This is a genomic window from Ectothiorhodospira variabilis (genome assembly GCF_022227625.1).
GTDB lineage: Bacteria > Pseudomonadota > Gammaproteobacteria > Ectothiorhodospirales > Ectothiorhodospiraceae > Ectothiorhodospira > Ectothiorhodospira haloalkaliphila.
The window spans coordinates 511,768-562,171 of the sequence record NZ_JAJNAO010000001.1 but is presented as its reverse complement, the minus strand read 5'-3'; the positions used below and the strand labels follow the sequence as shown (position 1 = coordinate 562,171).

Genomic DNA, 50,404 nt, shown 5'->3' with positions numbered 1-50,404 from the left:
AGGAGGCACTCACCATGTCGCTGGCTCAGGAATGGATGGATCGCGGCGAAGCCAGAGGGCTTCAGAAGGGCATTCAACAAGGCCTTAAACGGGGCGAGGCCCAGACACTGTTGCGGCAGATCGAGCGCAAGTTCGGCCCCCAGGCCAGGACGCATTGCCAACAGCGCGTCCAGCAGGCCGATGAGGCTCAATTACTCCAGTGGATCGATAACATCCTCAGCGCCGAACGCCTGGAAGATGTCTTCCAGAACGACTCCTCCCTGCAGTAACCTGTCTACACCCCGGCCACGGATTTGGCCGGGAAGCCCCGGAAGGATCCGTGCCACGCCCTCGTAGCCAACGGATCTCCATCACCACAACCATGTCGTCTCGCGCTGAGTGCGGCACATCTTCCTGTATGGACAGGCGCTCCAGGCTCACCATAGACGTCCATTTCCTCATGGCACCACCAATGTCCATCGAAATCCAAAAAAGCCATCACGGGCGGTCTCAGCGGCCGGGAAGGGCATCTGATTCCGAGCGACTGGCCCGCTTGCAGCGGGTTGGGCGCAAATTAGGCCAGGCCTGGATCCACTGCCATCAATGCGTCCAGCAGGCCGATGACGCTGGCCCATCTACACCGGCTCCGCCACGCTCAAGCTGATCGAACGCAAGGCTGAGGAATTTGCCAGCAATCTGCTTATGCGACTGGTTCATCTTCCGAGAGCAGAAACCGTATTGAGTACAGATCTATGACCACCACGCTGACCTGCTTCAAATACCGCAGCCCCGCTGCTGCCCTCCGATGCTTGGCGGAAGGCTCGCTGTACTTCGCCAAGCCATCGGAACTCAACGACACGCTCGAGGCCAAGTATGAGCACGCCACGCCGGAGGATTTCGCTCGGGTGATGACGCAAACCCACGGTGAAATCAGTCAGCAACGTGGGGGGCCAGCTTTGATATTTGAACAACGTGATATAGCTGAGATGGCGGAAGTTCATGCCCGGGAATGCCAACGCCTGCAGGCTTTCACAGACCAGATCGGCATTTTCTCGGCAGCGCAACGCCCGGATCACCAAGCGATGTGGGCCTACTATGCAGACAACGCATCCGGCGTTTGCTTCGAGCTGGAGTGGAGCCAGGAGATCGTTGAGCGCCATCAGCTCTGGGCAACGGAAGTGCAGTACCACGGCGAGGCGCGGATTCATAACCGCGCCGAGGACTGGCGTCAGGTTTTCCTTGAACTCGCCCGTGAGCATCCCGACGTCAGCCTTGAGACATTGCACCAACTGTCACTTGATGAGTCGGCAAGGCGGAAGTTTGGAATCCTCTCAGCTTCTCGTGCCGCCTCTGCCAAACACAATGACTGGTCGCACGAGAAGGAAACGCGTCTGCTTGCTCCGAAGTCAGGCGCACTTCCAGTTCTGGGTGAGGCTCTGAAGCGAGTCTATTATGTTCGTACCGACGGCGAGCACTGGCGCGCGATCATGCAACTCTTGCACGCTTATTACCGAACCGTCGAGACGATGCACTGGCAACCTGGCCGGGGAACGGCCCCCAAGAGTGACCCTTGAGGCATCCCTGCGGCCCCAATCCTCCTGAATGGCTACATCAGTCTTCACCTGGGGCCTACCCCCGGTCATATGCGCCCCTAACTCATGCATCGCGCTTGGATCGATATCCCAATTCCAACCAAGGCGACCGGTTCGTCCAAAGGTGCCATCGTACCTTCCACCAGGGCGTAGTCTCGATGTAATCGCGAAATGCGTCTGCCAGGTCCCGCAGTAACCCTTCCACTCCACGGGTCGGTGCGAACGTACGTCCGCCCAGAGTCAGCGGGATCTCGTTGAGCTTTTCGAGTTCATCCTCCGCTTGCCCAATGGTTTTGCACTTCTTCAAGCGTTTCCGAGCCCGTAGGTAACGATCGCCCACGTGCGCCGGCATCTTTTCCGCCGTATGCCACGTGACACAGTCGCAGCCACGACTGACGCTGACGTTATATTCCTCACGGTCTTCGGGCATGTGATATTCAATAGCCAGCAAGGCACTGACCCCGATAGACATGGCGGTATTATTCTCCCGCAAGGTATTGATCGCACAGTAGCCAAACTCGACATTGACCAGCAGCCACTCCTGCTTGCCCGCCACAACCACCGGGAACAGGTACCAAGAGAAACCCACCCGCCATTTAAAGGGCGTGATCTCACACTCATGGGCAAACTGGTCGGCATGATCCGGAGAGACGATGATTTGATGCGTGAGCAATGTCATGGGGTGAATGTACCACGGCCCCGGAACCGCTTCAGCAGAGCCTGAATAGTGGCTTGTGGGGCTGAGTAGCCGGTGAGCTGGCCTCGCATCCACACCTCCTGGCCGGGGAAGAATTGGTGGCACTGACTCCTGACGCACTCCTGTGGCCAAAAACAGTTCCATGGATCCTGTAGTGGCAGCGGACGCCCTTTCCCAAGTAGGGAAAGAGCCTTAAATCACCCCCCAGCACACGATACGAGAATAACCAAGCCAGAGCGTCAAGTGTGCCTGTCCACGCTCTGCACTAAGGTAGAAATTTCAGCTCGTCAACATTGCACAGCACTCACATCGCTCATTTCCCTCAGAAAACCTACTCAAATACTCAAGAGTGCCTGTCCTCCATTTCCTCATTGGAGATGCTTCAGAATTTTCTGGGGATGCCGGCAGGCTTCGAGCATGCCGTTGTACCAAACAGCTAGTGGATACTTCGGATTGTTTGAGACTTCAAAGTCTCGTGCTGCGCGCAACTCCCCAATACAGGCAGGTGCCGAATTGCCGACCGAGCTCATTGCATGCGCGTCGCCGGGGAGTGTTTTGAATAGGTTGTAGGACCATACATCGTTACGGAGCGGAAGGGGGTCCTGATCGTCCTTAGCCCAATCGACCAGAACGATTGGGAGGCGACGATCTCTTACTTCAGAGAATACCGAGTTCAGATGCAAGTCGCTGAATCCGTACCCAAGAAAGAGCAGACTGTCTGCTTCATGGACTAAACGATTGACCTGCGCGAAGTACGTCCGAAACGGCTGACGCAGAATCTGCTGCGCTTTCCCGTAGCCGGCAACGAAAGGGGACATTGGATAAGTCGTCCCCTCCATTGAATCCTGGCTGTTACGACCAGTTGCATGGACCGTATGATTCTTCGATGGCGTACTCACCCAAGTGATGCCGTGTATGTCGTGCCCAACGCCAGTCATCGCAAAATGCACCGAACCATGTAAGTGATAGATAAAATTCCACTGCTCCGTCCGGTTCAAGACAGACATCGGATCGAATTTACCAACTGAGTCGAAGCCTGTATGAAGTCCAGGCAGCGCTTGAGTAAAGATGTTGTCGTAGTTCAGCGTGATGATGCCGATATCGAACTCCTGCCGTAATGCAACCAGGAACCGGCCGAGTTCCGCGATCTCTGCTGTCTTCGCCGTACTCGCTAAGGCACAAGCGTCAACGAAGTGATTAACCATTTCGCTCATCAGCGTACTGGTTAGGTTTCCCAAGACTGCTCCATTGACAGCCTTCCTGCACCGACCCAATTGCATCACATCCGGAAGTGAATTGGGCTTGAGCAACGCGCTCGACCCATTTAGCCGATCAGGGTCGGAAAGGTAAGGAATCAACAGATTGAGCTGGTACAGCACTTCCTCGAAATTCGCCCATTTGCGCACCCCTTGCTTCGGTGCACAGCCGTAGTACGCGTTGATCGCATCTCGACAATGTCGGTAGAGATTGGAGGTGGGATCGTCCGCTAATGGGTGACTCCGACCCGCGCATCTATCGAAAAACTCGTCAACAGCATTGACGGAGGGTAGACCGAGATCCAGCGAAGCACCGGCCCCGACAGTTATCAATAGCTTTTTCTTCATTGCAATTGCGCAGGACAACCTACCTCGGGTTTGAAATCGTGGGATTCCCGAGCGCCAAGAGGCTGTTCTCTACTTCTCCCCCTGTTTTGTGCCAAGGCACTGCCAGCCGCCGTCTTTGATGTCGCACTTGTCCGCCCATCAATCAGTGTTTTTGAGGCGACTGACGCAGCAGTCAGCGATGTCTGCCTTTTCGGTACCGCACCACCTCCACCACCTCCCGCAGCCGCTCCCGGCTCAGGTGGGCAGCTCACCCCCGCCGAAACCGATCCGCCACCCAAGCCACCACACCGCGCTTGGGCCGGCCGTGGCTCGGCCTGCGCCTCATCCCTCTCGATCAACGCCAGCGCTTCCTTCACGCCCATGGGCACGATGCCATCCGAGGTCATCAGGCCACGACGCATGATCGACGCCCCGGAAGTGCCTGTCCCTCTTGGTTACCTTACATTAGCCACATCCCGGCAGCCACCGCCCTCCCCTGCCCCCTCACTGCTCCGTCTTGGGCAACTCAGCCTCCAGTGCCCGCGCATACGCCGCACGCGCCGTCTGGGCAATGGCCAACTGCTGCTGCAGACGCTGGATCTCCTGGTCCGTGATCCGCAGGTTGGCGATCTGGGATCTAGCGTTCTCGGAAAGGCTGTTCACATCGTATTGCTGACCGTCGATGGTGATCGTGCCGGGATTCGTGGCTTCTGCCATGGGGAAACTCCTGATGAGGGCTGAGTGGATGGATCAGTGGTCGAAACGGAACGACAACTCATCTCCCTGACCAAAGAGATCATCGGAGGAGAGATCCGCCAGGGGATCTTTCGCCTTCTTGGCCTGGGCATCCTTGGCCAACCACTCGGCACGCTTGACCAGTTCTGGCACCTGATGCGTGGAGAATAACTGTGCATGAGCCAGGGCCATGGGCGCCCCGCGCAGCTTGGCGTATTGTTCGGGATCCAGCGCATTGAGGGCCTGCTCACTGATTCGGTGCAGTCCGTTCACCTTGAGCGGCTCCTGACCTTCGGAGCGTTTGATCTGCAAGGGCCAGGGTTCGATGACACCAACCTCGTTCAATACCTGAGTCGCTGCCAGCGTGGCCTGACGGTTCTGCTCGCATTGCTTGAGGAAATCCAGCGACTGAGCGGCATGCTCGGCAAGCTGACCCTGGGCATCAAATAGCGGATCAGCGGCAGGATCATCAGTGACATGTTCCTGGGCGATGCAGAACACCTTATCCCCCTGAGGATTGTCGGCTAGCCGGAAGGGATAACCGCGAAATGCGGCAGGCACGTAGGTGCCCAGCCAGTCACCAGAAGGCGCCAGGTAGAGATTGCGTTGGCCATCCAGACTCAGCAAGGCCACCGGCTGATAACCCTGCTCCAGCGCGATGAAGCCCAGTGTGTAGTGAGGCAACAGCTTGGGCAGTTCGGCCAAAAGCACGGGAGCCACTTGTTCAGCCTGGGCAAAGTGATACTTGTCTCGGCGCCGATATCGACCCTGGGCGTGGTCACTTCGGGAAATGGCTTGCCATTGGGTCATGGAAACTCCTCGTTGGGTAAACTGATAGAAGGATGGTAACAGACGATGAGGGGTGAGGTCGGCACCCGGCCAGATGGGCGAGAGAAAAGCCCATTCAAACGGTTAAAGCGCCCCAACCCGAGGAAAGGATTACAGCGATTCAACCTTGATGAGACTGAAGGAGCGATTGATCCGCTTGAAAGGCATCGATATCTGTTCTCCCTTGGATCTTCAGGAGTGCAGGAACAGATATCTGGAAAACAAGGGTGATGGATCTTGAGGTTGGTGACTTGGGAAGCTGGTATGGATTGATGGCTTGATTTGGTTGGTTATTGGTTACTATTCAGGCTATCAGTTTTTGCTCAAGCCGAGAAAAACAATAAGTTACAGCACGAGATTATGACGCCATATGCTTGAAGTGTTCATTTTTCGTTGCTGAGTATGAGCTACAAGCACAGCATGTAGTATATCTACGGGCTTGATGGGCTAAATCTAGTGCCTGAATAGTAACGGTTATTGATTGTTTATTGATTTGCTGTTGAAGCATACAGTATCCATTTTGCCGCGCTTGGCTTCGTTTTCCTCCTATCTTGCTTCTCTCGTCCCTGGCTTCGGATTCATCCCAAAAGAAAAACCCCCGCTACCTTTCAGCAACGGGGGCTTAATATTCATTCAACTCTACTCAAACCTTCACAGCAATCGACTGGCTATCCTTTTAACTACTTATCATCGGTGGACTTCCGCTAACGCCATTACTGCTTCAGGTTCAAGCCGGGGAAGTCTTAGCCTCCCCGGACGAGTCAGGTCAGGATCAAGTTTGAGAGCCTGACCTTTTGTTGACTGCGCTAACGGTTACCTTTGTTTACAGCCCAAAGTTTGAAGCATCGAAACCGGAAAGGTCGCCATGGGCAATATTGTCAAGCGTACCAATCAAGGTAAGCTCTTCTGCATGATCAACCGTACCATCTTCGGCACCGTCACCTTGGCCATCTTCCCAGAGCCACATATAGGTATTATTCGAATTACCGCCGATCAAGAAGATCTTGACATCACCTGTTTCAAAGGTAACGACATCAGTATTGTCCTCAAAGTCGCCATCCTGGGCAAAGGCACTTATGACACTTGCCGCTTCATCCGCATCAGTAACCTCTGCCACGGAGAAGGAAAGGATCGCTTCCGTTGGGGCGTCATTACCTGCAAATATCGTAGTGATATCTGCATAATCAGCAAATTCACCAAGACCACTGAAGTCCAGCACATCCTCATCTGAACCCTCAGTGAAGTTCTCGATAGTGACGCCTGTATCACCCGCAGCAAACTTGAATGTGCTTGAAGGAACAATATCGTCAACGTCAACCGATTCGCCATCAAGGTCAGTAATGATCACTGAGTTGTCGGTGCTGCCGCTCGCCTCCGTAACTACAAGGCCACCGGCTTGATCGGCGGTCAGGGTGAGGGCCTGATCGTCCAATTCAACACTAAATTCACCCAAGTCAGTGTCTTTATGCAACGTCACATCGCCAGAGACCAGTGTCGCGGTTCCTGCGCGTGCATTCCCCGTCGCGACATCACTCAGGTCTACTTCGGCCTCACCAAGCTCTGTGGCATTTACGGTGCCGTCACTAGCACCTATCCAAACCGCACCCAAGTCATCAATTTGCGCGGCTGTCAGCGTCAGGGTCTTCCCGTTCAGCACATCAATCACGTCAATGTTGGTGATCGTGGCGTTCTCCAGGTTGCTGTCCTCTGCAACCTCAATGGCGTCGGTATCCGAGCTACCCTCAATCACTGAACCACTCAGAGCGTACAGGCCGTCACCAGAATCACCCAGCGTAATTTTGTCAACACCCAGATCCAGCTTGATGTCCAGCAACGCACCGTCCTGTTTTTCAGAGCCGCTAGCGTCCGTATAGGTGGACGCGCCCACCAGAGTCATTTGGTCGCCATCACGACCACCCGTGATGGTGATCTCTTCCGCAACGATGGTGCCAAACTGGTTCTGCTGGTTGCGCGCACCCACCATCGTCACCACATTGGCCGTCGTGCTGCCGCCCATTTGAAGTTCGCCACGCAGGCCTCCCGCCTCAATATTCACCGTGGCAGCTTGGAGATTACTGAGGGCGAGGTTGCCACGCGTGCCATCGGCGTTGATGTCGATCACACCCGTCTGGGCACCATCACCATCAGTGTCAACGGTGATATCGCTAATGGTCACGTTACCACGCACGCCACTCACATCCGCCGTCACCTGCTGGCCTTCCGCCGTATCAATGGTGCCGATATTAAGGTTCGATGCCAGACCCGTCGCAGTGATCACAACGTCTGAATCGTGGTCAGTACCACCAATGTTCTGCAGGGTCACCCGGCTGTCATCATCACTACCCGACAGGGTGATCTCTTCGGCAGAATCCAATTCGTTATCGTTAATATCGAAATGCCCATCGGTGTCCACCGTCAGCACCTGCAAAGCACTCAGATCGCTGGCACTGGCAAACTGCAGGGCACCCCCCGCATTCACGGTCAGCTCTTCCATGGACTCGGCATTCAGGGTGATATCATCGGAACCGGTGCCGGCGTCACCCACCGTGATCTCACCATTGATGGCTGAATCCAGGTTCAGGGTCACGCCATTAAAGGCACCCATCGCCGTGAAATCCAGCTCCAGCGCTGCATTAGCAGTGATTGTGCCGCCCAGGTTGCCCTGCGCGTTCACCGTCACCGTCTCGGCATTATTCGCCGTCAGCGTACCAGCAAACTCAGCCTGCTCTTCGTCGTCATCATCCTCAGAAGTGGCCACATTCAGCGTCACTTCGGCGGCTGCGTTGGCGGTAACCGTACCTTCGTACTTGGTCCACTCACCCACGTTGAACACCAGCGAGGTGGCTTCCGCCGCACTGAAATTACGGTTGACCACATCCTGGCTTTCGTCTTCAGCCGTGTCTTCGCTGGCCGTGGTGCTGATGGTCAGGTCGTGTTCACTGAAGAAGGAAACGGTACTGGCAGAATCCTGCTCACCCACCGTTTCCACATCCAGCGTCGGGGCGTCCAGATCATACACTTGGACGTTGTGGCCAGCGGAATCCTCCAGCAGACGAATCTGGCTCACGTCACTGAGGTTCTCTCCAAAGATCCGAACGTCGCCGCTCAGGTCATCCAGCGTCAGGGTCTGGAAGCGGCTCATGGTCGCCTCAACATCCCCGGCACCGTCGAGAACCAGCTCGTTCTCACCTTCACCACCATCAATCTCGGCACCAAAGGCAATGCTACCGATGTCCAGGGCCACGACGTCATCGCCAGCACCCGTCAGGACCGTCTCGATCTCACCAGAATCCCGCAGGTCAGCGTTGACATCACCCGTCATGCCACTGGCGTCCAGGCTCTCAAAATCAGAACCCACTGCACCAATGGAGAGATCACCCGCACCTTCGGCCGTCAGGCTCTCCGCCGTACCCGTGTTCACAATCCACAGGTTCGCGTCCACATTCGCCGTCACGGTCTCAATGGAATCCGAACCCGCCAGACTCACAAAGTTGGTGCTCTCACCTGTGGAGTTGATCGTCAACTCTTCAATGCCGTCAGCATCAAGGTTCACCGAGCTCTTGACATTACCATCTGCGTCCGCACGACCCACATTGTTCAGGCCCAGCGTCAGGCTGTCTTCGTCTCCCTCAACGGCGTCATCCTCAAAACCCAGCACCAGGTTGCCCGATGCCTGATCATTCAGATTCACCGCAATGTCTGCCGCAGCCAATGCCGCCAGATTCAAACCCGCCTTCTCGGCGTTCAGAACATAGGTGTCTACATCTTCAATATTCGTCGCGTTAAACTCACGCGCCACCGTCGAGTCATTGGTCAACTCAACAGTCTGGACATTCTTCATGAATCCATCATCATTGAAGCCCGCAAAACTGCGCTCCAACGTCAACTCCAGCTTGTTGTTGCCTTCACCACCGTCAATCTGATCATTGCGGTTGAAGGTCACCTGGCTGGTCAGGCTCGTCACTGCACCCACAATCGTGTCGTCGTTCTCCGTCGACAAAAACACATTGTCGTAATCATCTTCATCTTCAGGCGCTTCCGGACCTACCCAGTCGCGACCTTCAGTGAGCGTGATGGTCTCCCCCGGGACGGTCACGGTGACATCGCCCAGCTCGAAGTTCTCGAGGGCGTTGAGCGCATCGGCCTGTGCCTGGGTGATGGTTTCGTTGGTCAGGGAGACGGAGGCTGCGCCGGTCACAGCGGCTTCTTCAATCGCTGCGATAATGGCGTCGGCATCATCGACAACGCTCCAGACGAACAGCTCGGACGCATCCAGCTCTTCAGCGTTGGCGGCACCTTCCAAAATCGCGGTCACGTTTGTGAAGGCTTCCAGGGCGGCAGCCACAGTTACATCGCCAGCGTCAAAGGCTTCCGCTTCGGCGTCGATTTCGTAGCCATCGGGCAGTTCTTCCATCCCCAGCGCTTCGGCAAGGGTCAGGGGCTCGGCCGGGGCCGGTGCGGGCACTACACTCTCCATTGCCACGACTACGGCCGCGTCAAGGTCTTCCTCAGTGCTCTCGGACGTGACGGCAGCTGCCAAGGCCTGGGCGCCGGCCAGGAAGTCGGCCTGCTCTTCCGCAGTCATGTCACTGAACGCCTTGGAGCCGGCGGCTTCCTGGGCAGCCACGAACTTCTCACCAGCGGATACGAAGTTGGTGTACAGCGCCTGAGTTTCGGCGGCTTCTTCGTTGTCCCACATGCCGTCAATCATCTGCATGATCAGGGTGCCGATGTTGTCACCCAGCAGGCTCGGATCTTCTTCCACCTGACCCTGCCAGTAGGCAAAACCTTCGGCATCGGGCTCTGCTACGCGGAAAATGTTGTTGTACAGGGCAGTGATGAGGTCATCGCCTTCCAGGCCATCGTACTTTTCCTGGACCAGCGGCGCTTCAAAGAAAGCCGTCGCCAGGTCGACAAGGGTGCCACCGCGCTCGTCAATGTCGGCCGTCCAGTGGTTCACACCCTGGAAGTCAGGTGCGGCACCCCAAACGCCGGCGTAGATTTCCATTACTTGCTGCTTGGTTCCGTAATCTTCGGGTCTTGCTGACATGGACTTAACTCCTTAAGCGTCTTTATTAAACTTCGGGCAATTCAAAACAAACGAATGGATATCGCCGCCAGGCGTTGAACGTTCCCCCAACGCGAACCGGGTTCGAGAACGAACACCCTGCACCTATTTGCACGCATCGTCGCCGCGGGATGCCCCCTCGGCTTCGTACAGAAGCCTATAAGGTGCTCGTAGGGATGTCAACGCACCTCACTGCGCCTACCCGGGGTTTCAAGCAACTTGCGAACTCGGTCTCGCACCTTGCTGGCACTGTAGCGCATTTCCACCCGAACCTGCCCTGCATGGACACGAGCGGCGCGCTTTTCTGGACAATCGGCAAGCACCTGTTTGACAGCCCTGTGCAGGTCCTGCACGTCCGGCTCCCACCATTGTGAACCGGGCAGATTAAAGTGTGATGTCGCTGGCACGGGCCGGCTGGAAACCAGCCAGGCAGTCTCTGGCGTGCAGAAGTCCGCCTGCCCTCCCTTGTCCGTGGTGACCACGGGCAGGCCGAGCAGCATGGCCTCGGCCATGGGCAGGCCAAAGCCCTCGCCGCGACTGGGCGCCGCCAGAGCGTGGCACTGGCCGTAAAGCCAGCGCATCTGCCCCAGGGTGAACTCGGACTCGATCACCTGAACACAGCGCGCGCCCTTACAGTAATTGAACAGCCCAGCTTGCTTATCCCTCCGAGTATAGCCCATGGAGTGAAGGTAGGCATGCAATTGATTGTGGGGGTTGGGAAAGGTCTTGATCACCAGGGAAGCGGCGGCGTCACACTCAGCGAACACCGGCAGCAGCAGGTCGATGCCCTTACGGGGAAAGCAGGACGACACATGCAGCAGACGCGGCTCGGGAGGCAGGGTGATACCCGGGTCGCTTTCCGGCTCGCGCAGGATATGGTCCACCACCAACCCGGTAGTGCAGGCCGGTATGGTCAGTCCATTGTCCAGCAGGACCTGGCGTACATAGTCCGACATGCACAGCATGCCGGTGAGGCGACGGTTGAAGCCTTCAATCCATTCGGCCGGGAAGCCGGATTCCTCCCAGCCGTATGGACCCATGAGTCGATGCACTCCGCTCATGGCCTGGGTACGTGGAGGGTAGCAGTTGCGCAGGGTGACATCCACCTGAGGCAGGTCTCGCTCACATAAGGCGCGTAGCGCCGGCTCGGCAGCCAGAAAGGCAGGATCGGGCGGGGTGTCGCCACAGCCGTCGGTATGGTGGAGCGCCACCTGGTCGCCCCGTTGGTCCAGAGCCCGGGCAAGTTCGCGGTTGACCACTGCCAGGCTGTAGCTGGAATCAAAGGGGCCTTCCAGGCGCAGTCGCATCGGCGCGGAAGCCGGGGGCCTGGCAAAGTGCTCTCGCTGGGCCGACCAGTGCCGGTGGCGCTGGGCAGGACTGCGCAGCAGCAACCCGATGGCCGCAGCGGCAGCGGCCGGGCTGGCCATGGGCAGCAGGCAAGCGGTGGGTAGGGGGGCCGGACCGGCATCAGGGGTTGAGGGCCAATGCACCAGCGCCAGCATATCCCGCTGCAGGGCCCGGACCAGCTGCGGGTTCAATGCACCCGCCGAGTCCTTGGGCGGGGTTTCGGAGAGGCTTATGAGGAGGTCTGCCTGCTGGAAGCAGGATGCCAGGCTTTGATCATCCAACTCTGTGAGCAGACGAACGCTCGGCGCAACCCCTAACCGCCTGGCATGACGAAGCACAAAGCGCTGGTAGTGCGGGTCGTCCGGCGCCTCGGCCTCTGCGCCGGCAGGGCTGGCCATAATAAGGCGCAGATTGCGCTCGCCCGAAACACCCAGGGCATAAAGCGTGTCGATGAGAAGGTGCTGAGCGCCGTCCGGCCTGATGGGGGCCACGCAGAGTAATGTGTAGGGGTGGCACGCCAGGTGGATATTGGCCTGATCGGCCGGTATGGATGGTACCGGCGAGTGGGCCGGAGTGGGCAAGGTGACCAGGCGGCCGAAGGCGCCTTCCCCTTCCCTGCTGGCACCCAACGCGGCTTCGAGCCTATCCAGACGTTCGTGGAGGCTGTGGTCCTGCCGTTGGCGATCTTGCGCGAGGCGGGCCTCCAGAACGTGAAGGCGCCGCCGCTGCCGACGCGGTTCAACCCTTCGTTCAAGGCGGCACACCTGTTCATTCAGTACCTTCAGGCTGGTTTCGGCGACCACCAGGCGCTGAGCGGTGGCGCTGAACTGGTCCGTTTGCGCCCGCAAACGGACCAGTTCAATCTCGACTTCGTGAACACGGTGCTGCAGTCGAGGCAATTGCCGAAGGGCGCGGAGGAAGCGGGACAGGCGCCCGCTGATGCGCATCAGGGCCTGCTTCATGAAAACTTCAGTCGGTTTGAAGGCGTTGCCATAAACGGGCCGCCAGTGTGGGATAGTGGTGAGTCTCAAGCCATTGGTCAGCCTGAGCGGCCACTTGTTCCATATCGGCATGTGCGGCGCGCAGTCGATCCCGCAGTGAGAGGATGCCATGGGCCAGGTCGGCAACCTGAGTTCCCGGCAGGTCGTGCACACCAGGACGCACATCATCGAAGATGCTCAGCGGCGTGACGGCCACGGGGCGGCGGGCCGCGAGCCCCATGCGCACGGCAGCACTGGAAGACTCGCCTGTGTGTTGATAGGGATACACCACCAGGTCTGCCCGGCTCAGATAGCCCAGGCTGACGCGATCCTCCAGGAAATCCGTGATCATGTTGACGCGATCACCCAGCCCCAGCGCCTTGATACGCTGCCTGGCCGTCTTGATCAGATCAGTGGAGACCTGCGCCGGGTAACGGGCATTGACCATCAACAGGTGGATGTCTTCCCCCTGGTTCACTAATTGGGCACAGGCTTCGAGGAGTTCCAGATAGCCTTTGTGGGGCAGGAAGAAGCCATAACAGGCCACGACGAAACGCCCGGGCGGGATGCGGATATCCACGTGGGCGGGGGTTTCCACGGCCACGCCATGGGGGAAATTCTCTACGTTGCGCTTGAGGTGCATGCCTTCGAGGGCCGCCTGATCGGCCCGGGCATGCACCAACAGGGCATTGCACAGGCTCAGGGGTTCAGCCAGGTCCGAGAGGCGACGCAGGGTGGTATCGGTAGTGGAATGCAGCGTGACGAAAATGCGGCGGCCGGTGGCGATCATCTCGCGGAGAAAGGCCTTGAGGGCCTGAAAATCGAACAGCCCGTAGTTGAACTGGATCAGCAGGGTGTCCAGTTGCAGGGCTCGGATCTGTTCAGCCAACTCCCGAAGGTCGCTGCCATCGCGATGCCAGCAGCGGACCACATTGGGCTCGTCTTCCAATGCCATTTCATCTTCATAGGGGGCCAGTATGGTGTAGTCGTTCAGATGGCCGCCGGCCAGGTGGCGGGCATACATGGCGATGCCACAGCGGGTGTTCCAGGTGGTGATCCAGCCAATGCGCCGACGAGCCGGATCAGGCTCGGCGAGACAGGCTTCGTTGGCGGCCATCGCCGCTGCAAACGCTGGTATCTCCGGCTCCAGATCGGGCTGCTCTCGCAGCAACTCACCGAGCGCGACCAATGCCCGCTGACCCAGCCCGCCGCTGACATGACCTTCCAGGTGGTGGGTGCGTTCGTAATGGGCTTCGAAGGCCTCAAGGGCGATGCGCGCGGAGCGGTCCCAGGTGAACCGCCGGGCCTGGGTGAGACCGTGGCTCCTGAGTTGGTCACGAAACCCGTGGTCGGTGAGCACGGTGTGCATGGATCGGGCGATGCTGTCGGGGTCGTAGGGGTCGAACAGGGCATCATCCCAGCCCATCACCTCGGGAAGGCTGGTGGTGTTGGAGGCAATGGTGGGAATCCCGCAGGCCATGGCCTCCAGCACCGGCAGGCCATACCCCTCGGAAAGCGAGGGGAAGACAAACAGTTCGCACAGGTTGTAGAGATCCAGCAGATCATCATCGGGTACGTGACCGGCAAAGATGACCTCTTCGCTGGCGAGGCCTGCCTTGCGGGCCGTTGCTCGCAGGCCCTCGTAGATGGCGTCCCAGCCATTGCCTACAATCACCAGTTGGTGCCCCTTACGGATGCTGGCTGGCAGACGGGCGTAGGCCTGGATAAGGCGCGCATGATTCTTGCGCTGATCGAAACTGCTGGTAAACAACAGGAAACGACCATGGATACCATAGGCGCGACGCAGCGCCGCAGCGCGGTCGGCGGCAATCACGCGGGGCGTGAACCGCTCGTCAACACCCGCAGCAATATTCACCACGCGCGACGGATCAAGGTGCAGGTGTTCGATACCCTCCTGACGGGAGTGCTCCGAAATTGCCAGCAACAGTCCGGCGCGGCGCAGCTCTTCGAGTTTGCGGTGATAGTGCTCGGCGATGACCGGGTCGGTGAGGTACCTGTCGCTCTCCACCAAAGGAATGAGGTCATAGAGCGTGGCGCTGGTGATGTCTTCCGGCACTACGCGGCCCACGGAGCTAAGGACATCGTCCCCCAGCCCTTCGATCACGCTGCTCACGTGAACGATATCGGGATTGAGACTCTGGATGAAATACTCGCGCACCCACTCTGCGGCGCGAGCCCGGGCACGGTTTTCGGGAAAGCTTTCCTGCACGGGCCCTGGGGCCTGAAAGACCTGGATATGATGCCTTGGCATTTGTTGCGCCAGGCGCTCGTAAAGCGAAGGGATGGCATGGGGCAACAGATCGCTGAGCACTACGCGCACTTCGTGGCCTCGCGCCTGACGGATCAGTGCCTCCAGCAGATTGAGTGAGTAACGACCGATTCCACCCAAACGGCTTCCCGATTGGCAGGCTTGTAAATCGACAACAATGCGCATCGTCAGGCTCGTTCCCCGGACTGGTTGCGCAGCCTCTCAAGGAGCTCAGCGGCTCGGGGGCTCAGGGCGCTGGATTCGCGAACGAGAGGCAAGCGGTACCCGGTCGGCGTGGATTGAGGGGAGGATGCTGGCAGCACCAGTCGCATGTGATAGCGGCGGGCCACAAAACCACGCAGGCCCGGTGTGCGCCGAATGAGGCTGGCCACATGCCAGGCCAGGCGAGGGTGACGGCGCAGCGCAGACTTGAGCTTTGCTTCGAAAGCCAGCATGGGCATACCTCCGAGAGTTCCAGGATGGGCGCGGGGGATCATACGCGAAAGCGGCCCCCGAGGGGGCCGCTGCAGGCATGGCGGATCAGAAATTACAGCTGAAGCCGTGGGCCTGGCACAAAGCACTCCAGGCGCTTGAGGTCACGGCACCCTCGGGGCCGGTCACGGTTACGCCATCGGAGGTGAAGCTGATTCGGGCCTGGGCGCCCGAGGCATCGCGAACGATCACGGCACCGCCCTCAAGCTGTGGCCAAGCGCTGAAGTCCCCGTTGACCTGCAAGGGTTCCTGCACCTCGAAATGGAAGGAGCCACCCACTGAGGGCCCGCCCAGCTGGCCACTACCGGTCACGTCACCCGATCCCCAGCAGCCATAACTATAAGGGCATTCGCGCTGTTTGGTGAGCTCCCCCTGGAACTGCAGTGCCACTGTTCTGCCAGCGTCGCCCAGATTCCAACTCGGCATCCAGTACCGCCACCAGAAGGCATGATTCTCTGGCGTTGCCATCACCAGGCGGTCCCAGCCAACCGTCTCGCTGATACGCCCATGCAGATATATCGAGTCAGGCAGTTGGGACATGGACATGGTGACCCGCTCAAACTCGTGGACCACGCGCGTATCCTCTGCCAGTGCCTCGCCGAATTCGCTCCAGAAACCCTGCTCCACCCAGAGGCGATGGATACCGGAGCGCTTGACCGAGGGCAGATCGACCGTGATCTCCTCCTCGAGATAATCCCCGGCAGCCAACACCCGATCGTTATTATGGGGGGCAATGGGCGTATGGTTGCTGATATCGGCGTGACAGTGAGGGCCCCAGTCTTCATCGTAGTCATCGTCGTCGTAGTCGTCCCAGGGGTCGTAGACGCGATAGCGGCTCTGAATGCTGAGCACCTCACGGTAACTCAAGCCCTCACGCGGGCAGTCGATACTCATCCGCCACTCCCCGGTGGACAAGCCAGGATCGAACTCCACTTCGCCAACAGGGGAAAAGCGATCCAGGTAGTCGAGGTAAAAGGCGTCGAGTGTGCTCTCCGGAGCAACCAGGTAATGGGCCAGAGCGGCCACGTCCAGAGCGGCAGCCTTGTAACGGTTGTGGGTGCCATCGGCCAAGGCGGCGGCCTGATAATGAACGATATCCGTATCGGCGGGCGGCGGGGGCACGTCTGGCACCGGGGGCTGGAAGGATGCCAGCAGCGTGGGCACCTGGCCGCGTGCCAATTCGAGGCTGGCGGGGTCGCCGGTCACCGTTTCAAGCAGGTTCCGGCCGGCATCGCGCAGGGCCGCCTGATCGACTTCCGACAATGCGCCATAGTGGATGCCTTGCGCTTCCTGATGTTCCACAAAGGCCAGCGAGGCTCGTGTCCTGTTCTCGAAACGGGCCACGTCGGCCGCTGCTTCGGGGTTGTCCCAGGCTCCATTGATCATGGCGATGATCATTTCATTCGGACGAATCCGACCTGCCTGGATTTCATTGAGCCAGTAGTTCATGCCCTCGTCATCGGCACCACGACCAAAGACATTCTGATACAGGGCCTCAATCAGGCGTTCATGATCATCGCGGTCGGGGTAGCGCTGCTGCACCAGAGGCTGGTCGAAGAAACTCGAGGCCACACTGGTCAACTCCCAGCCACTGGCCGGGTTGGCAAGTTGCTGTTCCCAATAACGAACGCCATCGGCGTCCGGGGCATAGCCGAGGGTGGCCATGTAGACTTCCACCACCTGCCAGCGAGTTTCCTGGCGCTCTGCTGGCGCCGCCAGCAAACTGGCGGGCAGGCAAGAAAGGACAAGCAGCAGGAGGGGGTATAACCACCATCGTCCTGAGCGCAGGGCCATCATGGGGGGGGTCATGGCTGCGTTCTCCCAAACGTTTCTTTGTTATTCATCATTTTGTTTGTACAGGGTCAAAACTCTGCCAGCAGATCAGGGATCTGGTTTCGGGCGGCATCGACCGTGTCGGGGTCGGCCGTCACGCCGTCCAGCACATCCCGGCCGATTTGCCGGAGCAGTTGCTGACCGTTGTCGGGCAGCTGGCCATACTGAATGCCACGCTCACGCTGGTGCTCCACAAAGGCGAGACTCACCCGGATACGGTTGCCGAAGCGGGCCATATCCTGTTGCGCCTCGGGGTTGTCCCAGCCTCCGTTGAGGAGCGTGATGATCATCTGGTTGCGCTGCACCCGGCCGGAGCCCAGTTCGTCGAGCCAGTAGTTCATGCCGGGTTCGTCGGCCGGGCGGCCGAAGATGTTGCGGTACATGGCGTCGATGAAGAGTTCCGCCGGCTGATCATCGGGATATTGCGCCTGAACCAGGGGCTGATCGAAGAAGGCCATGGCCACGCTCAGCGGGGTCCAGTTCGGGTCGGTGTCGACGCGGTGGGACCAGTAGTCCACGCCCTCGGCATCAGGGGCATACCCCATGGTGGCCATGTAGATCTCGCTCACCTGCCAGGGAACCTCGGCCCGCTCCGGCACGCCAGGCAGCGGCTGCTCGGGCGGTTCGGGCGTGGTGTCATCACGACGAACAAAGCTGGCAACCGCCGTCAGATCCTGATCCATTTCCAGGCGACAGGTGGGAGCGCTGCCAAAGCAGGCGCCACCCCATCCGGCAAAGACGGCGTCATTGGCCGGCTGGGCGGTGAGCGTGACGAAGCTGCCTTCAAGATAGTCGGCCGAACAGGCGCTGCCACAGTCGATCCCCGCCGGTTCACTGACGATACGACCATGGGGTTCCCCTTCAACCCGGGCCACCAGCGTGAACTCCTCGGGCGGAGCCTCTGCGTCACTGCCCACCAGCAGGGTGGCTGCGTCGACGATTGGCTGCACCGAACGTCCGCTGGGCAACTGGGCTGATGCCTGGAAACGCGCCTGTACCGCCAAGCCCTTCGAAGTATCGTCGGGAACGACCCCAGGAATGCGGATCAGGCGACTTTGCTGGGGCTGCAGGGTGCCGATATCCAGCCTGAGCAGGTTGCCAGCGTCACAGCGGCTGGAACAAGACACGTTGGAGACACCGGTGATGGATGACCGGTCAATCCTCAGGCCCTGGGGCACCTGCATGTTCACCTGGATGCTCTCAAGCGCACTGCCACCTTCCACTTGGTCATTGGACACCAGCAATCTCAGGTCGAGCCTGTCGCCGGGTTCCGCCGTGGCCTTTTCCGACCACGCACTCAATGACAGGGGGATGCTACCGGCGGCCTTGATGGCACCGGCACCATGGGCGTGGGCAACGCGAGACGCACCGGCCTCGTCAAAGTCCACACGTGCATGGGCCTTGAGAATGCGGCTTTGACTCTGGCCCTCTTCCCGGAGGACGACCGGATATTGCCTGCCGGCTCCCGCGGGCAGTCGGGATATGTTCCACACGAGGTGCCCGTCTTCCTGCTCGGCACCCGCCGCATCGCGCACCTGCACGCCGGGCGGCAGTTGCAGGGTGACCTGGACATCGCGCAGGTCATCCTGCGTGCGGGTATTGCCCAGGACCAGATAGAGGTCCACGTCCTGATTCGGCTCCACGGGCAGCGGCTTACCGCTGAGGGCAAGACTCAGGGACGGCTTTTGTTCAAGACCTGCCGCGATGCTGCCATGCGCCAACTGAGGACGGCTACCCGCATGCTCGGCACTCACCCAGAAGCTGTTGGTGCTTCCGGAGTGCGCATCGCGGATGGCTTCCGCGGGCACCTGAATCTCGCGCACTTCACCCGGGGCCAGGGTACCCAGATTCACCGGGAAGACGGTGCCCGCAGTTCCAGTACTCCAAGAGACCCCTTTTTCACCGATAATTCGAGACCGGTTAATGGCCACCTGCTCCGGCACTCGGGCATGGAGGGTCACGTCTTCAAGGGGGGCGCCCCCCAGGCTATTGGTGTTCACCACGGTAACGTGGTAGTGGTATGGCGCTTCCAGCGGGGCGGGGTCCTGGCTGACGGAGAGGGCCACGACCAATGGGCTATCGGAGTCCGTCACCACAAGACCATTGGCGCGCGCCAGGAAGTCTCCGGGGTGACTATCCGGCTCGGCGAGCCTGGCTTCCACCAGGGCTGGCTCAACCTCCATCCGCTGCAGCCAGGTGTCGTCAATGACGACCTGGCGTCGCCCCGTCTTGCCTGCCTGGAGTGAATCGATGCTCCAGGTCAGGATGTTGCCCTGGCGATCGGCACCGTCGGCATCGGCAATTTCCATGTTTTCAGGCAACCTGAGGATGACCTGGAGATTGTCCGCAGGGGCCTCGCCCCGGTTGCCGTAGGTGACCTGAATCACGTGGCTGGATGCCTCGCCGCTGATGACGGGGCGGGCGTTCACCTGAATGGTGAAATCACGAGACTGAACGAGATGCCCCATCTCTGCGGTCACCAGCGATGTGTGAACTGCCGGCTCGGTATGGACCATCAACGGCGCCGGGGCGACGCTACCAAAGGGTGCGTCTTGCTCCACCTGGGCCACCATGGTGATGACGCGAGTCTCGCCGGGTTGCAATGTGTTGATGTGCAGCTCCAGGAGGTCACCTGCGCGGCAGCTGTACCTGCACTGCGAGCGATCCGCGCCGGTGATGTTGAAGCGGTTGAGTTGCACATGGCGAGGCACCCGCAGGTGGGCGCGGATATCTTCCAGGGTCGCGCCCGAAGCACCCTGAGTGTTGGTCACCGCCAATTGATAGGTAAAGCGATCCTGCCGCTGAATCGGGTCTTCGTCGATGGACAGGCGCACATCCAGCGGATGACGCGAGGGGGCGGCCACCACGACACCACTGCTGGCGACCGCGCGACCATCACTGGTCTCCAGACGCGCCGTGGCCTTGAGGTGCTGACCGGGGCCCTGGATCCCGTCGACCAGGATCTGCCGCGTACTGGCGTGGCCGGCGTTCAATCGGTTGATATCCCAACGCACGGACTGACCATCCACACGCCCTCCCTGGGCATCGATCACGGAAACCCCTTCTGGCAATTCCATGCGCAGCCGGGCCCCTGTCAGGGGGAGCTCGCCCATATGACCGAAATAAAGGGTATAGGCCTGAGCACCCGCCGGCATGGCCGTTGGCTGGGTGGACTGCACACTCACACGCGATGTCACGGAGAATACGGCGCTCACATCGGCTTGGGCGGTCACGGTGGAGGGGGCGGCATCGTGGACTGCCGAGATCTCGGCCTGAATACTCAGGGGCATCTGTGCCGCGGGGAGATCCTCGGACACCGCCGCAGGCAACTGAAGGATACGTGTTTGACCGGGGTGCAGTTCGGGCAGGGACAGCGTGAGCAGGCTGCCGCCGTCACAGCGGAAGGGGTTGCAGTGCAAGGTTTCCGGCCTGCCGATCAGACCGGCGAGATTGTTGCGATCGATGGTGACATGCTCGGGCACCAGCATCTGGAGCTGAACGTTCTCCATGGTGCTGCCATTGGGCTGCGGATGGGTGATGGCCACGTGATAGTAAAAACGCTGCCCGCGTTCCACCTGGCCGTCGCTGGCCACCATATCCAGGAGGACATCGGTGGACTGTGCCACAGCGGGCACGGTGATCGCCAAAAAGGCTATGAACATGGCGGGCAGCACCCGCCCAACCATTCGGGAAGACATGGGGTATGGCATCACAGTCTGACCTCCTGTGTCGGATTCTGGCCCCGGGGCACCATGATGAATCCGGATGACTTGAGTTCAACGCGCCTGGCGAGCAGTCCTAAACCATTCGGCCAGTGGGTGCGGGCGAGCGGTTACCTTGGCAAGCGAGGACGTGTTCAGGAGGGGGGGGTCGTACGACCGAAGAACAACGTCCTTGTTTTGCAGTGTTGGTATCCGATCCCAGCAACAACCAGCCATAAGGAAAGGTTATGTCGGGGGTAATATTCCCCGACCGCGGGAGGATGTCAACCGCAACCGGCGAATCGCGACGCTTCAACTGACGAACGGTACTTATCAACCGCAAACACCCCAGGCACCGTCTCAGGCAGCAGCACCTTCCAGGGCAATACAAACCTGTGGGCGCATGTTGAAGTAACCATCGTAGCGAATGGCCTCGGGGTTCAGGCCCACCTCGAGCATGGCGGCGTCATGCAGGAACAGGAGCGTCTCGTCGAAGCTGCCCACGGCATGAGCCCGGTTGGCCACGCCCACAGTGATGGCGTAATCACCCGGGCGCAGGTTGGCATTGACCTGCCATTCCACGGTGACCACCTGCCCCGCCAGCAGGGGTTCGGGGTCGACGCCGACGCAGGAGGTATTGGTTTCGAACACTGAGTGTCCGAACCGGTTGCGAATCCCCATACCGTAGTGGGGCGCATCCAGGTCGCGTTTGGCTCGCAGGCGCAGGTGGATGGTGAGTTCACGCTCACTGGTGACGTGGCGCACGGGGTGATGGTGTTCGTTGAGCAACTGGATGGACACCAACTCCACTTCGCCCGTGCCGGCAAGTGGCTTGCCGGCATCGGCACCATCGGGACGATTGAGGCTCACGGGGGTGTCGCCCCGATGGCTCTTGCGCAGCAACATGCCATGGTAGTGGTCCACCACATCCTTTGGAGTCCCGCGGTCCAGGATTTGCCCCCCCTCGAGCAGGATGGCTTCATCGCAGAGGGATTTGACTGCGTTCATGTCGTGCGAGACAAACAGCACGGAGCCCCCCCGATCGCGGAATGCATGGATGGCGCGCATGCACTTTTGCTGGAAATAGGCATCGCCCACGGAGAGTGCTTCGTCCACCACGAAGCAGGTGGGATGAGCATGAATGGCAATGGCAAATCCCAATCGCATGAGCATGCCGGATGAATAGGTCTTGAGGGGTTCGTGGATGAACTCGCCCAGTTCGGCGAAATCAATGATGTCCTGGCGGCGGGTAGCCAGTTGATTCTGCGACATGCCCAGCAGGGCCGCATTGGAGCGAATGTTTTCCAGCCCGCTCATCTCCAGATTGAAACCGGTACCCAACTCCAGCAGGCCGGTGATGTGGCCGCTGACGTGGATGCTGCCGCTGTCGGGTAATTGCACACCGGTGAGGATCTTGAGCAGGGTGGATTTGCCGGCGCCATTTTGCCCGATAATGCCCAGGGTACGGCCCTGTTCTACCTGGAAGCTGATAGCCCTGAGCGCCTGGTGTTCGCTGTGATAGCGGCGCCGCAAGAGGATTTCCTTCAAGCGATCGGACGGCTTGCGATAAAGGCGGAAGCGCTTACTGACGTTTTCAACACGAATCATGACAAGGTTGGGCCAAAGAGCCTGAAGAGTTGGAACACCGCAAGGAAATACACAGCGGACAGGGCCATGAGGGTGGGCGCGTTGAATCGCCCCAGGCCACGCCGTGCGATGTAGCGAGCCGCCAGGCCAAGGACCAGCGTGAGGACAAGAAGCACTGCGAGTAGCGTGATCACAAAAAATCCCTGATGTCTTTTTCCAGCCAGCGCAGCATCAGGTAAGCCAGCAGCAAGACTGCATGGCCGATGAGCACCAGTTTCATCAACCCACCGATGTCGGGCAGATGGCCGTGAACCATGATTTGGTGATAGGCATCCACAAAGAGGAAGGCGGGGTTGACATGTTGTTGTATCTGCTGGACGACGGGGGGCACGATATCCATCACCCAGACGATGGGCGTGAGCCAGAACCAGAAGGTCATCAGTACCGTGACCATTTCCTTGATGTCCCTCAGGAAGACGTTCAGCACGCCGAAGATCAAACCCAGCCCGAGGGCGAGTACCTGCTGCACCAGGAAGACAAAGGGGATGATGATGAGCACCTGACCGGGCATGGCGCCAGTGAAGACCAGGAAGAGCATGAAGATCATGTAGGCGATCAAAAAGGTCAGCGCCTCGGAGATGACCACATACAAGGGCAAGAAATGGAGGGACACGCGTACCTTGCCAATGATATTTCGCTTATCCAGGAAAACCGTGGCGCACCGATTGATGGTGTTGGCGAAGGCCATCCATGGCAGCAGGCCGGCAACCAGGTAGATGCCGTAACTGTAAACCGACGATATGCCAGGCAGGCGTGTACCCATCACGTTGGCAAAGATGACCACGAAGATGAAGATCATCACCAGCGGATGGATGAAGGCCCACAGCCCTCCAAGCACGGACCCGGAATAGCGGTCCACAAAGTCCTGTTTGGTGAATTGAAGCAGTAGCGCCAGATTCATGTGCTTTCCATTACCCGGGTCGGTGCTGAGCACGCTGGTCAGGGGAGTTTCGATCGGTGGCGCATTGTACACCCTGGCCGAGCATCACCGGCGGTTCAGAGAGGCGCAGAACCTGGGCATAGACCTTGAGGGTATGTTCCACGCAGGCATGCCAGGTGAGTTGGTGAGCGCGCTTGAGTCCTCGCTCTTGCGCCTGGGCACGCCAGAGCTCGTCTTCAAGGCCTTGCTGGATGGCAAGGGCAAGGCCATCGGTATCCTGGGCATCCACGTGCAGTGCGGCGCCTGCACTGACTTCGCACAGGGCCGGGTCGGTGGAGGCGACCACGGGCGTGCCGCTGGCCATGGCCTCGAGGACCGGCAACCCGAATCCCTCGTACAGGGATGGATAGACAAACAAACGGGCTCCCGCATAGAGGGCGGGCAGGTCCCGCTGGGGTATGAAATCCAGGTATCGAACCTGTTCATGGCGCTGTGCGCGCTCGAGACGACGATGAATTTTGCCGCTGTTCCAGCCTTCTGGCCCTGCAAGCACGAGTGGATAGCGTTGGCGAAGCGACGGGGGAAGGGCCGCATGCGCGTCCAGCAGGCGGATGATGTTCTTGCGCGGTTCCAGCGTGGCCACACACAGGCAGTATCCCTGGGGTGGCAGGTCATAGGCGCGCTGCATGACCGCGAGTTCCGGGGGATGATGGGGCCGAAAACAGGCGTCCACGCCAATGGGTATGGCCGTTACCTTGGAGGGTTCGCATCCGAAATGTTCGATCAACTGACCACGCATGGCATGGGAATCCGTGATGAGGTGATCGGCATTCTCCACCGTGTAGGGCAAGGCGCGCGCCAGCCTGGCCACTCTTGCGGGTGGATGAAATTCGGGATGGCGTTCGGCGGAAAGATCGTGAACGGTGGCTACCTTCGGGCCAGAAAAAGGCGGTAGGTAGAAATTGGGGGAGTGGAAAAGATGGTCTTCCAGGCCTTTGAGGCGCCAGCGATACCAAGCCGGTAATAGCCACCGATCCGCCAGCAGACCCAGCGGATTTCTCAGCAACCGGGAGAGAGGCAGTCGGGCCAGGCCAGGCCGCCTGGGTGCCTCGTTGGGGTCTGGAAGCACATGCGGGGTGCGGCCGGCAAGGGAGAAGTAGCGCACCTCGGGGCCATCAGCATGCTGTTCCAAACCCCGGGCGAGTTCCAGGGTGTAGCGACCAATGCCCGTGAGTGGATGGCGCAGGGTATCGATGGGCAGGATGATCTTCATTGAATGTGATGGGCCATGGGTGGGTGGCGGTTGGATCGTCAAGGCTTATCGGCGGAGAGCAATTGGCGGTAGAGTCGTTCGTAGGCGTCTGCCATGCGCGGTGCAGTGAAAAGGTCCAGGTAGCGTCGCTGTGCTGCCTGCCCCAAGGTGGCGGCCATGGCCGGGTCTCGATGCAATATCAGCATAAAGCGCCGTAAGGCGGCGGGGTCGTTGGGCGGCACCACAAAGCCGGTCTCGCAATGGCGGTTTACAAAGCTGGTGCCTGTGCCGATCTCGGTGCTGATGAGGGGCTTGCCATGCATGGCTCCCTCCAGGAGGGTGAGTCCGAAGGCTTCGGCACGCAGGTGAGAGGGGAACACCACACCACGACAGAGTTGCAGCAGGGCGGTCTTGTCCGCATCGCTCACCTGCCCCAGAAAGTGAATGTGCGCAAGCCCCAGTTGTTTTGCCTGCTCCCGCAGGGCCCGCTCCATGGGGCCACTGCCGGCAATCACCAATGGCAGGGATTCAGCACCTTGCGAGGATCCGGCATCCACATGATGAGGGGCAATGGCCTCAAGCAGGTGATGCAGCCCCTTGTAGTATCGCAACACACCCACAAACAGAAAAAAGCCCTCCCCCACCCGCTGCCTTAAAGCGGACACCCGATCTGGATCGGGCTCGGGCGGCTGACCTTCGCCCAGGCCAATCGGGATGACCTTGACCTTGTGGGCAAACCGCTGGAGGACGGGGCTGGTATGGGCATAGTTGCTGGACGTGGCCACAATGGTATCCAGCTGCCCCAGAAACCGATGCATTATGGGGCGATAAAGCCGCAGCAGCCCTTGCTGCCGCACGATGTCGGCATGGTAGGTGATGAGGCTGGGCTTGCGTGGCGCCATCAGGATGTGCGCAACATCCGCCAAGGGCCACGGAAAGTGGTAGTGGATGATGTCGGCCCAGTTTGCTTGCCGCCTGAAGGCTCGAAAGAATGGCCAGGACAGGCCGCATGAGGCCACATCCCACTGTCGCGGACATCTCACCACTTCGGTCTCGGGCAGGGAGATTGTCTCGGGGAGTGAATCCGCCGACAGGGTCAGCACCCGGGTCTGAACCCCGAGGGGATGGGTATACCGACAGATCTGCCTGATGACTTCCTCAAGCCCACCCTGGGTTTCGGGAAAGTAGGTCTTGAAGACGTGCAGAACGCGAACTGACGTCATGATTGCTCAGGTTGCCTCCGTGGCGTGATAGAAATGGCTCAGCGTTTCCTTGAAGGGCCTCACTACAACACCGGTCAATTGGTGCATTCGGGCAGGGTCTCCCACCAGCCGCGGGATTTCGTTTCGACGCACGAAGTCGGGGTTCACGCGCACCTCGATGGTGTAGCCGGCCAACCGATTCATGGTCTCGATGATGTCGCGCAATGCGGTGGCCTGGCCACTGCAGAGATTGCAGGTCACACCGGCTGCGTCCACGTCCAGAAGTGCCAGGTAGGCCTGGATCACGTCGCGCACATCGGAGAAATCGCGACTGACGTCCAGGTTGCCCAGTTCGATCACCGGCTCCCGGCGCTGAAAGTGGTGGACGATCTTGGGGACCAGGAACCGTTCATGCTGACCAGGGCCGGTGTAGTTGAACGGCCGCACAAGAATGACCGGCAGACGTTCAGCGTAGGTGCGTGCCATATGCTCCATGGCCAGCTTGCTGCAGGCATAGTGGTTCACCGGCGACGGGCACACCTGCTCGTCGATGAGATCGACGGCGGGTTCTCCATAAATGTTGGCGGAACTGGCGAGCAACACATTGACAGGCCTGTCCTCCAGAGGCTGGGCGGCCAGGGCATCCAACAGGTGTGTGGTGCCCAGTACGTTGACCCGATAAAAGGCCTGGACGTCAGCATGGGCAACAAATGACACCGCCGCCAGGTGGATGACGTGGGTCGGCCGCACCCGCTCAATCAGATGCTTGACGGCTGAGCGGTCGGTAAGGTCACAGACATGATCCCCGGGCCGGGCGCCCTGAGGCCCCACCACCGGAATCACTGTTTCTCCGCGTTGCCGGAGTGCGGTCACAAGATGCTGACCCGTGAACCCACGGGCCCCAGTGATCATGATGCTTCGGGTCATCAGAACGTGACACCGTTAGCGATGCGTTCCATATCCGCCTTCACCATCATGCTGCATAGCTCTTCCAGTGGCGTATGGGGCACCCATCCCAGTTCCTGCCTGGCCTTGGCGGCATCGCCGATGAGCAGATCCACTTCCGCAGGCCGGTAGAAGGCCGGATTGACCGTCACCAGGACCTTGCCGCTGCCTTCTTCGAGGCCTTGCTCCTCCGGCCCCTGGCCTTCCCAGCGAATGGACATGCCGGCGGCCCTGAAGGCCTGGGTGACGAAGTCTCTGACAGTCTCGGTACGACCCGTAGCCAGCACATAGGTGTCGGGGGTATCCACCTGCAGCATGCGCCACATGCCTTCCACGTATTCAGGGGCATAACCCCAGTCCCGGCGCGCGTCCAGGTTGCCCAGTTCCAGCCTGTCGAGCAGACCGTGGTGAATGCGTGCCACGCCGTCGGTGATCTTGCGCGTCACGAACTCCCTGCCGCGTAGCGGGGATTCGTGATTGAACAGGATGCCACTGGTGGCGAAGAGGTCGTAGCTTTCCCGGTAGTTTACCGTGGCCCAGTGGGCAAACAGCTTGGCCACACCGTAGGGGCTACGCGGGTGAAAGGGTGTGGTCTCGGACTGTGGGACGGCCTGCACCTTGCCAAACATCTCTGATGTGCTGGCTTGATAAAAGCGAATGGCGGGATTGACGATGCGAATGGCTTCCAGCAAATGCAGGGCGCCGACGCCGGTGATGTGAGCGGTGGTGATGGGCTGATCGAACGAGACACCCACAAAGCTCTGGGCCGCAAGGTTATAGACCTCGTCCACTTCGGTCTTTTGCAGGAGCCGGATCGCCGAACCCATGTCGGTGAGGTCGAACTCATGCAGATGAAGACGGGGATGAGCCTCGATTCCCAGGGTTTCGATCCTCCAGAAATTCACCGAACTGGTGCGGCGATAGGTCGCATGAACTTCATAGTCCTTTTCCAGGAGTAATTGCGCCAGGTAGGCGCCGTCCTGACCCGTGATACCTGTTATGAGTGCCTTGCGATGCATGGTATGTATGTATTCCGTGTCGATTTCTAGAGCCAATGATTAGAGTGGATGCGGCTTATGCGCCGACTGTACCAAAAACGACAATACGGTCACTGCCCGGGAAGTGCCATCGAGGCACCAAGAAGCTCGGGCGTCCCGTGCCAGGTGCCCCACCCGATGGCCAACCCTACGCCCAGTAGCACCCCCACGCCATTGGCCATCAGGTCGCCCTTCGAGAACTCTCGGCCCTGGACCAGCCGTTGTTGCAAACATTCAAGCCCCCAGCCCATCATGAGCAATGCAGCCAAGGCCCAGAGCCGGGCCCACGGATCGCCCAGTTGCAGGAACAGGAGCATGGCTGCCAGACCGTAAGCCATCGCATGCAGCAGTTTGTCGTTCGGCAGCCAGGAAGGCATCCAACGGGCTGGCGTCAGGGAGCCGGCGATGATGGCCAGGAGCAGCACCATGAGCGCCGCGACTGTGAGGGGCAAGATTAAACTCCTGTCAAAAGGACGAGCGCCAGCAACTGGGGCACTCACGCACACGCAGCACCCACAGTGGAACGAGTCCCTCAGCGAGCAAGCATATTGTTGAGGCCGACGATGTCCTCTTCCCCCAACTGACCTGCGGCGCGGCGCAGGTTCACCATGTGAATCAGATATTCATGTCTCGCCTGTGCGAGGTCTCGGCGCGCAGCGAAGAGCTCGCTTTGTGCATCCAGAACATCGGAAAGGGGGCGCAAACCCGCGCCAAAACCGGCATCCACGGCCTCGAGGCTGCGTTCGTTGGAACGCACCGCTTGCTGTAACGCGTTGATTTCGCTTCCACTGCTCAACACGGCCCGCCAGGCTGACCTCACATCGGCACGCACGCTGCGGCGGGTGGCCTCCAGGGCCTGCCGCTCACGATCTCTCACATGTCCGGCGCCACGAGCACGGGCACTGACGCCGCCGCCCGTGTATAAAGGCACGTCAAGCTGAAATCCGATGGCAGCATCCTCGAACTTGCGGCCGAAGGCCGTACCATCGAGATCGTCCAGATAGCTGTAGCTGGCCACGAAGTCCAGGCTGGGATATCGGCCCGCACGAGCACCGCGAATGTCGCGCTCCGCCGCGCTGACTCGCTCACCCGCTGCGATGATCTCAGGGTTACCCGTGAGTGCCTGTTCCACCCAGCTGTCCAGGTCGGCCGGGTCCGGCGCGGGCAGAAGCGCATCTTCACGTAAACCGGCGAGTCGCTCATGGGGCATATCGGTGATCTCGGTGAGGCGTTCCAGGGCCACATCCAGCTCACCCTCGGCTCGAATGAGTGCAGCGCTTGCGCTGTCGCGCCGGGCACGCACCTCCTCCAGGTCAGCCAGTGCCACCATGCGTTCCTCATAGAGGCCTTCCACCCGTTCCCGATTGGCTTCAATCGCCCTTAATTCGCGAGTGGCCAATGCGACACCGGACTGTGCCCCCAGCACTTGCAGATAGGCTTCGGTCACGCGTGCCACGAGATCCTGACGGGCCGCCTCCAGTTCGGCCTCTCCCCGATTGACCTCCCTATCGCCGCGGCGCAATGCGTGCCAGGCGGGCACGTCGACAATCGGCTGGCGCATGTCGATCCCATAGCGCTTCATGGTGAAGTCACGCGTAAGTTCCTGTTCACCCGCCATGCCGGACTGGATCTGGTCGCGTCGGGTACGACGCACTTCACCGCTGGCATACACCTGGGGCAGCAGACGTGAGAGGTCTTCACGACGCTGCTCGCGCAGATACTCCAGCTCGAAATGCTGGCCACGCAGGGTGGGGTCGGCTGCCCGGGCCAGGTCAAAGATGGTGAGCAAATCCTCGCTGGGCACCGGTTCAGGCTGATCCTGGGCGGCAACGCTCACCGGAGTGAACCAGGCCCCCGCGGTGATGAGCATGAATATCCACGGGAGGGCGTGGCGCGGGAAAGGCATCATCAGTCCTCCGTAAAGGCCCGGGCCAGGGCGTCGGTGAGCGGCTTGAGCAGATAGGCCATGGGGGTGCGCTCACCGGTCTTGATCATCACGTCGGCGGGCATGCCGGGGCGCAGGCTCACGGCGCCCAACTGACGCATTTCCTCTTCGCCGACGACGATCCGCGACAGGAAGTAGGGTTCACCGGTCTGCTCATCCTTCAAGCTGTCTGCCGAGACGAAGATCACCTCGCCCTCCACCACCGGAGTGGTGCGGAAGGAGAAGGCCGTGAAACGCACATCGGCGGGCTGGCCCAGGGTGACGCTGTCGATGTCCTGGGGCCGCACGCGGGCCTCGATCACCAGGGGCTCGTCGCCGGGCACCAGGTCCAGGATGGGCTCGCCGGGGCCGATCACGGCCCATTCGGCATGAAAGCGCATGTTCACCACCTCACCATCCACGGGGGCGCGGATCTGCTTGCGGCGCAGGGTGTCTTCCAGGGCCTGGAGTTCCTCTTCCAGGGCGTCGATCTGGGTGTTGGTCTCGCGCAGGGCCGCGGCCACCTCGCGGGAGAGCTCCCGGCGCAGCTGGATGATCTGCAGCTCGGCCTCGCCGATCTCGATGCGGGCGCCGGCGATGGAGGCCTGTAGTTCGCCGGCCTCGCCTTCCGCCTCGGCCAGCTGGCGCTCCAGGGGGCGCAGTTCGGCGGCGGGCAGCAGTTCCCGTTCGGCCAGGCGGCCGCGGCTTTCCAGTTCATCCTCCAGGGAGGCGATGGTCCGCAACCGGGACTGGCGCTGGGACTCCATGCCCTCGATGCGCTCCTGGAGCTGGTCGATGCGCTGGCGCAGCACGGAGACTTCGCCGTCCAGGGCCTCGCGGCGGGCCTTGAACTCCCGCTCCTCGGTGGCCATCACGCGGGTGGCGCGGCCCTCCCCCTCGGCGCCGCCGGTGAGTTCTTCGGGGAAGTCGATGCGCTCCTCCCCTTCCAGTTCCGCCTCTAGGCGGGCCCGGCGAGCCAGTTCGGCCAGGTAGCGGTTGTAATTCACCAGGTAGCTGGAGCGGGCCTGGGTCTCGTCCAGCTGGATGAGCAGGTCGCCGCGCTCCACGGTGGCGCCGTCGCGCACGTGCAGGGTGCGGATGATGCCGCCCTCCAGGTGCTGCACGGTCTGACGGTAGCTGTCCACGGTGACCGTGCCCTGGGCCACCACGGCGCTGTCGATGGGGGCCAGGCTGGCCCAGCCACCCACGAAGCCGAAGGCGATGAGGATCACGATCAGGCCGAACAGCCGGGGGAAGCGGTCGTTGCTCGGGGGAACGGGGTTGCCGGACGGGCCCTTGAGATCCTGTTCACGGGCCAGCGCCTGGCTGGCGGGGGTGTCTTGATCCTTCTCGCTCATGATTTATGACTGACTCGCTGGGTTGCTGCCGCCCGGACCACTGAGGCCGCTGGGACGGGTAAAGCGCCCGAGGACTTCCTGGCGCGGGCCCAGGGCGGCGGGCTGGCCATCCTTGAGCACCAGGATCTGGTCCACGGCGGAGAGGACGGAGGGGCGGTGAGCGATGATCACCACGGTGCAGCCTTCCTCGCGTAGTTGCTGGATGGTGTGCGTGAGGGCCTGTTCGCCGGCCTCGTCCAGGTTGGAATTGGGCTCGTCCAGGACGATGAACCGGGGGTTGCCGTACACGGCCCGGGCCAGGCCCACCCGCTGGCGCTGGCCGGCGGAGAGGGCACCGCCCTGGATGCCGATAGCCGTGTCGTAGCCCTGCGGTAGGCGCAGGATCATCTCATGCAGGCCGGTCTTGCGGGCGGCCTCGACCACCTTGTCCGAGTCCACTTCGCCGAAACGGGCGATGTTTTCGGCAATGGTGCCGGCAAAGAGTTCGATGTCCTGGGGCAGATAGCCGATGTGGGGGCCCAGTTGTTCGCGATCCCAGTTGTGGATATCGGCGCCGTCGATGCGCACCTCGCCAGCATAGGTGGGCCACACGCCCACCAGGGCGCGGGCCAGGCTGGACTTGCCGGCGGCGCTGGGGCCGATCACGCCCAGGGCCTGACCGGGCTTGAGGTCCAGCTTCACGCCCCGCAGGGAGGGGGTGCGCATGCCCGGGGGCACCACCACGATGTTCTCCACGGTGACATTGCCCTGGGGGGTGGGCAGTTTCATGTGCTCGCTGGGGGCGGGGGTGGACTCCAGCACCTTGTTGAGCCGGTCCCAGGCGCCGCGGGCGCCGATGAAGCCGCGCCAGGCGTGCATGGCCTGATCGATGGGGGCCAGGGCGCGGGCCATGATGATGGAGGCGGCGATCATCACCCCGGGGGTGATGATGTTCTGCACCGCCAGATAAGCACCGGTGGCCAGGATGCCCACCTGCAGGATCATGCGCAGGGACTTGGAGGCGGCGGTGAGGTTGGCGGAGCGGTCGCTGGCGATAGCCTGCAGGCTGAGCACGCTCTGGTGCATCTTCTGCCAGCGCTGGCGCAGGCGGCCGGTCATGCCCATGGCCTCGAGCACCTCGGCGTTGCGCAGGTTGGAGCTGGCGTAGTCCGATTCCTTGATGTACTCGCTGTTGGCGGCCCCCAGGGGCTCGCGGGTGATCACCTCGTTGGCATAGGCCATGGCGAACAGGATGATGGCGCCGATGAGGGTGAGCACGCCCAGCAGCGGGTGGAACAGGAAGATGATGAGGATGAAGATGGGCGTCCACGGGGCATCGAAGAAGGCGAACACCCCCTGGCCGGTCATGAACTGGCGCAGGGTGACCATGTCCTTGAGCGGCTGGGTGGAGCCGCTATCGGGGCTGCGCAGGGCGCGGAAGAAGGTGGCATCGAACAGGCGCTTGTCCAGCAGGGCATCCAGCCGGGTGCCAGCACGCACCAGCACCCGGTTGCGGGACCAGTCCAGCAGGCCCATGACGATGAGCAGGCCGATGGCCACCACCAGCAGCATGACCAGGGTGGGGATGCTGCCGCTGGAGAGCACGCGGTCGAACATCTGCAGCATGAAGATGGGCGGCACCAGCATGAGGATGTTGATGAAGAAGCTGAACACGGCCACGGACACGAAGGCCTGTTTCAGGTGACTCATGCTCTGGCGCAGCTCGCCCTTCTTGGCCTGGGCGCCGGCGGTGTTGGGAGTCTGGGACATGGGGGCGGATGGATTTCCTTCCGGGGGGTGGGGTGATGCGAAGGCGGTATGCTAACAGGCGGACCCCGGGTTACCAAGGGGCGTCAGCGCGGGTCGGCGCCGTGCACCACCTTGAGGGGCGACCGCCTGACGCTGCCCTCGGATGCCGCCGGCGGTGGCGTATCCGCAGGGGTGGGCTGGGCGTATTCCGGCACCAGATCCTTGAGGGCGGCGCGCACGGCAGCGGCATCCTGCGCCCCGCAGGCCCCGACCATGCGCGCGAGCGCGGGCTGCAGGGCCTCCCAGTCGGCGCTGCGGGCCTGGGCCTGGAGGATCTTGGCGTGGACGGTGCCAATGAGATTCTCCTGGGCGTGAAAGAGCTCCTCGTGGAGCTTTTCGCCGGGGCGCAGGCCGATGTACTGGATGGGGATGTCCAGTTCCGGCTCCAGGCCGTAGAGGCGGATCATCTGCCGGGCCAGGTCGATGATGCGGATGGGTTCGCCCATGTCCAGAACGAAGACTTCACCGCCCTCCCCCATGGCCGCCGACTGCAGGATGAGGCTGACCGCCTCGGGGATGGTCATGAAGAAGCGGGTGACCTGGGGATGGGTGACGGTGACCGGTCCGCCGGCCTCGATCTGTTCGCGGAACAGGGGCACCACCGATCCGGCAGAGTCGAGCACGTTGCCAAAGCGGGTGATGATGAAGCGGGTGCTGCCCGCGCGACCCTGCAGGGCCTGGCAGTAGATTTCCGCGGCGCGTTTGCTGGCCCCCATGACGTTGCTGGGATTGACGGCCTTGTCGGTGGAGACCAGCAGGAACTTCTCCACACCGAACTCCACGGCCAGGTCGGCCACCCGACAGGTGCCCTGCAGGTTGGTGGACAGTCCCTCCACCACGTTCTGCTCCACCAGCGGCACATGCTTATAGGCGGCGGCATGGAAGACCACCTCGGGGCCACAGGCCTGGAAGATATAACGCATGCGGTCGACATCGCGCACGTCTCCCAGCAGGGATTCGATGCGGGCAGCGGGGGCCAGACGGTGCATGCGCAGGTCCACGTTGTAGATGCCGAACTCGCTGTGGTCCACCATGATGAGCTTTTCCGGCTCGTGGGCAAGGATCTGGCGGCAGAGTTCAGAACCGATGGAGCCGGCGGCACCGGTGACCAGCACCCGGCGGCCCTTGAGAAACCCCTTGAGCACGGCGGTGTCGCCACCCACGGGGGGGCGGCCCAGCAGATCCTCGATGCGGATGTCCCTGAGCTGGGCCAGGCCCGCCGGGCCGCCCGCCAGTTCCTGCAGGGTGGGCAGGGTGGCGCAGGCCACGCGCATACGGGTGCAGGATTGGGTCACACGGCGGATGAGGTCAGCATGGGCAGTGGGGATTGCCAGCACCACCAGGTCCACGTCCAGGCGTTCGATGGTGTGTTCCAGCCGGGCAATGGGGCCGAGCACGCGCACGCCGTGAAGTTCGCTGCCCTTCTTGCCGGGGGCATCGTCCAGCAGCCCCACGGGCAGGTAGGTGTCGTCCTTGAGCAGGTCGCGCACCAGCATTTCACCGCCACGACCGGCGCCGATGATGAGGGTGCGCTTGCCCTCACCACGGGCCAGGCGTATGCGGTGGTCCTTGATCCAGCGGTAGGTGAGGCGGGGCCCGGTGATGCCCACCAGGGCCAGGGCCGGGTAGAGGATCAGAGCAGCCCGGGGGATGCCCTGCAGATGCAGAAAGAAGGCCAGCGCCGTGATGATGAGCGTGCCCACGGCCACGGCCTTGAGGATGCGCACCACATCGGGCAGGGAGGTGAACCGCCAGATGCCCCGGTAGACATCGCAGGCCCACAGGGCGGCGGCCTGTACCGGCAGGGCCAGCAACAGCAAGCCACCCAGGCCAGCGTAGTTGAGGCCGGAGAGATTCTGGAAGTTGGCATGGGCCAGGTAACCCACCAGGATAGCAACGGTCACCCAGACAAGATCGTGAGCGAAGGCCAGCCAGCGCTTGAGGTGTTGCTGCCAGGGGGCGGGGATGGGCAGTGTCACGGGCAGTGTATCCATACATGGGACGAGTTCCGAGAGATAATAACGGCTTGGTGGCCAGGAATGAAAAAAAGCGGGCGCCTCAGGCGCCCGCAACCACTTCCACTCCCTGCAGAGGAGACTTACTTACGGCCCGGGGTGAACTCCGGATAGGCCTCGAGGCCACACTCGGCGATGTCCACGCCCCGCATCTCGTCCTCTTCGCTGATGCGGATGCCCATGGTGTACTTGAGGATCAGCCACACCAGCAGGCTGGCGGTGAAGACGAAGGCGAAGATGGAGAGCACACCCACCAGCTGAGCCACGAAGCTGGCGTCCGGGTTGGAGAGCAGCACCGCGAACACACCCCAGATGCCGGCCGTACCGTGGGCGGAGATGGCGCCTGCCGGGTCGTCGATGCGCACCTTGTCCAGCAGGATGATGGAGAAGACCACCAGCACGCCGCCGATGAAGCCGATCATGACCGCCAGCATGGGATGCGGCATGAGCGGTTCGGCGGTGATGGCCACCAGGCCTGCCAGAGCGCCGTTGAGGCCCATGGTGAGGTCGGTCTTGCCGAACAGCAGTCGGGAGGTGATCAGCGCGGCAACCACACCCCCGGCGGCGGAGAGGTTGGTGTTGGTGAACACCCGGGCCACGGCGTTGGCGGATTCCACATCCGACACCTTGAGCTCGGAACCGCCGTTGAAGCCAAACCAGCCCATCCAGAGGATGAAGATACCCAGGGTGGCCAGCGGCATGTTGGCACCCGGCAGGGCATTCACCTGACCCTTGGGACCGTACTTGCCCTTACGAGCGCCGAGCAGCAGCACACCGGCCAGGGCGGCCACGGCACCGGTCATGTGGACGATGCCGGAACCGGCGTAGTCCAGGTAGCCCAGCTGATCCAGGAAGCCTTCGCCCCAGCTCCAGAAACCCTGGATGGGATAGATGAAGCCGGTGAGGATCACGCAGAAGGCCAGGAAGGCCCAGAGCTTCATGCGCTCGGCCACGGCACCGGAGACGATCGACATGGCCGTGGCCACGAAGACCACCTGGAAGAAGAAGTCGGAGAGGTTGGAGTAGTAGATCTCCCCGCCGCTGGCGATGACCTCTTCAGCCGTGTTGTCCACGGTGCTGAGCACGGGCCAGAAGCTGGGAATCAGGGCGTTGATGCCGCCGCCGTACATGATGTTGTAGCCGATGATCATGTACATGATGCAGGCGATGGAGTACAGCGCGATGTTCTTGGTGAGAATCTCCACGGTGCTCTTGGAGCGGACCAAGCCCGCCTCCAGCATCGTGAAGCCCGCGGCCATCCACATGACCAGGGCACCGGATACGAGAAAATAGAACGTATCCAGCGCGTATGCGACTTCTATGACTTGGTTTTCCACAATGAATCCCCCGCCAAGTGAGTGTTATTCGATGATGATTTAGAGTGCGTCGGTACCGGTCTCGCCGGTACGGATGCGAATGGCCTGCTCCAGCGGGAAGACGAAGATCTTGCCGTCGCCGATCTTGCCGGTGTTGGCGGCCTTGCTCACCGCCTCAATGACCTGATCCACCAGGCCATCATCCACGGCGACTTCCATCTTCACCTTGGGCAGAAAATCCACCACGTACTCGGCCCCCCGGTAGAGTTCGGTGTGGCCCTTCTGACGTCCGAAGCCCTTGACCTCCGTGACGGTGATCCCCTGCACGCCGATTTCCGACAGGGCTTCACGCACGTCGTCCAGCTTGAAGGGCTTGATGATTGCTGTGACCAGTTTCATGTTGGCTGCTCCTTGGGCGGGTAGCCGGTCAGGCCGCCCGCCGTGTGCGTGGATGTCTCTGGGTCGGGTTAGAAGGACATGACGAAGGAGACGTTGACGCGCGGGTCGTCATCCTCGTCGGTATCGTTCTGGGTGTAGGCGAAGGTGAAATCGCCCATGTCGGTGGCTTTGGTCATGTAGAGGGACCACCAGGTATAGTCTTCGGCTTCACTGTCGTCGAAGTCCCAATAGCCGATGGTGCCGCCGAAAGTCATGCCGGGCATGAATTCGTTGGAGTACCCGATCTCGTAGGCGAGGGAATCCTCGAAGTCGCTCTCATCAGCGTTGGTGACGAAGTTGACCATGCCGTAGAAGCCCATGAAGTCCAGGGCGCCATAGAGTTCGCCGAAATCGAGATCGTCATCGGCGGGGTAGGCATAGTAGATGTAGCCCACGTCGAAGCCCACACCGGTATCACCAATCTCTCCCGCCACCCCGAAGTAGCCATCCAGCTCATAGCTGCCGCCACCACCCAGGCTGGAGGTCCAGGTGCCGATGTAGAAGCCACCTTCATGCTCGTAGTCGATGCCACCCTGCACGGCGGCATCATCACCGGATTCGGAGGCGCCGCGGAACAGGTAGTTGCTGGTGAAGCCGATATTCGCACTCACCTCCGCCGAGGCCGTGGAGGTGACGGCGGTGCCGGCCAGCAGGGCGGTGGTCACGGCGGCGGTCAGGGCGGTCTTGGTCAGGGTCTTGCTCATTGAGGTTGTCCTCTCGCAGGTCGTTGTTGATGTCTGTGGTGTAAAAGTCACTGCCGGGAGGGGTTTAGCATTTGGCGTGCCAGGTTGGGATTTTCTTTTTTATCAGTGAGTTGGGGATTGGCGGGCACATTCAGGTGCGGGGGATGCCCTGTTTTGGGGGGATCGGGGCGCTGTCTTGCACTGTTGTGGTGCAGCAATGAGAAGGGGCTTCGTTCGGCCGGCGGAAGGCGTAAAATAGATACAACACACGTACACGGCACGGAGGTGCACCATGATCGACAACAAGAGCCTGGATGAAATGGTCCGCAAACTGAGCGGGATGATGCCCGAGTCCGTGCAGCATGTTCAGGCGGACATCGAGAAGAACCTCAAGGCCGGCCTGTCGGGCGCCTTCCACCGCATGGATCTGGTCACCCGTGAGGAGTTCGAGGTACAGGCCGCCATGCTGGAGCGCACCCGCGAGCGCCTCTCGGCCATGGAGGTACGGGTGAAGGCGCTGGAGAAGGAGTTCCTGGCCCCCCGCGCCCAGGGAGACGACAACCCGGCTGGGGATTTGTAAAGCAGAACCCGGGCCGGGGTGGGTTCCTGGAGGCGGGTGTCTGCCGCAGGGATGCGGCAGTCAAGCCTACAGGGATGTATTCACGGCGCCCCGCCGCAAGGAACTCACCCCGGCCCAGGTTCGACTCGAAGCCACTACCTACCGATTCAACAACTTCTCGATCTCCGCAAAACTCTGCACCGGCCCCTCCGAGGTGATCTCCACCCCCAGTTGCCGGCCGATCTGCGTCAGGGAGAACAATCCGCGCAACAACTCACGGCGCCGCTCGTCATACTCCACCACCAGGGCGTGCTGACGCCCCGCATCGCGCAGGGTGACCACCACATCCCCCACCCGGGCCGTGACCACATCGTAATGGTCCATCACGCTCAACTCGCCCCGGGGCGTCATCACATGCTGCACCAGCAGAGCATTGTGGGAGATGCGCTCGTTCGAGACGGCCTTGACCGGCTTCTCACCCATGATGTCCCGGGCGGTGACCACACCACGCACACCCTCCTCGCGATCCACCACAATGAGCAACCGCACCCCGGCATGAATCATCTTCTGCAGCGCCGCGTCCATGGGCATTTCGGGCGGCGCGGTCACCGCCTCCACCCGGCGGAAATCGGTCATCACATCCCCAGCCGGATCCTCCATGGTCACCCGCGAGGGCAGACCCTGGCCAAAACGATGGACAGTGACATGTTCAGACAGCGTATGGGACGGAATCAGTGCGTAGCGTGCAGCCATGGCAGTCTCCTTTGGTATCGGGCTTTTGTTTATTCTCACCACGCCCTGTTGGGGCGTGGGGTGCCTCGATGGTCAGGTTACGCCTGCCGATGGCGGTTGTCGATTCCCTGGTTGGGCGCTGGGTTATGGGGCTTCGTCTTTCGCGGGCAGGCCCGCTCCCACGGTGCCCGGGATCAAGCCTGGGGGAAGCCCATCAGGGTGGCAAGTTCCTGGCCCGGGTCCGGCGCCTTCATGAAGGCTTCGCCGATCAGGAAGGCGTGCACGCCGGCGGCGCGCATTCGCTCCACGTCCTCGCGGCGGTGAATGCCGCTCTCGGTGACCAGCAGACGGTCCGCAGGCACACGATCCACCATGTCCAGGGTGGTCTCCAGACGGGTTTCGAAGGTTCTGAGGCTGCGATTGTTGATGCCGATCAGCGTGGCATCCAGATTGAGGGCCCGCTCCAGTTCCTCGGCGTCGTGCACTTCCACCAGGGCGTTCATGCCCAGCTCGTGGATCAGTTGCAGCAGGTCCTTGAGGTTGGCATCCCCCAGGGCCGAAACGATGAGCAGCACGCAATCGGCGCCCATGACCCGGGCCTCGTGGACCTGATAGGGATCGATGACGAAGTCCTTGCGCAGCACCGGCAGACTGCAGGCAGCGCGGGCCTCCTCCAGATAGGCCTCGTGCCCCTGGAAGAAATCATGATCGGTGAGCACCGACAGGCACGCTGCCCCGCCCTGCTCATAACTTAGGGCAATGGCTGCTGGATCGAAATCCTCTCGCAACACCCCCTTGCTGGGGCTGGCCTTCTTCACCTCGGCGATCACCGCCGGATCACCCCGGTGGATGCGATCCCGCAGTGCCTGCAGGAAGGGGCGCACGGCGGGGGCGGCGTCCGTGAAACGGATCAGGTCCGCCACCGGGGTGTGTCGGCTGCGTTCGGCCACCTCCTCGCGCTTGCGGGCGAGGATCTTCTTCAGGATATCCGGTGCGTCGCTCACTGGATGGCCCCCGACAGCGATATCAGTTCGTCCATCTTGGCAGCAGCACCACCATTGTCGATGACCTGGGCAGCCCGCTGGATACCCGCGTCCAGCGTTTCGGCCAGGCCAGCCACGTAGATGGCGGCACCCGCGTTGAGCAGGGTGATGTCCCTCGCTGGCCCGGGGCGACCCTCGAACACGCCCCGGATCAACGCCAGACTCTCCTCGGCGCTGTCCACCCGCACGGCGTCCAGGGGCGTACGTTCCATACCGAATTCCTCGGGAGCGATGATGCGGGTGGTGACCTCGCCATCGCGCAATTCCGCCACCCGGGTGGGGGCGCCGATGCTGATCTCGTCCAGGCCGTCCTCGGCATGCACCACCATCACGTGCCGGCTGCCCAGCAGCTTGAGCACCTGGGCCAGGGGCTCCAGCCAGTGGGTGCTGAACACCCCCAGTACCTGGTTGGGGGCGCCGGCCGGGTTGGTGAGCGGGCCCAGCACATTGAACAGGGTGCGCACCCCCATCTCGCGGCGCGGCCCCACGGCGTGCTTCATGGCGCCATGGTGCCGGGGGGCGAACAAAAAGCCCACGCCCACCTGGTTGATGCAGCGGGCCACCTGCTCCGGGTCCAGGTCCAGGTTGACGCCAGCGCTTTCCAGCACGTCGGCGCTGCCGGAGCGGCTGGAGACGGAGCGGTTGCCGTGCTTGGCCACCCGACCTCCAGCGGCCGCCACCACGAAGGCGGCGGCGGTGGAGATGTTGAAGGTGCCGGAGGCATCGCCGCCGGTGCCGCAGGTGTCCACCAGGTGTTCGGCATCCACGTCCACCCGGGTGGCCAGTTCACGCATGACGGAGGCGGCAGCGGCGACTTCGTCCACCGTCTCGCCCTTCATGCGCAGCCCCACCAGGAACCCGCCGATCTGGGCTGGCGTGGCCTCGCCGGTCATGATATGACGCATGACGGTGATCATTTCCTGCCCGGAGAGATCCCGGTGTTCGGTTACGGCCCGGATGGCCTCCTGCATGTTCATGGTGTCGCCCGCCCCCTGTCATGGTGTTTGGCGGGATTTTCACGGCCCCCGGGCGACCGGTCAACCACCAAAGGCGTGCGCAGGAAGTTCTGCAGCAGTTCGTGCCCCTGGCGGGTGAGGATGGATTCCGGGTGGAATTGCACGCCTTCCACCGCCAGTTCCCGGTGGCGCACGCCCATGATTTCGTCCAGTTGACCATCCTGAGTTTCGGTCCAGGCAGTCACTTCCAGGCAGTCGGGCAGGCGTGTCTTGTCGATCACCAGGGAATGATATCGGGTGGCCTCCAGGGGGTTCTCCAACCCATGAAACACGCCCATATCCTTGTGATGCACCATGGAGGTCTTGCCGTGCATGATCTCCCGGGCATGGATGATGTGCCCGCCAAAGGCCTGACCGATGCTCTGATGCCCCAGACACACCCCCAGCAGCGGCACCCGGCCGGCGAATCGGCGGATCACTTCCAGGGAGATGCCGGCCTGGTCGGGGGTGCAGGGGCCGGGGGAGATGACGATGCGCTCCGGGGCCATGGCCTCGATCTCGTCCACGGTGATGGCATCGTTGCGACGCACGTCCACGTCGGCCCCCAGTTCACCCAGATACTGCACCAGGTTGTAGGTGAAGGAGTCGTAATTATCGATCATCAACAGCATGGTCTGGGCGGGCTCCCGCGGCGGTGTGGTCGTGTGATTCAGGGAGCATCGTGGATCCCTGGTTCCGGGTCAAGCCGGCGATTCCCCGCCGACGATCCGGTGGATCAGCGCCATCTTCTCCATGGCCTTTGGGGAGAGGACAAAGGGATAGGCAGAGCTGTGTCCCATGCTGCGGTTGAGGCTGTTGAGGGCATAGGTCAGCGGCAGCCAGTGATCCATGAGGGGGGCGAAGTCCCGCTGCTCGTAGGGATCGAAATCGGGGGCGGCGCGCAGATCGCAGCCCTGCTCCACCCGCGGACCCACCTCCAGGCCCCAGGCGTGGGCCGTTTCCAGGGTGTCGACGATGTGCAGGTAATGGGCCCAGGTCTCGGCCCAGTCCTCCCAGGGGTGACTGCTGGCATAGCTGCTGATGAAGTGCTGCCCCCAGTCCGACGGCGGCCCCTGCTGGTAATGCCGCTGCAGGGCCTGGGCATAATTCTCCCGTTCATCCCCGAAGTGGGCGCGGAAGATCTCCAGCCAGGGTGAATCCCTGATGAGACGCTCCCAGTAATAGTGGCCCGACTCGTGCCGAAAATGCCCAAGAATGGTGCGATAGGGTTCGGCCATCTGCTCCCGCAGGCGCTCGCGGGTGGCGGGGTCGGCCTCGGCGATGTTGATGGTGATCAGGCCCTGGGCGTGCCCGGTCATGACGCGCTCGGTTTCGTAGAACTGGGGCTCCACATCGGCCATGAAGGCAAAGGCCAGCCCCAGTGGGTCGCGGGTACGGGGCACAACGGGCAGTTTCAGGCGCAACAGGCTGTAGACCAGGCGGCGCTTCTCCGTCTCCAGGCGATACCACAACTTTTTGTTGCCCGGCACGCTCAGGTCCGGAATCACCTGGTTGAGACGGCAGGCGGCGCAGAACCGCTCATCCTCTTCGGCGGGCACCATCCAGTTGCACACCGCATCGCGGGCGTAGTGGTTACACATGCGATAGCGCCCCTGGGATACCGCGCCCACCGGTCGCCACAACCCGCCCTCCTCCGGCTCCAGGGCCGCCACTTCCAGGGTATCGGGCAGGAATCCCAGGGTGTGGCCACAGCGGGTGCAACTGGTGTTTTCAAAATAGATCAATTGGCCGCAAGAGCCACAGTTAAACAGTCTCATGGAATTGTCAGTGACCTTCTGAGGGGCTCTCGATCATTGAGCATAGCGGATAGCATACGCCCTATGGAGCGGAGCGGCCGAATCCTGCCCTGGCCAGGTTGATGGCGCTGGAAATCACCCCCACGTGACTGAAGGCCTGAGGGAAGTTGCCCAGGAAGGCGCCGCTGGCGGGGTCGATCTGCTCCGGGAGCAGGCCGAGGGGGTTGGCGCGGTCACACAGGGAATCGAACAGTGCCATGGCCTCGTCCTGGCGCCCCTGACCCAGCAGGTTGTCCACCAGCCAGAAGCTGCACAGCAGGAAGGCCCCCTCGTGACCGCTCAGGCCGTCGGGTGACTCTTCCGGCAAATAGCGGTAGAGCAGGCCATTGCCGGCCCCCAGGTGCTTCACCACGGCCTCGGTGGTGGCCACCATCTTCGGATGATCCGCGGGGATCACGCCCCGCAGGGGCAGGGCCAGCAGGCTGGCGTCCAGACCTCCGCCACCCAGGTGCTCGGTGAGGGATTCCAGGTCAGGGTCCCAGGCGCTTTCCAGGATGGCCTCGCGGATCACCTGGGCCTCGGCGCGCCATTGCTCCACATCCCCGGGCATGTGATGGACCTCGGCCAGGCGAGCCCCCCGGTCCAGTGCAACGGCACACAGCGCGGCCGAATAGGTGAAGGGGCGGCCCGCAGTACGCACTTCCCAGATGCCGTGATCCGGGTTGCGCCATTCCCGGCCGGCGGCCTCCACCAGGCGCCGAAGCTGTTCCCAGAGCCTGGCGTCCAGCGGGCCACCCCACTGCACCCAGCGGTAGGCGCAATCCAGGATCTCGCCGAACACGTCGTGCTGACGCTGCTCCGCTGCGCCGTTGCCCCAGCGCACGGGTCGTGCGCCGCGATAGCCGCTCAGGTCCGGGTCTTCCCTTTCCGGGGGCGGCACGTGACCATCCACGTCATACAGCACGCGGGGCCAGCCGGCCCGGTCCACCGCATCCAGTACCCAGCCGATGAAACCTTCGGCCTCATGCTGCAGGCCAATGCGACCCATGGCATAGACCGAGAAGGCGGCATCGCGGATCCAGGCATAGCGATAATCCCAGTTGCGGGGGCCGCCCAGGGCTTCGGGCAGGGAGGAGGTGGGCGCGGCAACCATGGCGCCGGTGGCGGTGTAGTCCATGAGTTTGAGGGTGATGGCGGAGCGCCTCACCATCGCCTCCCGCGGACCCTGGTAATCGAAATGGGTCATCCAGCGGCGCCAGACCTCCACGGTGGCCTCGAGGGTTTCCTCGGGGCGATGCAGGTGGAAGCGGTGGGCATGGGGCCCCCAGGAAAGCACCAGGTGATGGGTGTCCCCTGCGCGCAGATCAAAGCTCTGATCCAGCCCTTCCACGGCAAGGCTTGAGGCAACGTGCAGTTCCAGGTCGGGGTGGCGGGCGGGCCGCAGGGTCAGGCCGCCGCCATGGGGGTCGCAGCGGGCGCCCCCCCGAGGGTGAATGCTCACGCGCAGGCGCACCCTTCCACTGACCACCCGGATATGACGCAGCAACTCACCGCGCCCCGCCGGGGCATCTTCCGACAGATCGGCCCCGGCTCGCAGGGTGAGTGCGTCGGTCACCTCCACGGTACCGTCGGGACCGCTCATGCGGGTGACCAGCACGCCGGTGTCGGGCTGGTAGTACTGGCAGGCGCTCAGCAAGGGTTCGGGGGCCACGCTGAAGGCGCCCCCCTTTTCATGATCCAGCAGACCGCAGAACAGGGGGTCGCTGTCGAAGCGGGGCACACAGAGCCAGGAGACGGCGCCGTCACGCCCCACCAGGGCGGCGGTGGTGCCATCGCCAATGAGGCCATGGTCCTCGATGGGGAGGAAGTGGCCGCGGCGGGTGATGGGTTTTTCCTGATGGGTCATGGTCTGTTCTGGTTGTCATGGTGTATGAAGCCCCTCTCCCGCTGGCGGGAGAGGGGTTGGGGTGAGGGTGGGCAAGGAGAGAAGGGAGCAGTCGGGTGCTTCCAGGATCACCACCGACTCGGCCGGCAGCTGGACGCCGCCGGCCTCCAGGCTCACTCCGCTTGTCGAGGCAAGCAGGATCTCGCCAGGTGCCTGCATCAACGGCACCCGTTGCCCCGAGGGTGCCAGGTTGCAGGCCACCACGATACCGGGGCGTGACATCACCCACCAGCGGGCCTGTTCGTCGCCCCGGGCGGTCACCCGGTCCAGGCGGTCATCGGCAAAGGCGGGATGATGTCGGCGCAGGTGGATCAGGTTCCTGTGCCATTGCAACAGTTCCCGGTGCGGCTCACGGTCCAACTCATCCCACTCCAGGCGGGAGCGCTGGAAGGTCTCCGGCGCCTGGGGATCGGGCACCTGTTCCGGGTCCCAGCCGAAGGCGGCGAACTCCCGGCGGCGCCCTTCCCGCACGGCCTCGGCCAGCTCCGGCTCCTGGTGATCGGTGAAGTACAGAAACGGCGTGCCCGCCCCCCATTCTTCCCCCTGGAACAGCATGGGCACGAAGGGTGCGGTGAGCACGATGGCGGCGCCCACCTGGAGCAGGCCGGTGGACAGCAATCGGCTGCTGCGATCCCCCACCGCGCGGTTGCCGATCTGATCATGGTTCTGCAGGCAGCCCACGAAACAGTGGCCCGGCAGATCGGCGGCGCTGCGGCCGTGATGGCGGCGTCGATAGCGGGAATAATCCCCGGCATAGCAGAACCCCCGGGTGACGGCCCGGCTCAGGTGCGCCAGGTCGCCGAAGTCTTCGTAGTAGCCCTGGCGTTCCCCGGTGAGGGCGGCATGCAGGGCGTGGTGGAAGTCCTCGTTCCATTGGGCGTCCAGCCCGTAACCGCCCACGGCCCGGGGACGGAGGATGCGCGGGTCGTTCAGGTCGCTCTCTGCGATCAGGGTGAGATGGCGGCCCAGGCGGGCCTGCAGGCGCTCCACCTCCTCGGCGAGGGTTTCCAGAAAATGCGTGGCGGAGGTGTCGATGATGGCATGTACCGCGTCGATGCGCAGACCGTCGATGTGGTAGTGCTCCAGCCAGTGCAGGGCATTGTCCAGGAAGAACCGGCGCACTTCGGGGCTGTCGGCCCGGTCCAGGTTGACGGCCTGCCCCCAGGGGGTTTGATAGGCATCTGTGAAGTAGGGCCCGAAGTGGCCCAGGTAGTTGCCGCTGGGCCCCAGGTGGTTGTAGACCACGTCCAGCAGCACCGCCAGGCCCTTGCCATGACAGGCATCCACCAGACGCTTGAGCCCCTCGGGACCGCCGTAGGGCGCGTGGGGGGCGAACAGGGCCACGCCGTCATAACCCCAGCCGTGACGACCCGGGAAGGCGGCCACGGGCATGAGTTCCACATGGGTGATGCCCAGGTCCCGCAGATGATCCAGCCGCGGGATGATGGCCTCAAAGGTGCCCTCGGGGGTGTAGGTCCCCACGTGGATCTCCTGGATCACGGCACTGGCCAGGGGCGGCGCCTGCCAGGCCGTGTCGTGCCAGGTGAAGCGGTCGTGGTCCAGCCAGCGAGACGGCCCATGCACGCCCTGGGGCTGCCAGGGGGAGCGGGGGTCCGGGAAAGGCCCTTCGCCGTCCACGAGGAAGGCGTAGTCGGTACCATGGGTCAGTGGCCCGCCGCCGGACCACCAGCCGTCACCCATGGGCTTCAGGGGGCGGCGTTCACCCAGGCAGTCCAGATCGACCTGATGGGCACGGGGGGCCCAGACACGGGGAATATTCATTTGGGTTGTCAACCAGTTGCCTTAGCTGGAATCTCGATTCTGCCCGGGTGCCGGGGGCGGCGCCGACGCGAGCAGTGCCACCGGAAAGCGACCCAACAGGTCCGCCATGAGGTGCTCACCGCCTTCCAGGTTCTCCCCGGTGAACCAGTGGTGCCAGTCGCCCGGGGGCAGGGTCAGCCGGGTGCCGAACCAGTCCCCGCCCAGACGCAGGGTGAGGCGTGGCACGATGACCACCACACCCTCTGCCTGATCGGACCCGCCCGGGTCCGGCCCGCGCTGGTAGGCGACCACATGATCCTGCCGGCTCCCCCTGGCCTGCAGCGGGCGATACCCGGCCCGCTCATCGAACCAGTGCGGCTGCTGCCCCCGCAGGGTCAGGGTCCGGTGGATCACCCACAGCTTGGGCAGGCCTGCTTCCATGTCTTCAAGAATGCGTTCGGGCGTGGGGCCGGCTTCGCACACCTCAAGCCATGTCTGCCGCTCGGCAAAATCCACCGGGCGGCGGTTGTCCGGATCCACCAGGCTCAGATCCCACAGCTCCGTGCCCTGGTAGATGTCGGGCACGCCGGGGGCGGTGAGCTTGATGAGGGTCTGGGCCAGACTGTTCACCCGGCCCGGTTCGATCAGGGGAGCCGCGAAGGCCTGCAGTTGTTGCAGGAAGGTCTCATCGTTCAGCGTGGCCTCGACGAACTGCTGCACAGCCTGCTCGTATTCCGGGTTGTTGCGGGTCCAGGAGGTGTGCACCTTGGCCTCCCGGGCAGCCTTCTCCATGAAGCCCTGCAGACGGGGCAACAGCGCCTCCACGGCCTCGTCATCCGCTACGCCGGGCCACACCCCCACCAGGGCCTGATAGTACAGGTACTCCATGGCAGGATCCGGCCCCTCAGGCGAGCGATGCCGTGCGCTGTGGGCCCGAAACCCCCGGACCGCCTCGGTCCAGGCCTCGGGCACCTGGGAGAGCAGGCACAGGCGGGCGCGCACATCCTCGCTGCGTTTGGTGTCGTGGGTGGAGGTGGACAGCATGGCCTGTGGATGGCGGCGATGGGCCTCGGTGCAGGCCCCGTGAAAGTCTTCGGGTGACAGACCGAATTGCCCCGGGTCGCCGCCCACCTCGTTCAGGGCGATCAGCCGGTGATAGCGGTAGAACACCGTATCCTCCACCCCCTTGGCCATGGCCGGGCCGGTGAGTTGCTGGAAACGCAGCGCCAGTTCCGTCTCCCGGTGCCCTTCGCGCGCCAGGGTGAGCAGGGCCTCGAGGAACTCCAGAAGCTCCGGATCCAGGTCGGGACGGCGCGCCTTCACCCGGGACAGGGCCTGATGGATGTGGGCCCGATCCGTGGGGTGCACGGGCTCGCCAGCACGCAAATAGCTGCGATACACGGGGAAGCAGCTGGCGGCCTCCAGCAACACCTGCTGGAGCTGGTGTCGGGTGTAGTCCCGGTGACGGCGCTGCCCTTCGCAGATACTGACGAACAGGGAGGTGAGCCGGTTCAGTTCGCTGCCCAGCAGATCCTGCAGCACCTGACGCTTGGCCTGGTAGACCTGATCGTCGAAGCAGGCGCTCTCGCCGGTGAGGTCTTCCCAGAGGGCCGTGAGCGGGCCTTCACCCTCCGGGTCCACGAACAGCCCTTGCACGCGGTTGAGGAAGTCATAGCCGGTGGTGCCGGCGATGGGCCAGTCCTCGGGCAGCTGTTCGCCGGGCTCGAGGATCTTTTCCGCCACCACCCAGGCACCGGGGCAGGCCCGGGCCAGGCGCTGGAAGTACTGGGCCGGGTCGCGCAGTCCGTCCGGGTGATCGATGCGCAGGCCCTGCACGCTGCCCTCCTGATACCAGCGCAGCGGCAGTTGATGAATGGCCTCGAAGACTTCCTGGTCTTCCACCCGCAGGCCGGCCAGATCCTTGATATCGAAGAAACGCCGGTAGCCCAGGTCCCGGTCGGCGGTGCGCCACCAGGCCAGGCGGTAGTTCTGGTGTTCGATGAGGGCGTCCAGGGCGTCCGGGTCCTGGTTGATGCGGTCCACCCGGGCCAGGATGGCCGCCTGGGCATCGGGTTCGTCGCGGCAGGCGCCGGCCAGCAACTGATGGATCACCGCCTTGTCCCGGTGACGCCGTTCCCGCTGGCCGCCGGTGGCCGAGCCCGGGCGGGGCAGGCGGGCACAGGATTCGGCCAGAAACCCCAGCAGTTCGCTGCCGCTGTCCTGGTGGGCGCCCCCGAGGATGCCCGCCAGGGACCAGGGATCCAGCGGGAAGCTGTGCTCGTGGTAATTCAGGGTGAAGTGGCCTGCCTGGAAACGGACTTCCAGCTCGCCGTTTTCCAGGATGCGGCCGTAGTGGTCCCCCAGCACCGGCAGCAACACCTTGTTGGGCCAGCGCTCTTCCGAGGCCTCCCAGTCCACATCGAAATAAGGGGCATAGCGACTGGCGGGGCCGTTTTCCAGCACGTCCCACCACCAGGGGTTCTGGTCGCCGGCCACGGCCATGTGATTGGGGACGATGTCCAGCACCTGCCCCATGCCATGGGCCTCGAGGGCCTGGCACAGGCGCTGGCGGGCGGACTCGCCCCCCAGTTCCGCATTCACCCGGGAGGGGTCCACCACATCGTAGCCGTGGGTGCTGCCGGGGCTGGCCTGCAGGCAGGGGGAGAGATACACATGGCTGATGCCCAGCCTGGACAGGTAGGGCACGAGGTCAGCCGCATCATCCAGGGTGAAATCCGGTCTCAGTTGCAGGCGATAGGTGGCAGCGGGAGTCATGGCCATGGGGCGCCCGGGGTGACCTGTTCCAAGCCTCTAATATGCATGGCCAGCCCCTATCTGGGAAGGGGAGGATCGCTCGGGCACCGTAGCCGATAGAACGAGCGCCACTCAGCGGGACTGGATCTCCAGGCCGGCCTCCACCATGGCCACGGCGCGGAAGATGGCGCGGCCCTTGTTCATGGTCTCGGCCCATTCGTTGTCGGGGAGGGAGTCGTGGACGATGCCGGCGCCGGCCTGGATGTGCAGGGTCTCATCCTTGATCACCGCCGTGCGGATGGCGATGGCCGTGTCCATGTTGCCCTGCCAGGACCAGTAGCCCACTGAGCCGGAGTAGATGCCCCGCTTCACCGGTTCCAGTTCGTGGATGATTTCCATGGCGCGGATCTTGGGAGCGCCGCTCACGGTGCCCGCCGGGAAGGTGGCACGCAGCACGTCCATGGCGCTCAGGCCCGGGCGCAGACGCCCGGTCACGTTGGAGACGATGTGCATCACGTGGGAATAGCGCTCCACCACCATGCGCTCGGTGAGGGCCACGCTGCCGATCTGGGACACACGACCCGCGTCGTTTCGCCCCAGATCGATGAGCATCAGGTGCTCGGCCAGTTCCTTGGGGTCGGCCAGCAGATCCTGTTCCAGGGCCCGGTCGGCGGCCTCGTCCTCGCCCCGGGGACGGGTGCCTGCGATGGGGCGCACGGTCACCACGTCGTCCTCCAGACGCACCAGGATCTCCGGCGAGGAGCCGACCACGTGGTGGTCGCCCAGGTCCAGGTAGAACATGTAGGGCGAGGGGTTGAGGCTGCGCAGGGCCCGGTAGAGGTCCAGCGGGCGGGCAGTGTAGGGGATGGACAGGCGCTGGGAGAGCACCACCTGCATGACGTCGCCATCGACGATGTAGCGCTTGCAGCGCTCCACCGCCTCCTTGAAACCGGCCTCGGTGAAGCCAGACACGAAATCCGACTCCTGGACCCGGCGTGTGCCTCCGGGCACCCCGGGACTGGCCGAGGCATGGCGCAATTCGGCCTGCAATGCATCCAGTCGGCGCTCGCCCGCCTCCCGCTCGCCGGGACCGGCATGGACCACCAGATACAACCGACCGGCCAGGTTATCGTAGGCCACCACCTCGTCGCAGACCATGAGCAGGATGTCGGGCACCCCCAGCGGGTCGGCCTTGTCGCCGTCGGCCAGGCGCGGCTCGATATAGCCAATGGTGTCGTAACCAAAATAGCCGACGAGGCCACCGCTGAA

General features: G+C 62.4%; 35 protein-coding genes and 1 pseudogene (1 of these 36 cut by a window edge). 3 read left to right on the top strand and 33 right to left on the bottom strand.

Annotated features, from left to right (window positions below; translation table 11 throughout):
• Together LPW30_RS02515 and LPW30_RS02510 are read left to right on the top strand one after the other, a co-directional pair.
• Positions 1-269: pseudogene (locus LPW30_RS02515) on the top strand (hypothetical protein); the annotation flags it as partial.
• 462 nt (positions 270-731) lie between these two features.
• Entirely contained in the window at positions 732-1,553 is an 822-nt protein-coding gene (locus LPW30_RS02510) for a DUF2971 domain-containing protein (RefSeq protein ID WP_239679998.1), read from the top strand.
• A gap of 82 nt (positions 1,554-1,635) precedes the next feature.
• Here LPW30_RS02510 and LPW30_RS02505 read toward each other — a convergent pair whose 3' ends face one another.
• The 24 genes from LPW30_RS02505 to LPW30_RS02390 all read right to left on the bottom strand — a co-directional run bounded on the left by LPW30_RS02505 (position 1,636) and on the right by LPW30_RS02390 (position 37,610).
• Positions 1,636-2,250, bottom strand: a complete 615-nt coding sequence (locus LPW30_RS02505) for a hypothetical protein (protein ID WP_239679997.1) — start codon at positions 2,248-2,250, stop codon at positions 1,636-1,638.
• A 386-nt stretch (positions 2,251-2,636) separates the two neighbouring features.
• Positions 2,637-3,872 carry an SIR2 family protein gene (locus LPW30_RS02500; RefSeq protein ID WP_239679996.1) on the bottom strand — a complete coding sequence of 412 codons (1,236 nt, stop codon included), beginning with the start codon at positions 3,870-3,872 and terminating at the stop codon, positions 2,637-2,639.
• A gap of 483 nt (positions 3,873-4,355) precedes the next feature.
• Positions 4,356-4,568 carry a DUF6447 family protein gene (locus LPW30_RS02495; RefSeq protein ID WP_239679995.1) on the bottom strand — a complete coding sequence of 71 codons (213 nt, stop codon included), beginning with the start codon at positions 4,566-4,568 and terminating at the stop codon, positions 4,356-4,358.
• Between the two features lie 33 nt (positions 4,569-4,601).
• Entirely contained in the window at positions 4,602-5,396 is a 795-nt protein-coding gene (locus LPW30_RS02490; RefSeq protein WP_239679994.1) for a SapC family protein, read from the bottom strand.
• A gap of 841 nt (positions 5,397-6,237) precedes the next feature.
• A complete protein-coding gene (locus LPW30_RS02485; RefSeq protein WP_239679993.1) occupies positions 6,238-10,464 on the bottom strand; it encodes a beta strand repeat-containing protein in 4,227 nt (1,408 codons plus the stop codon).
• Positions 10,465-10,661: 197 nt separating this feature from the next.
• Complete coding sequence (locus LPW30_RS02480; RefSeq protein ID WP_239679992.1) at positions 10,662-12,791, bottom strand: glycosyltransferase family 4 protein; 2,130 nt, start codon at positions 12,789-12,791, stop codon at positions 10,662-10,664.
• A 7-nt stretch (positions 12,792-12,798) separates the two neighbouring features.
• Positions 12,799-15,264, bottom strand: a complete 2,466-nt coding sequence (locus tag LPW30_RS02475) for a glycosyltransferase (protein WP_239679991.1) — start codon at positions 15,262-15,264, stop codon at positions 12,799-12,801.
• Between the two features lie 2 nt (positions 15,265-15,266).
• Entirely contained in the window at positions 15,267-15,533 is a 267-nt protein-coding gene (locus LPW30_RS02470) for a hypothetical protein (protein ID WP_239679990.1), read from the bottom strand.
• An 85-nt stretch (positions 15,534-15,618) separates the two neighbouring features.
• A complete protein-coding gene (locus LPW30_RS02465) occupies positions 15,619-17,379 on the bottom strand; it encodes a DUF4214 domain-containing protein (protein WP_239679989.1) in 1,761 nt (586 codons plus the stop codon).
• 53 nt (positions 17,380-17,432) lie between these two features.
• On the bottom strand, positions 17,433-21,101 hold the full coding sequence (locus LPW30_RS02460) for a DUF4214 domain-containing protein (RefSeq protein ID WP_239679988.1): 3,669 nt from the start codon (positions 21,099-21,101) through the stop codon (positions 17,433-17,435).
• 363 nt (positions 21,102-21,464) lie between these two features.
• Positions 21,465-22,712 (bottom strand): ABC transporter ATP-binding protein, encoded by a 1,248-nt coding sequence (locus tag LPW30_RS02455; protein ID WP_239679987.1) that lies wholly within the window; start codon positions 22,710-22,712, stop codon positions 21,465-21,467.
• 169 nt (positions 22,713-22,881) lie between these two features.
• Entirely contained in the window at positions 22,882-23,652 is a 771-nt protein-coding gene (locus LPW30_RS02450) for an ABC transporter permease (RefSeq protein ID WP_239679986.1), read from the bottom strand.
• Positions 23,653-23,662: 10 nt separating this feature from the next.
• Complete coding sequence (locus tag LPW30_RS02445) at positions 23,663-24,904, bottom strand: glycosyltransferase family 4 protein (protein ID WP_239679985.1); 1,242 nt, start codon at positions 24,902-24,904, stop codon at positions 23,663-23,665.
• 38 nt (positions 24,905-24,942) lie between these two features.
• A complete protein-coding gene (locus LPW30_RS02440; protein ID WP_239679984.1) occupies positions 24,943-26,106 on the bottom strand; it encodes a glycosyltransferase in 1,164 nt (387 codons plus the stop codon).
• A gap of 6 nt (positions 26,107-26,112) precedes the next feature.
• On the bottom strand, positions 26,113-27,012 hold the full coding sequence (locus LPW30_RS02435) for an NAD-dependent epimerase/dehydratase family protein (RefSeq protein WP_239679983.1): 900 nt from the start codon (positions 27,010-27,012) through the stop codon (positions 26,113-26,115).
• Complete coding sequence (gene gmd / locus LPW30_RS02430) at positions 27,012-28,049, bottom strand: GDP-mannose 4,6-dehydratase (RefSeq protein WP_239679982.1); 1,038 nt, start codon at positions 28,047-28,049, stop codon at positions 27,012-27,014. The genes LPW30_RS02435 and gmd overlap by 1 nt, the downstream gene beginning before the upstream one ends.
• Positions 28,050-28,138: 89 nt before the next feature.
• Positions 28,139-28,519 (bottom strand): VanZ family protein, encoded by a 381-nt coding sequence (locus LPW30_RS02425; protein ID WP_239679981.1) that lies wholly within the window; start codon positions 28,517-28,519, stop codon positions 28,139-28,141.
• Positions 28,520-28,599: 80 nt separating this feature from the next.
• Positions 28,600-29,976: a TolC family outer membrane protein gene (locus LPW30_RS02420; protein ID WP_239679980.1), complete on the bottom strand. Its 1,377-nt coding sequence runs from the start codon at positions 29,974-29,976 to the stop codon at positions 28,600-28,602.
• Entirely contained in the window at positions 29,976-31,349 is a 1,374-nt protein-coding gene (locus LPW30_RS02415) for an HlyD family type I secretion periplasmic adaptor subunit (RefSeq protein WP_239679979.1), read from the bottom strand. Before LPW30_RS02415 ends, LPW30_RS02420 begins: the two co-directional genes overlap by 1 nt.
• Before the next feature lie 3 nt (positions 31,350-31,352).
• Entirely contained in the window at positions 31,353-33,098 is a 1,746-nt protein-coding gene (locus tag LPW30_RS02410; RefSeq protein ID WP_239679978.1) for a type I secretion system permease/ATPase, read from the bottom strand.
• A gap of 83 nt (positions 33,099-33,181) precedes the next feature.
• Positions 33,182-35,116 carry a polysaccharide biosynthesis protein gene (locus LPW30_RS02405; RefSeq protein ID WP_239679977.1) on the bottom strand — a complete coding sequence of 645 codons (1,935 nt, stop codon included), beginning with the start codon at positions 35,114-35,116 and terminating at the stop codon, positions 33,182-33,184.
• A gap of 119 nt (positions 35,117-35,235) precedes the next feature.
• Complete coding sequence (locus LPW30_RS02400) at positions 35,236-36,489, bottom strand: ammonium transporter (protein WP_239679976.1); 1,254 nt, start codon at positions 36,487-36,489, stop codon at positions 35,236-35,238.
• Between the two features lie 39 nt (positions 36,490-36,528).
• Entirely contained in the window at positions 36,529-36,867 is a 339-nt protein-coding gene (gene glnK / locus LPW30_RS02395; protein ID WP_025282712.1) for a P-II family nitrogen regulator, read from the bottom strand.
• 68 nt (positions 36,868-36,935) lie between these two features.
• Complete coding sequence (locus tag LPW30_RS02390) at positions 36,936-37,610, bottom strand: TorF family putative porin (protein ID WP_239679975.1); 675 nt, start codon at positions 37,608-37,610, stop codon at positions 36,936-36,938.
• Between the two features lie 271 nt (positions 37,611-37,881).
• Here LPW30_RS02390 and LPW30_RS02385 point away from each other — a divergent pair, with 271 nt between their 5' ends.
• Entirely contained in the window at positions 37,882-38,169 is a 288-nt protein-coding gene (locus LPW30_RS02385) for an accessory factor UbiK family protein (RefSeq protein WP_238625479.1), read from the top strand.
• A gap of 138 nt (positions 38,170-38,307) precedes the next feature.
• Here LPW30_RS02385 and LPW30_RS02380 read toward each other — a convergent pair whose 3' ends face one another.
• The 9 genes from LPW30_RS02380 to trpE form a co-directional block, all read right to left on the bottom strand.
• Positions 38,308-38,901, bottom strand: coding sequence for a CBS domain-containing protein (locus tag LPW30_RS02380; RefSeq protein ID WP_025282715.1), 594 nt, complete (start codon positions 38,899-38,901; stop codon positions 38,308-38,310).
• 173 nt (positions 38,902-39,074) lie between these two features.
• Positions 39,075-39,884, bottom strand: coding sequence for an indole-3-glycerol phosphate synthase TrpC (gene trpC / locus LPW30_RS02375; protein ID WP_239679974.1), 810 nt, complete (start codon positions 39,882-39,884; stop codon positions 39,075-39,077).
• Positions 39,881-40,900, bottom strand: a complete 1,020-nt coding sequence (trpD, locus tag LPW30_RS02370) for an anthranilate phosphoribosyltransferase (protein ID WP_025282717.1) — start codon at positions 40,898-40,900, stop codon at positions 39,881-39,883. Before trpD ends, trpC begins: the two co-directional genes overlap by 4 nt.
• Positions 40,897-41,550, bottom strand: a complete 654-nt coding sequence (locus LPW30_RS02365) for an aminodeoxychorismate/anthranilate synthase component II (protein ID WP_025282718.1) — start codon at positions 41,548-41,550, stop codon at positions 40,897-40,899. The genes trpD and LPW30_RS02365 overlap by 4 nt, the downstream gene beginning before the upstream one ends.
• Positions 41,551-41,619: 69 nt before the next feature.
• Positions 41,620-42,696, bottom strand: coding sequence for a zinc-binding metallopeptidase family protein (locus LPW30_RS02360; RefSeq protein WP_025282719.1), 1,077 nt, complete (start codon positions 42,694-42,696; stop codon positions 41,620-41,622).
• Between the two features lie 61 nt (positions 42,697-42,757).
• Positions 42,758-44,581: a glycoside hydrolase family 15 protein gene (locus LPW30_RS02355; RefSeq protein ID WP_239679973.1), complete on the bottom strand. Its 1,824-nt coding sequence runs from the start codon at positions 44,579-44,581 to the stop codon at positions 42,758-42,760.
• 15 nt (positions 44,582-44,596) lie between these two features.
• Entirely contained in the window at positions 44,597-46,402 is a 1,806-nt protein-coding gene (gene treZ, locus LPW30_RS02350; protein ID WP_239679972.1) for a malto-oligosyltrehalose trehalohydrolase, read from the bottom strand.
• 21 nt (positions 46,403-46,423) lie between these two features.
• Positions 46,424-49,162, bottom strand: coding sequence for a malto-oligosyltrehalose synthase (gene treY, locus LPW30_RS02345; protein WP_239679971.1), 2,739 nt, complete (start codon positions 49,160-49,162; stop codon positions 46,424-46,426).
• 105 nt (positions 49,163-49,267) lie between these two features.
• On the bottom strand, positions 49,268-50,404 hold the 3' portion of the coding sequence (gene trpE / locus LPW30_RS02340; protein WP_239679970.1) for an anthranilate synthase component I. It continues 342 nt past the right edge of the window; only the last 1,137 of its 1,479 coding nucleotides appear in the window; the start codon falls outside the window, past its right edge; the stop codon is at positions 49,268-49,270.

Bases quoted from the DNA above. Each gene is read 5' to 3' on its own strand.
- LPW30_RS02380 (WP_025282715.1), bottom strand. From the start codon at position 38,901: ATGGCTGCACGCTACGCACTGATTCCGTCCCATACGCTGTCTGAACAT.
- LPW30_RS02355 (WP_239679973.1), bottom strand. From the start codon at position 44,581: ATGACCCATCAGGAAAAACCCATCACCCGCCGCGGCCACTTCCTCCCC.
- LPW30_RS02470 (WP_239679990.1), bottom strand. From the start codon at position 15,533: ATGCTGGCTTTCGAAGCAAAGCTCAAGTCTGCGCTGCGCCGTCACCCT.
- LPW30_RS02500 (WP_239679996.1), bottom strand. From the start codon at position 3,872: ATGAAGAAAAAGCTATTGATAACTGTCGGGGCCGGTGCTTCGCTGGAT.
- LPW30_RS02360 (WP_025282719.1), bottom strand. From the start codon at position 42,696: ATGAGACTGTTTAACTGTGGCTCTTGCGGCCAATTGATCTATTTTGAA.
- trpD (WP_025282717.1), bottom strand. From the start codon at position 40,900: ATGAACATGCAGGAGGCCATCCGGGCCGTAACCGAACACCGGGATCTC.
- LPW30_RS02450 (WP_239679986.1), bottom strand. From the start codon at position 23,652: ATGAATCTGGCGCTACTGCTTCAATTCACCAAACAGGACTTTGTGGAC.
- LPW30_RS02475 (WP_239679991.1), bottom strand. From the start codon at position 15,264: ATGCGCATTGTTGTCGATTTACAAGCCTGCCAATCGGGAAGCCGTTTG.
- LPW30_RS02365 (WP_025282718.1), bottom strand. From the start codon at position 41,550: ATGCTGTTGATGATCGATAATTACGACTCCTTCACCTACAACCTGGTG.
- LPW30_RS02390 (WP_239679975.1), bottom strand. From the start codon at position 37,610: ATGAGCAAGACCCTGACCAAGACCGCCCTGACCGCCGCCGTGACCACC.
- LPW30_RS02455 (WP_239679987.1), bottom strand. From the start codon at position 22,712: ATGATTCGTGTTGAAAACGTCAGTAAGCGCTTCCGCCTTTATCGCAAG.
- LPW30_RS02435 (WP_239679983.1), bottom strand. From the start codon at position 27,012: ATGACCCGAAGCATCATGATCACTGGGGCCCGTGGGTTCACGGGTCAG.
- LPW30_RS02490 (WP_239679994.1), bottom strand. From the start codon at position 5,396: ATGACCCAATGGCAAGCCATTTCCCGAAGTGACCACGCCCAGGGTCGA.
- LPW30_RS02385 (WP_238625479.1), top strand. From the start codon at position 37,882: ATGATCGACAACAAGAGCCTGGATGAAATGGTCCGCAAACTGAGCGGG.
- LPW30_RS02460 (WP_239679988.1), bottom strand. From the start codon at position 21,101: ATGTCTTCCCGAATGGTTGGGCGGGTGCTGCCCGCCATGTTCATAGCC.
- LPW30_RS02505 (WP_239679997.1), bottom strand. From the start codon at position 2,250: ATGACATTGCTCACGCATCAAATCATCGTCTCTCCGGATCATGCCGAC.
- LPW30_RS02415 (WP_239679979.1), bottom strand. From the start codon at position 31,349: ATGAGCGAGAAGGATCAAGACACCCCCGCCAGCCAGGCGCTGGCCCGT.
- LPW30_RS02410 (WP_239679978.1), bottom strand. From the start codon at position 33,098: ATGTCCCAGACTCCCAACACCGCCGGCGCCCAGGCCAAGAAGGGCGAG.
- glnK (WP_025282712.1), bottom strand. From the start codon at position 36,867: ATGAAACTGGTCACAGCAATCATCAAGCCCTTCAAGCTGGACGACGTG.
- LPW30_RS02510 (WP_239679998.1), top strand. From the start codon at position 732: ATGACCACCACGCTGACCTGCTTCAAATACCGCAGCCCCGCTGCTGCC.
- LPW30_RS02420 (WP_239679980.1), bottom strand. From the start codon at position 29,976: ATGATGCCTTTCCCGCGCCACGCCCTCCCGTGGATATTCATGCTCATC.
- LPW30_RS02440 (WP_239679984.1), bottom strand. From the start codon at position 26,106: ATGACGTCAGTTCGCGTTCTGCACGTCTTCAAGACCTACTTTCCCGAA.
- treY (WP_239679971.1), bottom strand. From the start codon at position 49,162: ATGGCCATGACTCCCGCTGCCACCTATCGCCTGCAACTGAGACCGGAT.
- LPW30_RS02485 (WP_239679993.1), bottom strand. From the start codon at position 10,464: ATGTCAGCAAGACCCGAAGATTACGGAACCAAGCAGCAAGTAATGGAA.
- treZ (WP_239679972.1), bottom strand. From the start codon at position 46,402: ATGAATATTCCCCGTGTCTGGGCCCCCCGTGCCCATCAGGTCGATCTG.
- LPW30_RS02445 (WP_239679985.1), bottom strand. From the start codon at position 24,904: ATGAAGATCATCCTGCCCATCGATACCCTGCGCCATCCACTCACGGGC.
- gmd (WP_239679982.1), bottom strand. From the start codon at position 28,049: ATGCATCGCAAGGCACTCATAACAGGTATCACGGGTCAGGACGGCGCC.
- LPW30_RS02495 (WP_239679995.1), bottom strand. From the start codon at position 4,568: ATGGCAGAAGCCACGAATCCCGGCACGATCACCATCGACGGTCAGCAA.
- LPW30_RS02480 (WP_239679992.1), bottom strand. From the start codon at position 12,791: ATGAAGCAGGCCCTGATGCGCATCAGCGGGCGCCTGTCCCGCTTCCTC.
- LPW30_RS02465 (WP_239679989.1), bottom strand. From the start codon at position 17,379: ATGACCCCCCCCATGATGGCCCTGCGCTCAGGACGATGGTGGTTATAC.